43 protein-coding genes are annotated in these 41,902 nt (G+C 68.6%); 18 read left to right on the top strand and 25 right to left on the bottom strand.

Annotation, left to right across the window (positions count from 1 at the left end; all coding sequences use genetic code 11):
* A partial coding sequence (locus ACJ8AT_RS25580) for a CBS domain-containing protein (protein WP_407740474.1) occupies positions 1-155 on the top strand: 155 nt, incomplete at its 5' end.
* 18 nt (positions 156-173) lie between these two features.
* Here ACJ8AT_RS25580 and ACJ8AT_RS25575 read toward each other — a convergent pair.
* From ACJ8AT_RS25575 to mutM, 12 genes are all read right to left on the bottom strand, one after another.
* Positions 174-737, bottom strand: coding sequence for an imm11 family protein (locus tag ACJ8AT_RS25575; protein WP_407740473.1), 564 nt, complete (start codon positions 735-737; stop codon positions 174-176).
* An 18-nt stretch (positions 738-755) separates the two neighbouring features.
* On the bottom strand, positions 756-1,928 hold the full coding sequence (locus ACJ8AT_RS25570; protein ID WP_407740472.1) for an AHH domain-containing protein: 1,173 nt from the start codon (positions 1,926-1,928) through the stop codon (positions 756-758).
* A gap of 656 nt (positions 1,929-2,584) precedes the next feature.
* Positions 2,585-3,949, bottom strand: coding sequence for a hypothetical protein (locus tag ACJ8AT_RS25565; protein WP_407740471.1), 1,365 nt, complete (start codon positions 3,947-3,949; stop codon positions 2,585-2,587).
* Entirely contained in the window at positions 3,946-4,476 is a 531-nt protein-coding gene (gene folK, locus ACJ8AT_RS25560; protein WP_407740470.1) for a 2-amino-4-hydroxy-6-hydroxymethyldihydropteridine diphosphokinase, read from the bottom strand. The genes ACJ8AT_RS25565 and folK overlap by 4 nt, the downstream gene beginning before the upstream one ends.
* A complete protein-coding gene (locus ACJ8AT_RS25555; protein ID WP_407740469.1) occupies positions 4,473-5,246 on the bottom strand; it encodes a fumarylacetoacetate hydrolase family protein in 774 nt (257 codons plus the stop codon). Before ACJ8AT_RS25555 ends, folK begins: the two co-directional genes overlap by 4 nt.
* Positions 5,243-6,055, bottom strand: coding sequence for a 4-hydroxy-tetrahydrodipicolinate reductase (dapB, locus tag ACJ8AT_RS25550; RefSeq protein ID WP_407740468.1), 813 nt, complete (start codon positions 6,053-6,055; stop codon positions 5,243-5,245). The genes ACJ8AT_RS25555 and dapB overlap by 4 nt, the downstream gene beginning before the upstream one ends.
* A 19-nt stretch (positions 6,056-6,074) precedes the next feature.
* The gene (gene dapA / locus ACJ8AT_RS25545) at positions 6,075-6,962 is read right to left on the bottom strand and encodes a 4-hydroxy-tetrahydrodipicolinate synthase (RefSeq protein WP_407740467.1); all 888 of its coding nucleotides are present in this window, start codon (positions 6,960-6,962) and stop codon (positions 6,075-6,077) included.
* 17 nt (positions 6,963-6,979) lie between these two features.
* Positions 6,980-8,224, bottom strand: coding sequence for a diaminopimelate decarboxylase (gene lysA / locus ACJ8AT_RS25540; protein WP_407740466.1), 1,245 nt, complete (start codon positions 8,222-8,224; stop codon positions 6,980-6,982).
* The gene (locus ACJ8AT_RS25535) at positions 8,221-8,436 is read right to left on the bottom strand and encodes a lipoprotein (protein ID WP_407740465.1); all 216 of its coding nucleotides are present in this window, start codon (positions 8,434-8,436) and stop codon (positions 8,221-8,223) included. Before ACJ8AT_RS25535 ends, lysA begins: the two co-directional genes overlap by 4 nt.
* A gap of 9 nt (positions 8,437-8,445) precedes the next feature.
* Positions 8,446-10,371 (bottom strand): TIGR04551 family protein, encoded by a 1,926-nt coding sequence (locus ACJ8AT_RS25530; RefSeq protein ID WP_407740464.1) that lies wholly within the window; start codon positions 10,369-10,371, stop codon positions 8,446-8,448.
* A gap of 117 nt (positions 10,372-10,488) precedes the next feature.
* Positions 10,489-10,905: a methylmalonyl-CoA epimerase gene (gene mce / locus ACJ8AT_RS25525; protein WP_407740463.1), complete on the bottom strand. Its 417-nt coding sequence runs from the start codon at positions 10,903-10,905 to the stop codon at positions 10,489-10,491.
* Positions 10,902-11,735, bottom strand: a complete 834-nt coding sequence (gene mutM, locus ACJ8AT_RS25520; protein ID WP_407740462.1) for a bifunctional DNA-formamidopyrimidine glycosylase/DNA-(apurinic or apyrimidinic site) lyase — start codon at positions 11,733-11,735, stop codon at positions 10,902-10,904. The genes mce and mutM overlap by 4 nt, the downstream gene beginning before the upstream one ends.
* Positions 11,736-11,887: 152 nt before the next feature.
* Here mutM and ACJ8AT_RS25515 point away from each other — a divergent pair, with 152 nt between their 5' ends.
* On the top strand, positions 11,888-12,484 hold the full coding sequence (locus ACJ8AT_RS25515) for a superoxide dismutase (protein ID WP_407740461.1): 597 nt from the start codon (positions 11,888-11,890) through the stop codon (positions 12,482-12,484).
* A 67-nt stretch (positions 12,485-12,551) separates the two neighbouring features.
* Here ACJ8AT_RS25515 and ACJ8AT_RS25510 read toward each other — a convergent pair whose 3' ends face one another.
* Positions 12,552-13,979: a DUF5939 domain-containing protein gene (locus ACJ8AT_RS25510; RefSeq protein WP_407740460.1), complete on the bottom strand. Its 1,428-nt coding sequence runs from the start codon at positions 13,977-13,979 to the stop codon at positions 12,552-12,554.
* A gap of 102 nt (positions 13,980-14,081) precedes the next feature.
* On the bottom strand, positions 14,082-15,035 hold the full coding sequence (locus tag ACJ8AT_RS25505) for a Ku protein (RefSeq protein ID WP_407740459.1): 954 nt from the start codon (positions 15,033-15,035) through the stop codon (positions 14,082-14,084).
* A 253-nt stretch (positions 15,036-15,288) separates the two neighbouring features.
* Between ACJ8AT_RS25505 and ACJ8AT_RS25500 the strand changes: the two genes are divergently transcribed.
* On the top strand, positions 15,289-16,113 hold the full coding sequence (locus ACJ8AT_RS25500) for a M48 family metallopeptidase (protein ID WP_407740458.1): 825 nt from the start codon (positions 15,289-15,291) through the stop codon (positions 16,111-16,113).
* A gap of 48 nt (positions 16,114-16,161) precedes the next feature.
* On the opposite strand, the gene rd is transcribed toward ACJ8AT_RS25500, so the two are convergent.
* The 3 genes from rd to ACJ8AT_RS25485 form a co-directional block, all read right to left on the bottom strand.
* A complete protein-coding gene (rd, locus tag ACJ8AT_RS25495; protein WP_407740457.1) occupies positions 16,162-16,335 on the bottom strand; it encodes a rubredoxin in 174 nt (57 codons plus the stop codon).
* Between the two features lie 65 nt (positions 16,336-16,400).
* Complete coding sequence (locus ACJ8AT_RS25490; RefSeq protein WP_407740456.1) at positions 16,401-17,447, bottom strand: YihY/virulence factor BrkB family protein; 1,047 nt, start codon at positions 17,445-17,447, stop codon at positions 16,401-16,403.
* 102 nt (positions 17,448-17,549) lie between these two features.
* Complete coding sequence (locus ACJ8AT_RS25485) at positions 17,550-18,437, bottom strand: MTAP family purine nucleoside phosphorylase (protein WP_407740455.1); 888 nt, start codon at positions 18,435-18,437, stop codon at positions 17,550-17,552.
* Positions 18,438-18,536: 99 nt separating this feature from the next.
* Here ACJ8AT_RS25485 and ACJ8AT_RS25480 point away from each other — a divergent pair, with 99 nt between their 5' ends.
* Positions 18,537-19,412 carry a hypothetical protein gene (locus tag ACJ8AT_RS25480; protein ID WP_407740454.1) on the top strand — a complete coding sequence of 292 codons (876 nt, stop codon included), beginning with the start codon at positions 18,537-18,539 and terminating at the stop codon, positions 19,410-19,412.
* A gap of 84 nt (positions 19,413-19,496) precedes the next feature.
* Here the strand turns inward: ACJ8AT_RS25480 and ACJ8AT_RS25475 are convergent, their stop codons facing one another.
* A complete protein-coding gene (locus tag ACJ8AT_RS25475) occupies positions 19,497-20,480 on the bottom strand; it encodes a hypothetical protein (protein WP_407740453.1) in 984 nt (327 codons plus the stop codon).
* Between the two features lie 704 nt (positions 20,481-21,184).
* On the opposite strand from ACJ8AT_RS25475, the gene ACJ8AT_RS25470 reads away from it, so the two are divergent.
* Positions 21,185-21,661: a hypothetical protein gene (locus ACJ8AT_RS25470; RefSeq protein WP_407740452.1), complete on the top strand. Its 477-nt coding sequence runs from the start codon at positions 21,185-21,187 to the stop codon at positions 21,659-21,661.
* On the opposite strand, the gene ACJ8AT_RS25465 is transcribed toward ACJ8AT_RS25470, so the two are convergent.
* Genes ACJ8AT_RS25465 through ACJ8AT_RS25455 form a run of 3 tightly spaced genes read right to left on the bottom strand, consistent with a single transcriptional unit; the run spans position 21,654 to position 24,236 of the window.
* Positions 21,654-22,646, bottom strand: coding sequence for a DMT family transporter (locus tag ACJ8AT_RS25465; RefSeq protein ID WP_407740451.1), 993 nt, complete (start codon positions 22,644-22,646; stop codon positions 21,654-21,656). The genes ACJ8AT_RS25470 and ACJ8AT_RS25465 overlap by 8 nt on opposite strands.
* Positions 22,619-23,638: a tRNA epoxyqueuosine(34) reductase QueG gene (queG, locus tag ACJ8AT_RS25460; protein WP_407740450.1), complete on the bottom strand. Its 1,020-nt coding sequence runs from the start codon at positions 23,636-23,638 to the stop codon at positions 22,619-22,621. The genes ACJ8AT_RS25465 and queG overlap by 28 nt, the downstream gene beginning before the upstream one ends.
* Before the next feature lie 43 nt (positions 23,639-23,681).
* Entirely contained in the window at positions 23,682-24,236 is a 555-nt protein-coding gene (locus ACJ8AT_RS25455) for a cob(I)yrinic acid a,c-diamide adenosyltransferase (protein WP_407740449.1), read from the bottom strand.
* 6 nt (positions 24,237-24,242) lie between these two features.
* Here ACJ8AT_RS25455 and ACJ8AT_RS25450 point away from each other — a divergent pair, with 6 nt between their 5' ends.
* The 7 genes from ACJ8AT_RS25450 to ACJ8AT_RS25420 all read left to right on the top strand — a co-directional run bounded on the left by ACJ8AT_RS25450 (position 24,243) and on the right by ACJ8AT_RS25420 (position 30,920).
* Positions 24,243-25,037, top strand: coding sequence for a thymidylate synthase (locus ACJ8AT_RS25450; protein ID WP_407740448.1), 795 nt, complete (start codon positions 24,243-24,245; stop codon positions 25,035-25,037).
* Positions 25,034-25,537: a dihydrofolate reductase gene (locus ACJ8AT_RS25445; protein WP_407740447.1), complete on the top strand. Its 504-nt coding sequence runs from the start codon at positions 25,034-25,036 to the stop codon at positions 25,535-25,537. The genes ACJ8AT_RS25450 and ACJ8AT_RS25445 overlap by 4 nt, the downstream gene beginning before the upstream one ends.
* A gap of 141 nt (positions 25,538-25,678) precedes the next feature.
* A complete protein-coding gene (locus tag ACJ8AT_RS25440) occupies positions 25,679-27,544 on the top strand; it encodes a cytochrome c/FTR1 family iron permease (RefSeq protein ID WP_407740446.1) in 1,866 nt (621 codons plus the stop codon).
* 206 nt (positions 27,545-27,750) lie between these two features.
* Positions 27,751-28,509 (top strand): Tfp pilus assembly protein FimT/FimU, encoded by a 759-nt coding sequence (locus ACJ8AT_RS25435; protein ID WP_407740445.1) that lies wholly within the window; start codon positions 27,751-27,753, stop codon positions 28,507-28,509.
* 14 nt (positions 28,510-28,523) lie between these two features.
* A complete protein-coding gene (locus ACJ8AT_RS25430) occupies positions 28,524-29,084 on the top strand; it encodes a prepilin-type N-terminal cleavage/methylation domain-containing protein (RefSeq protein WP_407740444.1) in 561 nt (186 codons plus the stop codon).
* Positions 29,085-29,087: 3 nt separating this feature from the next.
* Positions 29,088-30,431, top strand: a complete 1,344-nt coding sequence (locus ACJ8AT_RS25425) for a prepilin-type N-terminal cleavage/methylation domain-containing protein (RefSeq protein ID WP_407740443.1) — start codon at positions 29,088-29,090, stop codon at positions 30,429-30,431.
* 6 nt (positions 30,432-30,437) lie between these two features.
* On the top strand, positions 30,438-30,920 hold the full coding sequence (locus ACJ8AT_RS25420) for a hypothetical protein (protein WP_407740442.1): 483 nt from the start codon (positions 30,438-30,440) through the stop codon (positions 30,918-30,920).
* Positions 30,921-31,356: 436 nt separating this feature from the next.
* On the opposite strand, the gene ACJ8AT_RS25415 is transcribed toward ACJ8AT_RS25420, so the two are convergent.
* Positions 31,357-32,358, bottom strand: a complete 1,002-nt coding sequence (locus tag ACJ8AT_RS25415; RefSeq protein ID WP_407740441.1) for a lysophospholipase — start codon at positions 32,356-32,358, stop codon at positions 31,357-31,359.
* A 90-nt stretch (positions 32,359-32,448) separates the two neighbouring features.
* Complete coding sequence (locus tag ACJ8AT_RS25410) at positions 32,449-34,158, bottom strand: sensor histidine kinase (RefSeq protein WP_407740440.1); 1,710 nt, start codon at positions 34,156-34,158, stop codon at positions 32,449-32,451.
* A 158-nt stretch (positions 34,159-34,316) separates the two neighbouring features.
* Between ACJ8AT_RS25410 and ACJ8AT_RS25405 the strand changes: the two genes are divergently transcribed.
* Together ACJ8AT_RS25405 and ACJ8AT_RS25400 are read left to right on the top strand one after the other, a co-directional pair.
* Positions 34,317-34,697: a plasmid stabilization protein gene (locus ACJ8AT_RS25405; protein WP_407740439.1), complete on the top strand. Its 381-nt coding sequence runs from the start codon at positions 34,317-34,319 to the stop codon at positions 34,695-34,697.
* Between the two features lie 43 nt (positions 34,698-34,740).
* Positions 34,741-34,923, top strand: a complete 183-nt coding sequence (locus ACJ8AT_RS25400; protein ID WP_407740438.1) for a hypothetical protein — start codon at positions 34,741-34,743, stop codon at positions 34,921-34,923.
* 18 nt (positions 34,924-34,941) lie between these two features.
* Here ACJ8AT_RS25400 and ACJ8AT_RS25395 read toward each other — a convergent pair whose 3' ends face one another.
* Both ACJ8AT_RS25395 and ACJ8AT_RS25390 read right to left on the bottom strand, forming a co-directional pair.
* Positions 34,942-36,456, bottom strand: a complete 1,515-nt coding sequence (locus ACJ8AT_RS25395) for an MBL fold metallo-hydrolase (RefSeq protein ID WP_407740437.1) — start codon at positions 36,454-36,456, stop codon at positions 34,942-34,944.
* A complete protein-coding gene (locus ACJ8AT_RS25390; protein WP_407740436.1) occupies positions 36,453-37,742 on the bottom strand; it encodes an HD domain-containing protein in 1,290 nt (429 codons plus the stop codon). Before ACJ8AT_RS25390 ends, ACJ8AT_RS25395 begins: the two co-directional genes overlap by 4 nt.
* Positions 37,743-37,873: 131 nt before the next feature.
* Between ACJ8AT_RS25390 and ACJ8AT_RS25385 the strand changes: the two genes are divergently transcribed.
* The 4 genes from ACJ8AT_RS25385 to ACJ8AT_RS25370 form a co-directional block, all read left to right on the top strand.
* Complete coding sequence (locus tag ACJ8AT_RS25385) at positions 37,874-38,998, top strand: D-alanine--D-alanine ligase (protein WP_407740435.1); 1,125 nt, start codon at positions 37,874-37,876, stop codon at positions 38,996-38,998.
* Positions 38,973-39,335, top strand: a complete 363-nt coding sequence (locus ACJ8AT_RS25380; RefSeq protein WP_407740434.1) for a GNAT family N-acetyltransferase — start codon at positions 38,973-38,975, stop codon at positions 39,333-39,335. The genes ACJ8AT_RS25385 and ACJ8AT_RS25380 overlap by 26 nt, the downstream gene beginning before the upstream one ends.
* 40 nt (positions 39,336-39,375) lie before the next feature.
* Complete coding sequence (locus ACJ8AT_RS25375; protein ID WP_407740433.1) at positions 39,376-40,917, top strand: transglutaminase-like domain-containing protein; 1,542 nt, start codon at positions 39,376-39,378, stop codon at positions 40,915-40,917.
* 106 nt (positions 40,918-41,023) lie between these two features.
* Positions 41,024-41,902 (top strand): hypothetical protein (locus tag ACJ8AT_RS25370; RefSeq protein ID WP_407740432.1); only part of this gene is annotated, 879 nt, incomplete at its 3' end.

Here is a 41,902-nt window from a genome sequence, read left to right as displayed (position 1 = left end):
GCAGACCCCGGTGCGTGAGCCCGGAGACGCTGGTGCTCACCGCCGCGGCGCAGATGCGCGAGGCCCGGGTGGATCAGCTCCCGGTGGTGGATGCCGAGGGCCGCGCCGTGGGCCTGCTGGACGTGCAGGATCTGCTGGCCGCGCGGTTCGTGTAACGCACCCTCGACAGGACGTTAGACCTCCTCGAACCTCGTGCCGGTGGCGCCCATCTGCTCCAAACCGTCCTTGATGACCTCGGAGACAATCAGGGGGCCCTCCCACCCCTCGCAACGAAACACCTTCGCACTGCCCACCTGGGACTTGTCGATGCGCAGGTCCCGCACGGACATGTACTGACCCACCTTGTGGGGCACTCCATTTTCATGGGTCCAGAGCCGGATCCGGGACGCCTGCTCATTGATGCAGCGGAATCGGCGTGTGGCCACCAGGATGAGGTACTGATCCGGCTGGCCCTCTATATCCACGGGGAGCAACTGCACATCATCCGGGGCTAGTTCCGCGAACAGGGACGCAACGCGGACATGGACCACCGGAAGCCGGACGCCTGCTTCCGTGTAGTCCAGGGGCTTGCCTGCACCCTCGACGGGGATTCTCAAGCGTTCCTGGATGTGGACGGGCTCCCCAAGCCTGAACTGCCAATCATCCAATTCGACGCCCTGGCTGTTCCTGGGCATCCCCAAGTCCCAGCGGTGCGGGATGTACACATCGTCGGCGAGTTTGAAGAAACGCTGAGGCACTGGCTCTACTTAACGCGGCTACTGCCGGGTGACGAGTTGGTTGAGTTCGGTTCCCGGGGTGGCGATCTGCTTGGCCAGTTGCCGGAGTTGGCTGGTCAGCGCTTCACGGCACTCCACGACGCTCCGGCAGCCCCGCGTTGCAGTGTCCAGTTCTTCAAAGACAATCTCGTGGTACTGCTGAGGATGCGGACCATAATGTCCTTCCAGAGGGATCTTGTTCGCGGGGTCCTCCAGCGACATCCCCGCTTTGGCGAAGATGCGGCGGAACTTGGGAGTCCACGGGCCCCCACGTGAGGAGTCCTTGTCGTTGCAGACGGTGGCGATGTGGTGCGTCTCCACGCACGGGCCCTTGCCGCTCGCCGTGCCCCTCGCCGTCATGGCCACCGCGTTGGCGCCCACCGTGACGGTGACGGCATCATCCGCCAGCGCGATCTCCTCCACTGTCCCCAGGGCCGGCAGCGAGAGTCCCACCTGCTCCTCGGCCTGCACGGCCACCTGCGCTGAGCCTGGCAGCGTCTCCACCGTCGCCGCGAACCCCTGAGCCGTCTGCCCAATGGCCGCCAGCAGCAGCAGGGCCACCGCCTTGGCGGACTCCTGCCCCAGAATCCTTCCGAAGCGCTCGCCCGCATCCCGGATCTGCTCGAAGGTGGTGGCCCCCTTCACCGCCTCCATCAGCTCAAACCAGCCGGCCACCAGGTCATGGAGCGTGGCGTAGCCCACATAGAGAATGACCCCCACGCCCAGGGCCGCCACCAGCGCTGGCGCCACCGGGCTGAGCGCCAGAATCAAGAGCATGGAACCCAACGTCCAGAGGGCCGAGTTGATCAGCTCGTGGACGTTCACCATGTCTCCCAGCGCCTTCTTCATCTCCTCGAGCACCGGGCTCTTGCTCAGGGCCATGGCCCACATGTACCGGCCCTGCATGTCCAGGTAGCGCCCCGCCACCAGCGCTCCTCCCAGGCAGTCGCAGTGGACGCCGTACGCCTGCTGGCACCACACCCGGTAGCGCTCGGCCAGCTCCACGTCCGCCTTCGTCAACGTGCCGTCCCAGTCGCCCGGCCCCGTGGGCACCAGCTTCTTGTCCCTCAGCAGGTACAGGTAATTGCCGCTCAGCGGGTCCATCTGAAACGTCCGCTCCGCTGTCTGGCGTGGTGTGCCCGTCAGCCGCACCCGGCGCGCCAGTCTCCTCATGGCCTGCTGGAACTGCTCTTCCTCCAACTCGACGGGCTGCACCTCAGCGCTGCGGGAGATGTGGAGAACAGCCTTGCCCCCCTCCATCTCCACTTGGGGAACCCGGGGGATACTCGCGCACCCGACTATCAGCGCCATTAACAGGGGATTGAGCCACCACAGCAGCCGCCACGGCATGGGGTTACTCCCTTCAATGTGAGCAGGAGAACAGGCTAGAGGGCTGCTTCGGGCCAGAGGAGGAGTGGCTGGGTAGTGCCCCGCAACCCCACCCTGGAGACTCTCGTCCCGCAGCGGCCAGCTCCAGATGGCACGGCGAACACTTACAAAGGATCCGCCATGGGAACCCCATGCACCTCGGTGCCCCAACGATATTGGGCTCCTTCAGCCCTGCGGACACCAGCGCTGCCCTGGTGTCAGTTGCACCGGGCATTCCTCCACTCCTGAACGGCAGGGCGACCCGAATGCGGGTTGCGGCTGGCGGCCCGAATGCAGATTTTCAACCAAGCGAAAGTCCTTCACCGCCGGATCCAGACTTCCAACCAGTTGGAAGTGCGCAACCGCCGGATCCACGGGTCCTCTCGCTTCGTGACGCTCCAGGCAAGCGCTGAGGATTCCGGCACATTTTTCGCCCGAGCTGAGGCTCGCGGGGTGACGGACTACTGGCTCGCCTTGGCCTGCAGGGAGGACTTGTTGGGGTAGTCCGGCACGGTGGCCAGCAGCTTCGCCCAGAGCGCCTTGGCGCCCTTGGCGTCACCCTTGGCCATGAGCGTGTCGCCCAGCTTCTCCACCGCCGCCGCGTCCGAGCTCACCGCCACGCCCCAGACACGGTCCGCCATCGGCTTGCCCAGCCCGACCAGCGCCCAGGCCATGCCCGCCTTCGCGCGGCCGTTCTCCGGCTGGAAGGGCACCACGCGCCGGTACACGCCGAGCGCCTCGTCGTACTTGCCCTTGGCCAGATCGTCCTCGCCCTCCTCCACCAGCTTGGCCAGGCCGGCCTCCAGCTCGGGCGTGCGCTCGGTGTTCTGGACGGCGTCCACCATCTCCTGCGTCAGCGCGGGCGGCCCATCCTGCCCCGAGCCCTGCCCCGCCATCGGCCCGCCCGCGCCCGCCATCGGCCCCGCGGCCATCATGGGCGCCTGGGGCGGCTCCTTCGGCATCTGGGACAGGCGGATGCGCCGGTCCTCCGCGCGGGTCTTCTTCCACTTCTCCCGGCCACCCGCCTTGATCGTGTCCTGGGCGAACTGGCTGAGCTGCTTCGCCAGCTCCACCCGTGACGAGTCCGGGTGCGCCGCGATGAAGGCCTCGAAGCCCTCGCGCGCCGCCTGCAGCGCCTTGAGGTCCTCGCCCTTCGTCTCGTACAGCACCGCCGAGCGCGAGAAGAGCGCCTCCTCCTCCGAGGGCGCCACGTCCAGCACCCGCTCGTACACCGCCAGCGCGCCCGCCTTGTCGCCCGTCAGGTAGAGCGCGTTGCCGTGCATCGCCTCCACCTCCAGCACCGGCATCAGCGCCGCCTTCGCGCAGGCCGCAGCGCCCGCCGCGTCACCCTGCTTCGCGCGGTCCTCGGCCACCTTGGCCATCTCCTCCACCGGCGTGGTCGCGGTGAAGCCACACCTGGCCTCGTCCGCGCTCGGCACGGGCTTCTTGCCCAGCTTCTTGCGCTGCTCCACGAACAGCGCTCGCGTGGCCACGGCCTTCTGCTCGGCCTGCATGAAGTAGACGATCGCGTCCGAGGACCGGCCGTTCGTGTAGTAGAGCTTGCCGAGCGAAGAGGCGATCTCGAACGTCTTCTCCCGCGTGCGCAGGCCCTCGGTCGAGTCGAGCTGCTTGAGCAGCTCCTCGGCGGTGGGCGGCGCCCGGCCTGGGCCCGTCATGGGCGGGTGGCCCTCGGGCAGCGGGCCCGTGGAGGGCGGCATGGCGGGAGAGGCCTCGGTCCCCGGCGGGATGGCCGGGTGGTTGGGCGGAAGGTTGGTGGGCTCGGCGGCGAGCAGCGCCGCGGTCGCGAGGGCAAGGCAGAGGGTCATGACTCGTTCACCAGAGGGCTCGCTTCGGGCCACACGTTGGCCGAGAGCCTGCGGACATCCTGTGGCGCCAGGCCGGTGAGGAGCTCCCTCACCGTCGCGCCCAGCACCGGGTGCTTCAAATCGGGGGCCAGCTCCACCAGCGGCTCGAGCGCGAAGCGGCGCTTGTGCAGCTCCAGGTGCGGCACCTGGAGGTTCGGCTCGGCCACCACCTCGTCATCCCAGAGGAGGATGTCGAGATCAATGGGCCGAGGCCCCCAGCGCACGCCTTCCCGGCGGCGGCCCAGATCCTGCTCAATCCGCTGGAGGATGGTGAGCAGCCGCGACGGCGGCAGCCCGCACTCCAGCTCGACCACGGCGTTGAGGTAGCGCGGCTGAGGCGGGCCCACCGGGGCGCTGTCGAAGAGCGAGGAGCAGCGCAGCACGGCGACCGCGTCAATGCGCGAGAGCGCCTCCAGGGCCGCCACGAGGTGGCCCTCCCGGTCTCCCTGGTTGGATCCCAGTCCCACGTAGACGTTGGTGGTGCTCACGGCTCCATCTCAACCGGGTTGGCCAGGGTCCCGATTCCCTCGAGCTCCACTTCCACCGTATCCCCGGCCGCCAGCTTCCCTACCCCGGACGGCGTCCCCGTGCTGATCATGTCCCCTGGCAACAGCGTCATGATCTTCGAGATGAAGGACACCAGCGCCGCCGGGCCGAACACCATGTCGGAGGTGCGGCTGTCCTGTCGCACCTGCCCGTTCACCCGGCACATGATGCGCAGATCCGACGACGGGGGCACGCCCGTCACCGCCCAGGGGCCGGCGCAGGAGAAGGTGTCGTAGCTCTTGGCGCGGGTGTGCTGCACCTCGCGGCGCTGGATGTCTCGGGCCGTCACGTCATTGAAGCAGGTGAGCCCGAAGATTCCGCGTGCGGCGGTGGCCTCGTCCGCGTTCTTCAGCTTCTCGCCGATGATGAGCCCCAGCTCCGCCTCGTAGTGCACCTCCGCGCTCGCCTTGGGGATGCGGATGGGCGAGCGCGGCCCGTTGAGCGAGGTGGAGGGCTTCATGAAGATGAGCGGCTCGGGTGGCACCGGCTTGCCCATCTCCTCCGCGTGCTTGCGGTAGTTCTGCCCGATGCAGACGATCTTGGAGGCCTCGGCGGGCACCAGCAGCGTGAGCCCCGTCAGCGCGCGCCGCAGCCCCGTCTCCTTGCCCCCGGCCCAGGGCGCGGCGTTGAGGACGACGACTTCGTTGCCGTCGATGCGGCCGTACCAGGCACGGCCCTCGTGAAGGAAGCGGCAGTAGCGTGTGACGCTCATGATGTCCTCTTGAGGCCAAGCACATCGGCCATGTCGTAGAGCCCGGGGCGCTGCTTCACCACCCAGTTTGCCGCGCGGAGCGCGCCCTTGGCGAACTGGTCCCGGCTGGCCGCCCGGTGGGTGAGCTCGACTCGCTCGCCCTCCCCGAAGAAGAAGACTGTGTGCTCGCCTACCACGTCTCCTCCGCGCAGGGCCTGCACGCCGATCTCCTTCGGAGTGCGCGCGCCGATCTGGCCGTGGCGCTCGAAGACGAGATCCTCGCTCGTGCGCCCGAGCGCCTGGGCGAGCACCTCCGCCAGCCGCAGCGCGGTGCCCGAGGGCGCGTCCTTCTTCATCCGGTGGTGCGTCTCCACCACCTCCACGTCGAAGCCGTCGCCGAGCACCCGCGCCAGCTCCGCCGCCATCTGGATGACGACGTTGACGCCCACCGAGGTGTTGGGCGCCAGCACCACGGGGATGGACCGGGCGGCGGCGGCCACCTGCTCCCGGGACTCGGCCGTAAAGCCCGTGGAGCCAATCACCATGGGCACGCCGCGCGCCGCGCACACCCGCGCGTGCGCCACGCTCACCTCGGCGCTGGTGAAGTCGATCACCACCTGGGCGCCCTCGAGAGCCCGGCCCAGCTCGTCCACCACCTTGAGCCCGAGCGGCTCGCTCAGGCGCGCGGCCAGGGCGGCGTCCTGCCCCACCGCGGCGCTCCCCGGGCGAGCCGTGGCGCCCACCACGGAGAAGCCCGGGGTGGTGCGCGCCAGCCGCAGCAGCGTGCTGCCCATGCGGCCCGAAACACCGGTGATGACGGTCTGAAGCATCGAGTCCTCCGAGGCGGGCTCAGGCGTCCAGCAGGTTCAGCCGCACCAGCTCTTCCTTCAGCCTCACGGCCTGCGGCTCGGACAGCGGCGTCAGCGGCAGGCGGATCTCCGGGCCGAAGACGCCCATCAGGTGCAGCGCCCACTTCACGGGGATGGGGTTGGACTCGACGAAGAGCAGCTTGTGGAGCGCGTTCATCCCCACCTGAAGCTCGCGCGCCTTGGCCAGCTCTCCGGCCCGAGCCGCCGCCACCAGGTCCGCCATCATCCGCGGCGCCACGTTCGCGGACACCGAGATGACGCCCTTGCCGCCGCAGGCGATGAAGGGCAGCACCGTGAAGTCATCCCCGGACAGCAGGGTCAGCCGGTCGCCGCACTTCTCCACCAGGTCCACCGTGCGCGCCAGATTGCCCGTGGCCTCCTTGAGGGCCACCACCTCGGGGATGTCGCACAGCCACATCACCGTCTCGGGCAGCAGGTCCACGCCCGTGCGGCCCGGGACGTTGTAGGCGACGATCGGGAAGCCCGGGTGCGCCTTGGCGATGGCCCGGTAGTGCTGCAACAGGCCGGACTGGGTGGGCTTGTTGTAGTAGGGCGTGACCACGAGCGCGCCCGCCGCGCCCAAATCACGCACGCGGCCCACGGACTCGAGGGTCTCCGCCGTGCTGTTGAAGCCCGCGCCGGCCACCACCGGCACCCGGCCTCGCGCCGCCTCCACGGCGATGCGCACCGCCTGGGCGCGCTCGTCAGCCGTCATCGTCACGGCCTCGCCCGTGGTGCCGATGGGCAACAGCACGCTCGTCCCGCCGTCTACCTGCCGATCAATCAGCGCGCGGTAGGCCGCCTCGTCGAGCTTTCCATTCCGGAAGGGCGTGGCCAGCGCCGTCATGGAGCCTTCAAAGGTCTTCATGACCGCCGCTTATATGTTCAGGCCCGCTCGCCGCGCCAGAGATCCTCAACGCGCTCGCGCTCACGGACCACTCGCCAGGCTGCCCCGTCCACGAGCACCTCGGCCGGCCGGGGCCGCGAGTTGTAGGTGGAGGCCATGCTCATCCCGTACGCCCCGGCGCTCATCACCGCGTACAGGTCGCCCTGCTGGGGCAGCACCAGGGGCCGCGCCCGGGCCAGCACATCCGTGGACTCGCACACCGGGCCGACCACGTCCACCTCGAGAGGCTTGCCGCCCCGCTTCTTCACCACGGGTTGCAGGGCGTGGTGCGCCTCGTAGAGCGCCGGGCGGATGAGATCGTTCATCCCCACGTCCACCACCACGAAGGTCTTCGAGGGCGTGCGCTTGCGGTACAGCACGCGCGTGAGCAGCACCCCGGCGTTGCCCACCAGCGCCCGCCCCGGCTCCAGGATGAGCGTGGCGCCCGTGCCCTCCACCGCCTTGAGCACGGTGCTGGCGTACTCCGCGGGCGAAGGAGGTGTCTCGTTCGCGTAGGTGATGCCCAGGCCGCCGCCGATGTCCAGGTACGCCAGCGGGTGGCCCTGCTCCTTGAGCGAGCGGTACAGCCCCGCCACCTTGGAGATGGCCGCCTTCATGGGCGCCGCCTGGGTGAGCTGCGAGCCGATATGGCAGTCCAGCCCCACGGCGCTCAGGCCCTTCATCTTCCGAGCGCGGGCGTAGAGCGCCACCGCCTCCTCGAAGGGCACGCCGAACTTGGACGTCTTCAGCCCGGTGGCGATGTAGCGGTGCGTGCGCGCGTCCACGTCCGGGTTCACGCGCAGGGCGAACGGAGCGCGGCGCCCCATCCGCTTCCCCACCGCGTCGAGCATCTCCAGCTCCTCGGCGCTCTCCACGTTGAACATGAGGAGGCCGGCGGCCAGCGCCTGCTCCATCTCCTGCGGCGTCTTGCCCACGCCGGCGAACACCGTCTTGCCCGGCTCACCGCCCGCCTGGCGGACCCGCGCCAGCTCTCCGCCGGAGACGATGTCGAAGCCGCCGCCCGCGTTGGCGAACAGGCGCAGCACCGCGAGCGTGCTGTTGGCCTTCACCGAGTAGCAGATGAGGTGCGGGTGCGGCTCGAAGGCCTCGGACACCACCCGGAAGTGCCGGGTGAGCGTGGCCGTGGAGTACACATAGGTGGGCGTCCCCACCGCCTCGGCAATGGCGGCCAGGGGCACCTCCTCCGCGTGGAGGCTGCCTCGACGATAGGAGAAGTGATTCACGAACCTGCGTCCTGGGGGCCCGGCCCGGCGGGCCCGAAGGGGCCTCGCGTGGGCTGCCCCGGCGGCTGAGTCTCGGGTGTGGGCGGCGGCTGCGTCTCCGACGCGGGCGGCGCCGGAGGCAGCGGCGGGCGCGGGTTGCCCTTGATGCCACAGGCCCCCAGCAGCAGGCCCAGGCTCAGGAGCAGCAGAAGACCCCGCGAGAGACGGTCCATCGCAGCGCCCTAGAACCGGATGGCGAGCGTGCCGCGGATCGCCTGCGCCGTCTTGAAGTCCCTGCGGAGCAGCGAGTCCGGGGGCTCCTGCAGGCCGGCCATGGGGAAGAGGATGCCCCAGTCGATGCCCGCGACGAAGCCATCCTCCGTCTGGTAGCGCGCCCCCACGTCCACCTCGAGGCCCAGGCTGCGATCGGTGCCGGACGGCGTGGACTCGGCGTAGAGCGCCTGCGAGTAGATGAGGCCACCGAACACATCGAAGCCCTCCGCCAGCGAGTACTTCGCCGAGGGCTTGATGTAGACCGCATCCGTGAGGGTGCCGATCAGCTCGCGCCAGAGGATGAGGTCCACTCGGTAGGCGGGGTTGAAGCGGAAGTTGCGGATGTCCCTGTCGCCGCATCCCCCCGTATCGCAGGTGTACTGGGGACCATCTATCTGCGCACCGCCCGCGTTGACGACCCGGCCACGCTGATAGACGCCGAAGCCCGGCGCCTTGTCGCCCGAGGCGACGCCGAGCTCGAGCCCCAGGTGCAGGTTGCCGTTGAGCGCCTTGTACTCGCCCTGCACCAGGCCACCGAACTGCATCACGCGCAGGGACTGGTTCTGCGCCGGGTTGAGCGCGCTGGGCACGTCCAGCGCCCGGTTGCCGATGCTGCCGCCAATCCCGGCGAGCTCCACCTCGATCCGGAACATGCGCTCCTCGTAGCGCGCCCACAGGTCCGGCATGTACAGCACGGCATCCCGCGGCACGAAGCCCGCGTTCTGCGGGTCGCCGACGTTCTCCCAGCGCTGCGTGCGGTAGGTGAAGTGCAGGCCGTAGTTGAACACGCCCTGGTTGTTCTCCAGCTTGTCCTTGATCTGCTGGTCCGTGTCCCGGCGCGCGATGGCCAGCACGTAGCTGTAGCTGTCGTCCGCCTGCGTGTAGTCGAACGTCTCGCGGTGCGTGTCGCCCGTTATCCGCTCGCTGGTGACACCCTCCGAGTTGAAGTCGAGCATCGGCGTCACGTAGAAGCCGGGGAACGGCTCGGTGACGAACTGGATGCGGTCCACGTTGTCGCCGAAGTCACAGTCCAGGCAGCTGCCATCGTTGTGCAGCATGCCCAGGCCCCACTGGCTGCCCATGCGGCCGAAGCGCAGGATGCCCACCGGCGTGCTCACCTCGCCGTAGGCCCGCTTCACGGAGATGGAGTCCCGGAGCGCGTTGAGCGTCGCGGTGGGCACGTCCTGGCTCTCGGAGAAGACGGTGAAGATGTTGCGGCCCCCATCGTTGGTGAGGTCCGGCGTGGAGCCGAGCAGCACGTTGTCCAGCAGGTCCACCTGGAACTTGAGCCGCACCTCCTCGGAGACGTTGAAGGTGGGCTCCAGCCGCGCGCGCATGTTGGCGCCGCCCTGCGTGTTCTCCTGCTCCGTGCGGGTGGGGAACAGCGCCCGCTCGTACGCCTTGCCCAGGTTGAACTTGTAGAAGAGATCGGGCCGCACGCGGAAGTAGCCGTCCATCGTGAACAGCTCCAGCTTGCGCTTCTCCTCGGACATCTCCTGCTTCCAGTCCGAGGACAGCGACTGGGTGGCCATCTGCGCGCGGATCTCCTCGCGCATCTCCTGCTTGGCCGCCTCCAGCCGGCGATCCAGCTCGCGCTGCATCTCCGGAGACAGCTGCTCACCCCCCTCGGTGGCCGCGGGAGCCTTCCCGGAGGCAGCAGCCCCGGTGGCGGGAGCCGTCCCCGAGGGAGCGGGCGAGGCCGGCGCGGGGCCGGGCGAGGTGGGCGCTGAGGGGACGGGCGCGGCGGTGGCCGGCGTGGGCGCGGGCTGCGGTGCGGGAGCAGGCTGGGCGGACGCAGGCGTCCCGCTCTCGGGCACCGGCGCCTTCTTTTGAGGCGTCTGGGCGGTGGCCGTGGCGGAGGCGACGAGCAACGCCGCCAGCAGGACGTGGGACATGGGCACGTATCTCCAGGACCGCTCAGGGCGGCCGAGTCGAGAGGGCGGGCGAGTTAAGCCACGGGGGGTAGGGGTGTCAACGTCAACCACACCGGCCTTCCCACCGGTGAACGCCAATTAGGACTTGGGCCCCTGCCTCAACTCCACCAGCACGCCGTGATTTCCCTTGGGGTGAACGAACGCCACCTTCGCCCCGCCTGCCCCCGGCTTGGGCGTCTGGTCAATCAACGGCGCGCCCTTCTCCCTCAGCGCCGCCAGGGTGGCCTCGATGTCCTCCACCTCGATGCAGATGTGGTGCATGCCCTCGCCCCGCTTCTCGAGGAACCTGGCCACGCCGGTGTCCGGGGAGGTAGGACAAATCAGCTCCACGCGCCCGCTGCCGTGGCCGAAGATGGCGGTGCGCACCTGCTGCTCGGGCACCTCTTCGATCTCGGCCAGCTCCAGGCCCAGCACGTCCCGGTAATGGGCGATGGCCTGGTCCAGGTCCTTCACGGCGATGGCCACGTGGTCGAGGCCCTTGGCTTTGACGTTCATCGCTTGCTCCCCTTGCTTCGCTTGGGTTGACACTTGGGACAGAAGTGCGTGGTGCGTCCACCCTGGGTGAAGGACTGGACACGCGTGCCGCACTTCGAGCAGGGCTCGCCCGCCCGGCCGTAGATCCGGAATGGGTTCTGCGAGCTGTCCTCTTCCAGATACACCTGCTCCTCGCCCTGCGCCTCGGCCTGCTCCAGCGCTTCCTGGAAGACGTCGTGGATGGCCTGGGCCAGCCGCTGCCACTCCTCGGGCTTGAGGGTGGCGGGCTTGCGGGCCGGGTGCAGGCCCGCGAGGAACAGGGCCTCGGCGGCGTAGATGTTGCCCAGGCCCGCCACGCGCCCCTGGTCCATCAGCGCCACCTTGAGCTCGCTCCGCGAGCGGCCCACGGCCTCCTGGAGCTGCTCGGCGGTGAGCCCCTCCACCAGCGGATCCCTCCCCAGCGCCAGGATGGCCTTGAGGTGGTGCAGCTGGGTGGCGCGAGCCGGCTCCATCCGCCCGAACAGGCGCGAGTCCTTGAAGTGGATGACACTGCCGTCGTCCAGGTGGAAGCGGGCGCGGCTGTGGGGCTCGGTGTGGCGCTCGGGGCGCCGGACGAACTTGCCCGTCATGCCCAGGTGGGCCAGCAGGCCGCGATCGGCCTCGAAGGTGAGCAGCAGGTACTTGCCCCGGCGCTCCAGGGACTCGACGCGGCCTGTCAGCTCGGAGAACTTCTTGCGCTGGGCGCCTCGGAAGATGCGGGTGGCGTCCGCCTCGGCGTGGAGCACGCGGTGTCCGCGGAACCAACGCGCCAGGTGGCGCCGGGCGATCTCTACCTCGGGAAGCTCAGGCATCCGCCCCGGGCACATAGCACCGTGCGCGGGGGCCACGCATTTCTTACTTGTTGAAGTGCGTACACCCGCGTGAAGTTGCACGCGCCAAACGTCGGCACCTCTTCTAATGAGGGGCTGTCATCTCTCCACACCCAACACCCACCGGAGGCAGTATGGCCGAGAAGAAATACACGCCGATGCAGTTCGCGAACTGCAAGGGGCTCAAGGGCATCAGCGACGCGGTGCTCGAGGTCCACTTCAAGCTGTACGAGGGCTACGTCAACCGGACCAACAAGCTGACCGAGACGCTGCACGGCATGGCCACCAAGGGCGAGGCGGCCGGCACCAACCCCATGTACGCGGAGATGACCCGCCGCCTGGGCTTCGAGTACAACGGCGTGGTCCTCCACGAGTACTACTTCGGCAACCTGAAGCCGGGCGGCAGCGGCACCCCGGGCGGCAAGCTGAAGAAGGCGATGGAGGAGAGCTTCGGCTCCTACGAGACGTGGCTGGCGGACTTCAAGGCCATCTCCACCATGCCGGGCATCGGCTGGGCGGTGACGTTCCAGGATCCGCGCACCGGGTGGCTGTCCAACCACTGGATCACCCTGCACGAGACGAACAACATCGCCGGCTTCAAGCCCATCATCGTCATGGACGCGTGGGAGCACGCCTTCGTGCCGGACTACAAGGCCAACGAGCGCGCCAAGTACGTGGACGCGTACTTCTCCAACCTCGACTTCGAGGCGGCCGAGAGCCGGCTGAAGTAGCCGTCACCGCTGTCCGCCTCCGAGAGGCTCCCGCGCGAGTGGGAGCCTCTTGGCGTTTCAGGGGGGCTCAGCGCAGGCGGTAGACGGTGGTCTCTCCCTCCACTCCCTTGAGCAGCGCCCGCTCGCGGCTCGCGCTGAGCGACGCGGCGCGGATGACGTCCTGGGCTCCCGGGGCGGTGTACACCGGCTCGGTGATGGCGATCTCGTCCGCGCCCGCGACTCCTTGGACGCGGGCGGCCACGTTCACCGTCTGGCCGAAGTAGTCCAGCCGCTCGTTGAGCTCCACCGCGATGCAGGGCCCGGAGTGCAGCCCCACCTTGAGCTGGAGCTGCGCGCCGTCCCGGCTCACCCGCCGCACCTCGCGCGTCATGGCGGTGGCCGCCTCCAGCGCGGGCATGGGCTCGGCGAAGCTGGCCATCACCGCGTCTCCAATGGTCTTCACCAGCGAGCCGCCGCGGTCGGCGATGATGTCGCGCAGCACGCCGAAGTGCTCGCGGACCAGCCCGTAGGCGCGGAAGTCGCCGATGCGCTCGTACATCTCCGTGGAGCCCTTCAGGTCCGTGAAGAGCACCGTGAGCGACTTGAACTCGAGCCCGCCCTCGGAGGGGATGCTCTCGGCGCGGAACAGCTCGCGGAACGTCTGGTTCGTCACCAGCCGCTTGCCGCTGAGGTAGGGCCGGAACGGCACGGGCGGAGGCATCCTGCTGACGTCACAGACGAGCTCCGACTTGGAGATCCAGAACTTCACCAGCGCCACCCGTACGCTGCTGGACGTCCGGTTGTGGAGCGTCACGGAGACCTCGCCCGCGTTCATCTTCACGTAGCCTGGCAGCAGCCGGTCTTCCATCAGCTCCGCCTCGACGGTGCGCACACCGCCCTCGGCCACGGCATCCAGCTCGCAGTACACGTGATGGAGCGGGACGGCCAGGAAGTAGGTCTTCCCCGCCTCGATCTTCGCGGTGAAGCGGTGGACGCCGCCGGGAGGCAACGCGATCGAGTCCATCACGGAGTCTCCGACCACCCGCAGGATCTCCTCGGAGAGGGTGCGGCTCTGGGAGAACATCAGCGCCAGCAGATCCCTGCGCAGATCCAACGCCTCGGGCTGGTGGAAGCGGATGCGGCGCGCGGAGGGAGCCACGCTGAAGGCCACCTCCATGTTGTCATCCTCGGTTTTGACGTTGATGCGGCACATCTGGCAGGGCCGCTCGCGCTGGAGCGAGCGCAGCGCCGCGGGCGTCGTCAGGAAGGAGCCGCAGGCCGGGCACAGCACGCCCCAGGTGAACTCCAGGATGCCCGCGTGGGTGGCGCACAGGAACAGTTCGATGGCCTCGTTCTCCGGCACCCCCTCCGTGGTGGCGAAGTGCATCGGGCTGGTGCGGAACAGGGCCTCTTCGGGTGCCTCCTGTAGGAAGCGCACGAAGCGGTTGACGGTCTCGGGACTGAACCGGGGGTTGGAGCGGAGGACCTCGAGGCGATTTTCGAACGCGACGGACATGGCCGCCCATCGTAACCGCCAGCCTGCTCCCGCGCATACTTGCCAACCCAGGGAGGCAGCAGCCCCTCGGGAAACCTGGCTGTGGACTGAAGCCCCAGAGGCTCAGGACGGCTTGGACTCGTCCTTGGCCGACGGCGTCTGGGCGGCCTCCCCCTCCGCCGCGTGTGCCCGGACCTCTCGCGCCGCCTGCTGGCGGAACCGCAGCGCCCCCCGAGCCGGGGGCACCTGCTCCGCCGGCAGGGCTCCCCGCCCGCCACGACGCAGCGCGGCAATCCCCTCCTCGATTCTCCGGAACACCGCCAGCCGCTCCGCGACGACCTCGGGTGCTTGCGGCGCGGGAGGCGGCGGCTCCGGCTCGGCGATCTTCGCCTGGGCCCGGCCCCGCCGCTCCAGGAAGGCCAGGAGCCGCTCGCGGTGGGTGTTGCGGTAGCGGCGCGGCTCGAACTCGGTGGCCTGCGATTCGACGAGGCGCAGCACCATGTCCACCTCCTGCTCGGAGGGCCGCGGCCCCAGCACGGACAGCTCGGACAGGGTGTCCTGGGAGAGCATCTCCTCGGCGTAGTACAGCGTGGACAGCGCCAGCCCCCGGCCGAAGGGCCGCACCATGCACAGGTGGCCCTTGTGGCGCATGACCAGCCGCCCCAGCCCCACCCGGCCCGAGCGCGCCAGCGCCGTGACGAGCAGCGCGTACTGGCGCTCGGCCCCCGCCTCCGGCACCAGGTGGTAGGTGGCCTCGAAGAAGATGGGATCGATCTCCTTCAGCTCGACGAAGTCCTCCAGCTCGATGGAGCGGCTGGCCTTCGGATCAAACGCCTCCAGCTCCCCGCGCGTCACCTCCACATAGTGGTCAGGCTGTAGCTCATAGCCCTTCACCACGTGCTCGTAGGGCACCTCGTGCCCATCCACCGAGCACACCCGCCGATGCTGAAGCCGGCCCCCATCCGCGTCGTGGAGCTGGTGGAAGCGCACCTGTTTGGGCTCTACCGCGGCGTAGAGCCGCACCGGCACGTGGACCAGACCGAAGCTCAGCGAGCCGACCCAGCAAGGACGTGACATCTCGGGCCTCCCCTGGCGCCCGAGCACGGAGCGCCGGGTTCTAACGTCCATCCCGCGATCGCCAGCGACAAGGGCCGCCCGGCGCTCTGGTGGGACACCTGGCGGGGAGGCACACCCATGTGAGCGTTGCATACCCGCCACCAGCCCCCGTCCTCACCCGAGAGCGCGGCACGTGAGGCTTGCCGGGGCCTGGGCCGCTGACTACGAGTCCGGCGCACTCTCACGCAGCTTCAGGAAAGGAAGAGCCGTCTCTATGCAGCGCATCCTCTCTGTATTCCTGGGCATCACCCTCGCCGCGAGCCTCACCACTGGCTGTGCGAAGGAGCGCATCAAAGCGGAGAAGGCCGCCGCGGATCTCCTCATCTCGGATGAGCAGGAGAACCAGATTGGCCTGCAGGTGAAGCAGGAGCTCGAGCAGAAGCAGCACGTGCAGTACGTCACGGATCCGGTCGTCGTGGACTACGTGAACCGGGTCGCCGGGCCCATCCTCCAGCAGGCCGCCCGGGCCCGGAAGGGCGTGCAGTGGAAGGTCAGCGTCATCAATGATCCGAAGACGGTGAACGCCTTCGCCACGCCGGGCGGCTACCTCTACGTGTACACGGGCCTGCTGCTGGCCGCGGACAACGAGGCGCAGCTGGCCGGGGTGCTGGCCCACGAGGCGGGCCACGTGGTGGGCCGGCACTCGGCGCGCGCCATGGTGGACGCCTTCGGCCTCCAGGCCATCTCCGAGCTGGCGCTGGGCAAGAACCCGGGCACGGCGGCGCAGATCGCCACGCAGCTCGTGGGTGGGGGCGCGATGCTGGCGCACAGCCGCGGCGAGGAGACGGAGGCGGACGAGTACGGCGCCACCTACGCGGCGGGGGCGAACTACGATCCGCACGGCCTGATCACCTTCTTCGGGAAGCTGCAGCAGATGCAGGGCAGCTCGCCCGGGGTGCTCAAGTGGCTGAGCGACCACCCCACCAACGCCGAGCGCATCAAGCACCTGGATCAGTACATCGCCCAGCACAACCTGCACGGCACGGAGGTGGGCGCGGAGCGGCTGGCCCCCATCCGGCAGAAGCTCGGCGGCAAGTGAAGCCTGCTGCCTCGGGCCCGCGCCTTGCGTGAGCCCGAGGAGCCCCGGCTACAGCTCGTCCAGGGGCTCGAAGTCCTGCTTGGTGGCACCACAGTCCGGGCATATCCAGGTGTCGGGGAGCTCCTCGAACGCGGTACCGGGAGGGATGCCCGACGCCGGGTCTCCCTCCTCTGGATCGTAGACGTGGCTGCAGATGAGGCACCGGTACCGCTGCTTCTTCATGGGGCTGCGCTCCTTGTCGCAGCGGCATCCTATCCGGCGGGCCGGACCGGCACCTCACCCCCGGCTCAGTGAATCGTGGGGTTCGGAGGCTCGGCGCCGGAGGGCTCGGGGGACTGGCCCCGGGCCACGCGCCGCCGCCAGCGCCAGAAGGAGCGCGCCGTCTTGCGCGCGCTGCTGGCGCTCTTGGCGGCGCCCGGCGTCTTGAGGGGCGGCTCGAGCGGAGGCGCCTCTCCCGGCACCCGCGCGCCCTTCGCCTTGGCCTCCACGTTCTTCGAGGAGTGCTCGAGGATGGCGTTCAGCTCGCCGCCGACGATGAAGATGAGGCCGGTGATGTAGAGCCACAGCATCAGCACCACCACGCCGCCGATGGAGCCATACGTCACGTTGTAGTTGCCGAAGTGCTCCACGTACTGGGTGAAGCCCCAGGTGCACCCCAGCCACAGCACCGTGCCCAGCATCGAGCCCGGGGTGATGTACTTGAAGCGCTGCTTCACGTCCGGCAGCACGTAGTAACAGAGCGCCAGCATCAGCATCACCAGCGCGGCGGTGAAGGGCCAGCGCAGCCAGGACCAGATCAGATAGAAGACGCTCTCGATGTGCAGCCGCTCCGCGAGCCACTCTCCCGCCTTGCCGCCCAGCAGGAACACGGTGAAGGACACGGGGATGAGCAGCATGCCCACCACCGTCATCAGCATCGCCACACCCTGGGTCTTCCAGAAGGGCCGGGACTCGGACACGTCATAGGCGAGGTTGAGCGCGGTGCGCAGCGCGTCCACGCCGCGCGAGGCCGACCACAGCGCCACCAGGAGGCCGAACGTCAGCAGCTTCGGCCGGGGCTGGTTCACCAGGGAGTGCAGCTGATCCTGGACCAGCGACAGGGCCTCCCCCGGCACCAGGGGGGCGAGGCGCTGGATCATGGCCTCCACCGCGCCAGGCGCGAAGGGCAGGTAGGCCGCCAGCGTGACGAGGCAGAAGAGGGACGGGAACAGCGAGAAGAGGAAGTAGTACGAGAGCTGCGCCGCGCAGTCCGTGACGGTGTCCTCCTGGAACTCCTTCACGAAGCGCCGGCCGAACTCGCGCCAGGTCAGGTTCTCGAGCCTGAACAACCTCATCTGCCCCCCTTGCCACCCTCCTGGGTTTGGCAGTGGAAAGTGGGGATGAAGTTGGCGGATGGCAGCAGGCGGGCGGACGAGCCCCCGCTCCACCACCCTCCGTCAGGCCACCTCGGGGGGCAGGTATTTGCCCAGCAGCGGACGCAGCCGGGTGCGCACCTCGTTGGAGATGCGGCTGCGATCGGACCAGATGCCGAGCGCCAGGGCGGAGTCACAAGTGCACTGAAAGGGGGCCGCGGCCACTCGCGGCAAGGCCCGGCGCACGAGGGCCACCGCGCTCGCATTGGCGGCCAGCCGGTTCTGGAAGTGAGCGGCGTTCAAGGCGTCCGGATCGGGGCTGGCGGCGGGCTGCCAGGAGTCATAGTCGGTGGGCACGGCCACCATCGCGTAGTGCAGCTCCGCCTCGCGCGCGAGCTTGGCCTCCGGCATCACCGTCATGCCGATCAGATCTCCGCCCCAGCTCCGGTACATGAGGCTCTCGGCGCGCGTGCTGAGCGCCGGTCCCTCGATACAGATGTAGTTGCCTTGAGGGTGCACCCGCGTGTCGCTGCCCTGGGAGGCGTCGCACAGCACATGCCTCAGCGTGTCGCAGAAGGGAGAGGTCATCTCCACGTGCACCACCAGATCGTCATAGAAGGTGCAGGGCCGCCGGTAGGTCCGGTCGATGACCTGATCCGGAATGACGAGGTGGCCCGGGTGGATGGACTCTCGGAGGCTGCCCACCATGCCGTACGCGAGCACGTGGGAGACTCCCAGCACCTTGAGGGCGAAGAGGTTGGCGCGGTAGGGCACTCGCGTGGGGCTGAACTGGTGCCCGGCGCCATGGCGGGCCACCGCGGCGACTGGGACGCCGTCCAGCTCCAGGGTGAAGACGGGGCCGGAGGTGGGGCCGAAGGGCGTCTCGATGAGGTGCGGCTCGCCCTTGCCCATGGCGGCCAGCCACTCCAAGAGCCCGGCGCCTCCAATGATGCCCACCCGGATGCCTGCCATGTGTGTCCTCCGCGGTGCTGGTGGCGCGGTGCTGGAGGGAACGATAGCGCGGCCCCCCGAGGCAGGGGGGGCTAAAGACTGCTAGGTTCTCCATCTGTCATGCGTGTACTCCCGCTGCTGCTGCTCACCCTCCTGGCCGGGCCGGCCGCCGCCCAGGGCTCGGAAGCTCCCGCTGGTTGCCAGGAGGACAACTCCGACTGTCGCGAGGACTGTACTGTCGAGTACGGCAGCAGCACGCGCACGTACAGCAAGCTCGGCACCTGTCTGCAGCGCTGCAAGCAGAAGTACGATAAGTGCCGCGAGCGCCACTACTCGCTCCAGGAGCGGGAGAAGCTGGGCATCGAGCCCCAGCCCGGCCCCAAGCCGCCACCGGCGAAAGAGCCGAGCCATCACGCCTCCCCCGACGAGGGCTCGCTCGACGACGAGGCGCCCGCTTCAGCGTCCTCCAGCCATCCGGCGAGCTCCAGCAGTGGTGGCCGCTCGGGCGTCTATCGCGCCACCGGTGACGAGGCCGAGGCACCCGCTGCACAGGCCACCAGCAGCAAGGGGGCCTCCGAGAAGAAGCCGGCCCCCACGCCTTCACCCAAGGCGGAGACCGTCGAGCCCTCGGTGCGTCGTGACGTCTATCGCGCCTCCACGCCAGCGCCGGAGCCCGAACCCGTGAAGGCTCCGGAGCCCAAGACCCCCGCGAAGCCCGAGGCCACCGCGAAGTCCGAGCCGGTGAAGTCCACGGAACCCGCCAAGCCCACCGCGAAGTCCGAGCCAGTGAAGCCCCCGGAACCCACCAAGCCCACCGCGAAGCCGGGGCCCGCGGTGACGGCGAAGGCCGCACAGCCGGATCCGGTGGCCGATGAGGATCCACCGCCTCCGCCGCCTCCGCCGAAGCAGCAGCCCTCCAAGACGGAGGCTCCGCGCCCGAAGCCGCCCCCGGAGCCCAAGAAGGACATCTCCGACTGGGACCCCGACGGGAAGTGATTCACGCTGTAGCTCGGCGAGACACAGGGGGCTGCCAACTGCGGTGCCTTCCATCGGAGCAGCGGTGCCATCGCTGCTCGCGGCTCAAGGAACGTGCGGCTGTGCCATGAAGGTTCGCTGGAGCGCGTTCTCATCTCGTGCACTGGCTTCCAGCATTTCCTCCCTCAGGGAATGCAGAGGCCAGAGATCCACGGCTGCCCGGCGCCAAGCCGCTTGTGCGGCGTACACCTCGTCCAGCCGCGCAGCCGCCCTCCCCATCGCGACAGGATCCTCGGCATCCTCGGCACCGCGCTGCATCATCAGCAACCCCAGGGTGCGTTCCAGAAGCGTGGAGTTCTCGGCCATGCGTGTGCCGACATTGGAGAGAATGTTGCCAAGCGGGTGACGTGCTCCGTGAGCCAGGCTACTCCGGGTGGCTTTCGCTCGCTTCCGCAAGAGGTAACTGCCCTTATCCGTGATGGACTGGCTCGCCACAGTGAAGGCGTGCTGGCCGGCGTTGGCGAGGCCTGACTCCCGAAGAGCCTTCCGCGCCGAGAGGAAGGTGTCTGCCAGGGAGGTCTCCCTCCACAAGGGCAATTCAGAGACGGTACGGAGCATGGTGAGGTCGTCGATGTCGAGCGGAGCGTCCTCGGAAGAGCCATGCAGATATGACAAGAGCTGCAGTTGCATGGAGCGGGGATGCATCCCAGCGAGTTGAGAGAGCCGTCGGCGCACTTCGACAGCGGCCTGGGCGCGGAGGTCATCTGGAAGTGCCTCACGGATCAGCACGTTGAACGCCGCAAGGAAAAGGGCCACGTCTCCCACTTCGGGAAGCTGCTGGAGCAACCACTTCGCCTGTTCGGGATCAATGGGGCTCGAGGCAAGCGTGAGTATCCATCGAGCAGGGACCGATGAGGTGCCACGCCAGCGTTCCTTGAGCACTTCGTTGTCGTGAGCTTCGAGCGGCGTATCCGCGAGGAGGTGCTGGGCCTCGAAGTCCGGTCGGCCCGCATCCATCCACGCCGCGAGGAATGCCGGGCTCCAACCTGATAAGGGCTCACGCTTTCGGTACGCGAGCAGTCGCTCCAAGAACACATGCTCCATTCGCCTGGGAGTGGCAGATCGAAGGCGGCCGAGAGCAAGATCGGCTTCGCGGGGATTGCCCTCCTCGAGGGCGATACAGACCAGGACCAGAAGCGCGGGCGGATGGTCAGGTGCGCGTGTCAACGCTTCCGCGATCGCAACTCGCGCACTCTCCACCCGTCCAGCGACTGCATCCTGTGCCGCACGCCGAACGAGGAAGACACCTTCGGAGGTGCCCTGGGGAACCGGCGACTGTCGCTCTGGAGCCTGGGAGCGCCTTCGCAGTGCCACCGCGCCCAGCAATCCAGTAACAGAGGTCAGGAGACCGCCACCCCATAGGAGTTGCCTGCGCGTCAGCCGCCTGCGAGCGGGGGCAGGAGAAGGAGCTTGCGGAGTTGGGGGGTGGACCTTCATGGCATAGGTGGTTTGGTATCATGCCCTGTAATGCGAGCGCTTGGATGGGTTGCGATGTGCGCTGTAGTTGTGGGGTTGACGGGTGGGTGTTCATCCATGGGGGAACCGCCCGAGATCGGCCAGTGTCTTCCATACCCGGAGTTGAAGAAGCGCTGTGACGAGGCATTCACGAACTGCCTTGACTCAGAAATTCAAAGTATCCCGGGCGACAAGAAGGGGCACAGCCAGTGCTATCCGTGCCGTGATCTCTGCATGCGCAGCAACGGTGTGTGGCCCGAATTAGCGCTGAACAAGCCATGCCGCTGAAGCAGCTCACGCGCGGACAGCAACGATCCCTGGCGATCTCGCGTGAGCTGGGCCAGCTCATCGTCGCCACCTCCAACGATTCGTTCGCGGAGCTGGAGCCGAAATTCATGGCGCTCCAGAAGCGGCTCGTCGCAACAGTCTCCTCTGAGACCGAGCGACTCGAGATCCGGCGTCGCATCGCCGAGGAGCTTGTCAATGCAGCCTTCGGGCTCGACTGCCCGTGGCCCATCTTTGGACGTACTCTGCGCCGCATCCAACGGCTGGGTTACACCGATGTCGAGCGGCGCTACCACATCGCGGCCCTGTTCTTGCTGTGGTGCCAACAACACCCTGAGCACGCCCCGAAGGCTCGTCGTCTCCTGGATGAAGCCGAACAGCGCCTGCTGCGGCTGCCCCGCCAGCATCTCTACCGAACAGAGCTGCTGGAACAACTCTTAGGGCTGCGCGCCAGAACAGGGCTCAGGTAGTCCGGCGCTCCTCGAGCCTCGTGGAAGGGGCGGGCTGCACGCTCGCGCCCTGGGTGAGCCGGACTCCAGCGATGACCAGCACGCCACCCACCGCCAGCTCCCAGTGCAGGGCCTCCCCCATCAGCGCCCACGCCGCGAGCGCCGTGGCCACCGGCTGCAGGTTGGAGAAGATGGCCACCTTCGACGCCGGCACCTTGGACAGCGCGTAGTACCAGAGCAGGTACGCCACCACCGAGGTCAGCAGCGCGACGTACACCACCGAGCCTCGCGCGGCCAGGCTCGCGTTCAGCACCTCGGAGGGACGCAGCGCGAACGGCGCCAGCGGCAGCATCAACAGCGTCGCCGCGATCATGCTCCAGGCCGTCGCGCGGATGGGGCCGTAGCTCGCCGCGAAGGGGCGCCCCTCCGTCGTGTAGAGCACCCACGCCACCACCGCCCCGAGGATGAGCAGGTCTCCCACCAGCGAGCCTCGCGCGCTCGCCAACCCGCGTCCCAGCAAGAGCACCACCACGCCCGTGAACGCCGTGATGATGCCCGCCGCCGCCCGGGACGAGGGCCGCTCCTGGCCTCGAAGCAGGCTCGTCACGTACACGCCGAGCGGCGTCATGGCGTACAGCAGCGCCCCGTGCGCCGCCGGGGTGCGCGCCAGCCCCGTGAAGAACAGGAGCTGGTTCACCGGCCCCGCCAGCAACCCGAGCCACAGCGTCTTCCGCCACTCCGAGCGCGGCGGAAGCTTCGGCCCCGGCGTCAGGAGCAGGATCAGCACGAAGGTCGTCCCGCTGAGCAGGAAGCGCCAGAGGATGGTGGTCGAGGGAGAGAGCTCCTCCATGGCCCGCTTGCCGGCCAGGTACGTCCCGGCGCTGAGCAGCACCTGGAGGAACAGCGCCGCGTACACCCTCCCCAGCGGCGCCGGAGACGGAGGCGAAGACGGCAGTGCCGGAGACGGGGATGCGTCGCTCACTGCGCGAGCTGTCGAAGCGCCCATTGCGCGGCGCTACGTACCAGTTCGCTCGAATCCCCGCTGAGCTTTTCCAACAGGGGCCGGGCGCTCGCCTCCCGCGCCGCTCCCAGCGCGTAGACGGCATTGCGCCGCAGCCCATCATAGTGCGCCCTCGCCAGCGCCGTGCCCGGGATGAACTTCTCGTATTGCTCGGCGGTCAGCCCGGCCAGCTCCATCACCCCCAGACCCGCGACGGCCCTCGGAGCAAACCGCGGGTGCTCCGCGAACACGGGCTTTCGGTTCAGGGGACACACGTCCTGGCAGATGTCGCAACCGAACACGAGGTTGTCCATCTCGGCCCGGAACGACTCGGGCACCTCGCGCTCACGGTTCTCGATGGTCTGGTACGAGAGGCACGCACGCGCATCCACGCGGCCGTTGCCCACCAGCGCGCCCGTGGGACAGGAGAGGAGGCACTTGCGGCAGTGGCCACACCGGTCCGCCAGCGGCCCGGCCGCGTAGCCATCCACCTCCGCGTCGAGCACCACCGTGGCCAGCAGCACCCAGGAGCCATAGGGCTCGGTGATGAAGCAGCCATTCTTGCCCACGTAGCCCAGGCCCGCTCGCGCCGCCCACACCTTCTCCATCAGCGGGCCGCTGTCCACGCTCCCATACGTGCCGATGCCGGGGTGCTCCGCCTGCACCGCCTTCCGAAAGGCCTTCATCCGGTCCCGCAGCGTGGAGTGGTAGTCCCGCCCCCTCGCGTACTTCGCGATGGGCGAGCCCTCCGCCTCCGAATCGTTCCGGTAGTAGTTGTTGGCGAAGACCACCACCGTCTTCGCTCCGGGCAGGAGCTGGGTGACGTCGAGCCGCTCGGCCGCCCGCTCCTTCATCCAGTCCATGTCCGCCGCGTAGCCCGCTTCAATCCACGAGTAGAGGGACTCGGGCGGGATGGGCTCGGCGCGTGCGAAGCCCACGAGGTCGAATCCGACGGCCTCGGCGAGCTGACGCAGGTAGGTGGTGGGCAGCGGGTTCACGGCGCTTCTCTTCTACCGCTCCCCCGTCCCCGGGGAAGGCCTTCTACGGCTTCTCCGGTATCCACTTCACATCTGGCAGTCCGGTCCGGTGGTTGGCCACCCGCGCCATGACGAAAAGCAGATCCGAGAGCCGGTTGAGGTAAACGCCCACGTCCGCCGAGACCTTCCCATAGCGGATCAACGGGACGACGCGCCGCTCGGCCCGCCGGCACACCGTCCGCGCCAGGTGCAGCGCGCTGGACGCCTGGCTGCCCCCGGGCAGGATGAAGTGCGTCATCTTCGGCAGCTCCGTCTCGAAGCCGTCGATGGCCTTCTCCATGTCCTGTACCCACTCGGCCTTCAGCGTGGGGATCTGCGCCGACGCCTTGGTGCCCTGGGGTGTCGCCAGCACGGCTCCCACCGTGAAGAGCTGCTCCTGGATCCGCTGGAGCAGCGTCCCCAGATCCGGAGGCACGGACAGGCTGCGCGCCAGCCCGAGTGTCGCGTTCAGCTCATCCACCTCGCCGTACGCGTCCACCCGATCGTCGTCTTTCGGAACGCGTCCGCCGCCGAACAACGCCGTTTCCCCGGCATCACCTGTCTTCGTGTAGATCTTCATGGCCCCATGAAACCCTACCTTGCGCTGCTCGACCACGTTCTGAAGCACGGGACGAAGAAAAGCGACCGGACCGGCACCGGGACGCTGAGCCTCTTCGGCCATCAGCTCCGGTTCGATCTCACCCAGGGCTTCCCGCTGGTCACCACCAAGAAGCTCCACCTGAAGTCCATCATCCACGAGCTGCTGTGGATGCTGCGGGGAGACACCAGCGTGCGCTCGCTCCAGGCGCAGGGCGTCACCATCTGGGACGAGTGGGCCGATGCCCAGGGCAACCTCGGGCCCGTCTATGGGCACCAGTGGCGCTCGTGGTCCGCGCCCAACGGCGAGCACATTGATCAGATGCGCGTGCTGATCGACGGCCTGCGCAAGAACCCGGACTCGCGGCGCCACCTCGTCAGCGCGTGGAACGTGGCGGACCTGCCCGCCATGAAGCTGCCGCCCTGCCACGTGCTCTTCCAGTTCTACGTGGCCGACGGGCGCCTGTCCTGCCAGCTCTACCAGCGCAGCGCGGACATCTTCCTCGGGCTGCCCTTCAACATCGCCTCGTACTCGCTGCTCACGATGATGGTGGCGCAAGTCACAGGGCTCACCGCGCACGAGTTCATCCACACCCTCGGAGACGCGCACCTCTACCTGAACCACGTGGAGCAGGCGCAGACTCAGCTCTCGCGCGAGCCGCGCCCGCTGCCGCGCATGAAGCTCAACCCGGCGGTGAAGGACCTGTTCTCGTTCAAGTACGAGGACTTCACGCTCGAGGGCTACGAGCCCCACCCCGCCATCAAGGCGCCCGTGGCCGTATGAGGCTGTCGGCCATCGTCGCCATGGCCTCGAACCGGGTCATCGGCGTCAACAACCAGCTCCCGTGGCGCCTGCCCGCGGACCTCAAGCGCTTCAAGCAGCTCACGATGGGGCACACGCTCGTCATGGGCCGCAAGACGTACGAGTCCATCGGCCGCCCGCTGCCTGGCCGAACCATGATCGTCATCACGCGCCAGCGCGGCTACGCGCCCGAGGGCGTGAAGGTGACGCACTCGGTGGACGAGGCGCTCGCGCTGGCCCGGGGCGATGACGAGGTCTTCATCACCGGAGGAGCGGAGCTCTACGCGCAGACGCTGGACCGGCTGGACCGGCTCTACCTCACCCGCATCGAGCGCGACGTGCCCGGAGACACCCGCTTCCCCGAGGTGGACCTCTCCACGTGGAAGCTGATCGAGGAAGAGCACCACCCCGCCGACACCCCGGACGCCCTGCCCTACGCCTTCCTCACCTACGAGCGGGCAAGCTCCTCGCCCCGTCCCTGACACACTCACCTACCCTTACCCGCCTGTCCTCCAGGGAACGCCTTCGGTCCCCCGAGAAGCGCCATGCTGGAGGGTTGGAGCCAATTTTGACTTTGATTATCAAAATTGAGATGTCGCCCTCGAACTGGTAGAACGGGAGGCGTGAAACGCTCCCGTGCTCTGCTCCTGCTGCCGCTGCTCCTGCTCGCAGTGCCCCTGTCCGCCGGGGCTGCCGACGAGGGCGCATCGTCCAACGGGCGCACGTGGCATCAGCTCGTGGGCATCCTCCAGTACCTCCAAGCCGATTACCCCAACGCCGTCGAGTCCAAGTCCGAGTCCGAGCTGGCCGAGCAGCGCAGCTTCATCTCCGAGGCCATGGCCACCGCTCACGAGCTGGGCCCGGCCGCGCTGGGCTTCCTCCCGCGACTCGAGGAGGTGAAGGCTCGGGTGGACAAGGGCGAGGATCCAGACGGCGTCAGCCGGGACTGTGCGGCGCTGGTGGAGGATCTGGTGCTCGCCGGTGGCCTGTCTCGCAGCCCGCGCCAGCCGCCGAGCCTGCCCCAGGGTGAGAAGCTCTTCCAGGTGGCCTGTGCCGCCTGCCACGGCCTGGATGGCCGAGGCCAGGTGCCCATCGCCAAGACGATGGATCCCAAGCCCGCCAACTTCCAGGACCCGGAGCTCATGTCCGGGCTGATGCCGTACAAGGCCTTCAACATCATCAGCTTCGGTGTCCCGGGCACGCCGATGCCCGGCTTCCCCACGCTCTCCGAGGAGCAGCGCTGGTCGCTCGCCTTCTTCATCTTCACGCTCCGCCAGCCGCCGTGCGAGGGCGCTCCGCCGAGCGTGTCCCTGGAGCGGCTGGCCACCGCCACGGATCCGGAGCTCGCGGCCGAGCACGGAGAGAAGAGCCTCGCGTGCCTGCGCCGCAAGCTGCCGGACGCGGACGAGGAGCGCTCGCTGCTGGTGGCGCGCAACCACGTGGAGGAGGCGCTGCGCAAGGGCGCCGCGGGTGACGCGGTGGGTGCGCGCACCGCGCTGCTGGAGGCGTACCTCAACGGCGTGGAGCCGGTGGAGGTGAAGCTGCGCTCCCGGGATCCGCACCTGGTGGAGAAGCTGGAGCACGCCTTCATGCAGTCCCGGATCGCCGCCGAGCGGGGCAGCCCGCACCTGCAGGACGAGGGGCGCGAGCTGCTCACGCTGCTGGATCAGGCCCGGCGCGGCAGCGGGACGACGGGGGACCTGTTCTCCGTGCTCTGGCTCACCTTCCTCATCCTGCTGCGCGAGGGCTTCGAGGCCACGGTCATCGTCGCGGCGCTGCTGGCGGCCATGCGCAAGATGGAGGCCATGCACCACGTGCGCGTGGTGCACGCGGCGTGGATGTCCGCGCTCGTGGTGGGCGCGCTGGCCTACGTCTTCGGCCGGCACGTGCTGGCCGGCTCCAACCGCGAGATGGTCGAGGGCGTCACCGCGCTCATCGCCGTGGGCATGCTGGTGTACGCGGCGCTGTGGCTCAATGCGCGCGCCAACATGAGCCGCTTCATGGGCGAGCTGCGCCAGAAGATGCAGGGCGCGCTCGGCCGCGGCAGCACGCTGGGCCTGTTCGTCATCGCCTTCACCGCGGTGCTGCGCGAGAGCGTGGAGACGGCGGTGTTCCTCCAGGGCCTGGCGGTGGACTCGGCCTCGGGAGTGGCCTGGGGCTCGCTGGCGGGCGCCGTGGCGCTCATGGGGCTGGTGCTCTTCGTGAACCGCGTGGGCTACCGGCTGCCCATGAAGACGCTCTTCAACGCGTCCACCGTGCTGCTCGTCGCCACCGCCGTCATCCTGCTGGGCAAGGGGCTGCACTCGCTCCAGGAGGTGGCCGTGCTGCCGCTGGCGCCCATCCCCTTCTTCAGCGTGGAGGTGCTCGGCATCTTCCCGGATGCGATCTCCCTGGTGCCGCAGGTGCTGCTGGCGCTCATTCCGCTGACGTTCGTCTTCATCCGCCGCAGCCGTAACGCCCGGATGGCAGCCGCCGCCTCCGAGGGGTAGCGAGAGCCGCGCGAGTCTCCTTCATCCGAGCACCGCCCGGTCCGCGGCTCGCGCCCTACACTCTTTGCGGTGTGCAAAGTTTGCGAAGCGCGCCTGTTGAGGAGCGGGCAGGCGCGCGACGCCCACACGCGTGGTTCCGCTGAGTTGCGTGGCGCTCGGTCAGGCCCGCGCTTTGCGACAGGCGAGGCATCGCAGGAGGCCCTCGCATGTTCGCGCACTCGCGGCACCCTCGTGGTTTCACGCTGCTCGAGGTGATGACCACCGTGGTCATCCTCATCATCCTGGCGGCGCTGGCCGTGACCTACATGGTCTACGGGATGGGCAAGGCACGGATGAACAACGCCGTGTTCGACGTCACGGCGTTGATCAACAGCGCACAGTTGCGCGCCATCAGCCGCGGCTCGCCCCACTACGTCGTCATTGATCAGACGGCGGATCGCCGCGTGCGCGTCCAGGTGCTGGAGCGCTCGGAGGACACGCCCACGCCCAACTGGAACGCGCTGGATCTGACGCAGGGGCCCGCGGTGGCGCTGGCCTTCACTCGCACGCAGCCCGACGGCACCGTGGTGACGGTCAACGCGCCCATTCGAGACGAGCTGGTGCTGGGAACCGGGGCCGGCGTGAGCAGCAGCGGACTGGCCTTCCTGGACCTGGACTCCTCGCTCATCCACAAGCCGCTGCCCGCGCCCTTCAACGCCATCGCCGTCGCCACGCCGCTGACCACTCCCACCGCCCCGAACCAGCCCACGCAGGAGCTCCTGGCGGGCTGCAACTTCTGCGTCGACAAAGCGGGGCATTCCTATGGCGTGCTGCGCTTCAACCCGGACGGCACGCTGCAGGTGATGACGGGCGATGCGCCCTCCGGTGCCGTCATCGCCTTCGCTCCCGATACCCAGGCCGAGCAGGGCTTCGCTCCGAAGCTGCTCACCGTCTCCGCGCCCGCGGGCGCCACCGTCGTCTTCTAGGAGGTTGCCTTTCCATGAGCTCCTCGCACCTGTCTCCTCGCGGCTCCACCCTCATCGAGGCCATGGCCGCGCTCGTCGTCTTCTCCGTCGGCATCCTCGGCGTCATGCAGATGAACGTGCTGGCCAGCCAGCAGAACAACCTGGCCAACTCGCAGACCACCGCCAGCAAGCTCGGGAGGGATCTCGCCGACGCCTTCGAGCGGCTGCCCTTCGATCATCCCTCGCTCAACGTGCCCACCTCGTTGACGCAGAACGATCCCGAGTTCGCCAACATGGCGAACCTGGATGGGCTGGTGACGCTGCACGACGCGGTGGCCCAGACGGCGGCGCGTCCACTGCTCGGGGCCGCGGACGCCATCTACACCTCCGAGGGCCAGGGCAGCTTCTACCAGGTGGCCTGGCGCGCGCTGCGCGTGCCCAACCCCAACCGCTACAACCAGGTGGATCAGATCCGCGTCCTCATCATGGTGCGCTTCCCCGCTCCGGGCGGAGGCCTGCGCCAGATCAACACCTGGGCCGTCAAATACAACGTCGCGGCGCTGACCGGAGACCCGCAGACCGCCCTGGAGCTGTGAGCCATGCGCAAGTCCCTTCGCTCTCGAGGTTTCACGCTGCTGGAGTTGCTGGTCGGCGCCGCCGTGGGCGCCGTGGTGCTGACGGGCATCAGCCTCACGTTCATCTCCCAGGCCCAGCAGTATCAGGCCCATGAGGGCCGCCGCGGCGTGCAGGCCAACGCACGCCAGGCGCTCGGCTTCATGGGGCGCCACCTGCGCGTGGCCGGCTACGGCGTCAACCCGGACAGGGCCATCCTCGCCTACGACTCGTTCAACGCCGTCACCGGCAAGCAGGAGCCCGGCTACCCGGATGCGCTCGTGGTGCACTGGCGGGATGCGCTCTTCCGCCGCAGGGCCAGCGCTGTCTCCTCCGCGAAGATCACCCTGCAGCCGTCCGAGCCGCTGCGCGAGCCGCTGCGCAAGGGACAGATCCTCCTCGTGCTCTGTGATCGCGATCCCAACTTCCCGGACATCACCGTGGACGAGAACCCGCCGCACGTGTTCGTCACCGTGGGGCAGTACGTCCCCGCGGGCACCACGGAGATTCCCTTGGATCAGACGGACAAGACGAGCGCGCCCAACTCGCCCATCCTCGGCCCTGGCCGGCTGTTCCACGAGCAGAGCGATCCGGGCTTCACGCACGCCTGCTTCAGCAGGCAGCCGCCGCACGTGCTGCTCGTCCACCGCGCCGCCTTCTTCGTGGGCATGTATGACGAAGATGGCAACCCCAGCACGCCCGAGCGCAAGCCCTACCTGATGATGCACCAGGGGCTGGACATGCCCAGCGCCACGGATGCCCAGGGTGACGGCACCATCGACCTCAACGACGCGGTGCCCGTGGCCGAGGGCATCGAGCAGCTGCAGGTGGCCTACATCCTCGACACCAACAACAAGGACACGGACCAGACGCCCATCATCCTGGGCGTCAACGAGCCCATGACCCCCGAGCACTACGGCGAGAAGTGGGAGGAGCGCGACCTGATCAACCTGCCCCATGGCTGGTTCTTCAACGTGGGCCTCAACGCGGTGGACCCGCAGGACATGCCCTACAAGCGGCTGCTGGACCACCCCGCCAACATCCGCCAGGTGCGGCTGACGCTCGTGTCGCGCAGCTCGCAGCCGGATCCGCAAGCGCCGGGAGACAACCTGCTGCTGCGGCCCGACAACACTCCGTATCCCGATGGAGCGCCGCTGGCCAACGGCACTGTCCCCTGGCGCCACCTGGAGAACCTGAACCTGGGCCCTGTCGCGGCGGACTTCACGCCCTCGGGCGGCCACTACCTGCGCGCCATCCTGCGCGAGTCCCTTGCTCCCAAGAACCTGCTGCTCAACCGGCAGTTTGCTCCCATCAACCCCGGTGGAGGCTGAAACCCCATGCGTCCCATGCACTCCTTGAATCCCCACCCTCGCGGCATGGCGCTCGTCATGGCCATGATCGTCGTGGTGCTCGTCACCCTGCTGGTGGCGGGCGCCATCTCCTTCACGGGCACCGAGCGCGCCGCCTCGGAGATCCAGACCCAGGAGGACACCATGTCCTCGTGCGTCCAGGCGGCTCGCAACCTGTTCCTCTCGAAGCTCAACATGCTGGACTTCGAAGGGCCCTCGAAGATCGTCATCGACGAGGATCTGCGCGGCACCAAGCTGAGGACGGGGCACTTCAACAAGCTGGCCGAGGTCAGCGCCCGAGACGTGTCCAGCACGATGAAGGATCCCAACCGCGAGGTGCAGGACATCTCCAACGGCGACACCCACCAGGCGAAGACCCGCTTCTACACCGTCACCGCCGTGTGCCGGGAGACCGAGGATCTCTCCAGCCCCGAGCGCGAGATCGAGTTCATGGTCCGCGTCGGCCTGTAAGGGCTGGCTCCGGGCAGCGGGGTCATGTCCGGGGTCATCGTCCTCACCTCTGGTCTTCCACTCGGCTAAGCAGGCCGTGACGGGGCTTGGGGCGCAGGGAGACCAGCGTCTGCACTTCGGCCTGGGGACGCTCGCCCCAGGTGCCACGGTGAACGTGGAGGTGCAGTGGTGCGGCACTCGGGCGCCACTTCCCGGTATGTGCTCCAGCCGGGACAGGTTCACCGGCTGGAGATGCCTGCCACGACCGTAGGGGGTTATGCTCCTCCCATGAATGGCAAGAATCCCCGAGCCAAGCCCTGCTCCCCGAGAGCTTGGTCTCTCTTGGCGGCGCCTTTCAGCCTCATGCTGATCTTGTCCAGGCGCGAGAAGGGCTGGCTCTGTCATGAACTCCGGTGCCCCCTGAGGCATGGCAGTGGGGCACCTCCCGACTTACTCCTCAGTGCGCCGCGTTCGCGTGCTGCACCAGCCACTGCACCACGTCCGCCGTCACCTGCGCCTTCTCCGGCTCGTGCAGCAGGTCGTGGTACAGCCCGTCATACAGCTTCAGCGTCTTGTCCTTGGAGCTCGCTCGCTGCACCAGCGCCTTGCTTCCCTCCGGGTCTGTCACCGTGTCCGCCGTGCCGTGCATCACCAGCACTGGCGTCGACGCCTCCTCCATCCGCTCGGAGATCGTGTTGAGCGCCGAGAGCAGCCGGGACGCCGTCCTCGCCGGGCCTCCCTGCTGGTAGATCAGCGGATCCGTCTCGTTCTCCTTCACCACCGCCGGGTCTCGCGAGAACTGCTTCGGGTCCAGCTCCAGCACCTTCAGGTTCGGCAGGATGCCTCCCACCACCTTCGTCGTGGCAATCAGCGCCTTCGACACGTCCGCTCCTGGCTTCAGCGCCGGCGCGCTCAGCACCATCCCTTGGATGTCCGGCTTCTTCTCGATCGTGAAGAGCGTCACGATCGCCCCGCCCATGCTGTGCCCCAGCAGGAACACCGGCCGGCCCGGCTCCTGCTTACGCACCTGCGCTAGAAAGATGCCCAGATCCGAGAGGTACTCCTCGAACGAGTCGATGTAGACCCGAACGCCCTCCGAGCGCCCGTGGCCCCTCAAGTCGAACGCGTACACCGCGAAGCCCTGCCCCACCAGGTGCTCGGCCAGCTCGCCGTAGCGGCTGCTGTGGTCCCTCAACCCGTGCACCACGATGAGCGCTGCCTTTGGCTCCTCGCCCACCGGCCGCCAGGACTGCGAGAAGAGCTTGAGCCCTCCCTCGCCCTCGAAGGAGGACTCCTCGTGGGCCACCTCCCGGCCGGCCAGGGCTGAGAATGACTTCGTACTCGCTCCAGGCTCCCGTAGGGCCTGCTGCGGCCCCTGGCACGCCGCCAGGACCAGCGCGCACGAGAGGAGTGAGAGAAATCGAGACTTCGGGAGCGGGGACGAAGCAAGAAGGTTCATGCCCCCCTTTTGCCGCAACTCGCGCCGCGCCGCATCGGCCAGATGGCCTTCAGGCCGTCACGCCCCGAGTATCGGCCTGGCTCGGGCCGCTCAGGACACTGGCTTCTGGCTCCCTACGCCGTTTCTGGCCTCCACCGTGGGCAGGGTGATGCGGAAGGTGGTGCCACGCCCCACCTCGCTCTCCACCTGGATGGTGCCCCCCATCGAGCTGATGATGTTGCGGCACACCGACAGCCCCAGCCCAGTGCCCATGCCAATGGGCTTCGTCGTGAAGAACGGCTCGAAGATGCGCTCCAGGTTCTCCGGCGGAATGCCGCACCCGGTGTCGCTCACCTCCAGGATGACGCTCCCGGCGCCGCGCTCCCGTGTCACCACCCGCACCTCGTTCTGCTCCTCCCGCCCCGGATCAATGGCGTGCGCGGCGTTGATGAGCAGGTTGAGCACCACCTGGCCCAACCGCGGGCCGTTGCCCCAGACCGCTGGCACCTCCCGGAAGTCCTCCACCAGCCGCGCCCGGTTGCGCAGCTCCTGCGCGGCGATCTTCGTCACGCCTCGGACCACCTCCCCGAGCTCCACCGAGCCCAGCGCCACGTCGTCCGGCCGGGACAGCAGCTTGAGCTCCTGGACGATCAGCTTCACGCGCTCGGCGCCTTCCTTGGCGTCGGTGGCCGCTTGCTGCAGCTCCTCGCGCTCTGGCAAGGCGGCGGCCTCCTCCCGGAGCAGCTCTCGCTGGATGAAGCGCAGGTTGCTGAGGATGTACGAGAGCGGGTTGTTGATCTCATGGCCCACCCCCGCCGCGAGCCGGCCCACCGTGGCGAGCCGATCCGCGAAGAGCAGCTGCTCCTGGGTGTGCCGCAGCTGCCGCAGGCTCTCCTCCAGGCGGGCGTTGGTGGCCTCCAGCTCGGAGGTGCGCGAGCGCACCGTCTCCTCCAGCATGGCGCTGTAGCGGCGGGCCTCGCGCTCGGAGGCCTCGGCCTCGGCCTTCATCAGCCGCTGCTTCTCCTGGAGGGTGCCGCGCAGCTCCCCCGCCATGCGATTCATGCCGCGCGCCAGCAGGCCCAGCTCGTCCTGCCCCATGTCCGGCAGCGCCACCTCGAAGTCCCCGCGGCCCACACGCTCCGCGGCGGCCCGCAGCTTGCGCAGCGAGCCTCGCAGCGGCAGCAGGGTGGAGAGCGCCAGCACCACCGTGAGGGCGATGGCGATCAGGGTGGCGGCCACCACGACGCTCCCGGCGCGCTGCAGGTTCGCATCCCACCGGCTGCGCAACCCGGTCAGCTCCTCCTGCTCCTGGGCCTGGAGAGCGCTGATGTGCTCGCCGACCCCGCGCTCATAGTCCTGGTAGAACTCCCACTCCAGGGCGGGCGGGAGCGGGGCCCGCGCCGGCTCCGAGCGCACGCGCTGCTCGATGAGCTCGAGCCAGCGGAGCAGCTCCTGGACGACCTGTTGGAGATGCTCTCGCTCCCCTTCCCGCGGACCGGCTCCATCCCCCTCGTCTCCCTCATCCCCCTCTCGAACCAGGCTGGCCTCGATCTCCGCCTGCTGCGCGGTCACCCTCGCATGCTGTTCCCTCAGGACCAGGGCGGTGTCTTGTCCGCTCTGCCGCGCCCGGCTCAGGGCGTTCAAGTAGAGCCAGACGTCGTCATCCATCCGGCCCAGGATGTCGAGCTGCTCCTGAGAGGCCACCACGCGCTCCCGGATCCGCCTGCCCGTCCGCGAGCTGAACAAGTAGCCCCCAGCCAGCACACAGGTGACTCCGATGGACACCACCGCGAACAACAGGATCCTGGTGCTGACAGACATGGACGCCCCCAACACGCCCATTATCCCCTCGGGCCCTCTCCTGAAACAGTAAAACACGAAAAAACAATTAAAGCCGCTTTCTTAGAAAATGATGCCGGGACCGGATGCGGTTGCACAGGGGGCCCACCAATGCAGACCTTGCCTCCAAGGAGAGCGACATGCCACGTGGAGACAAGAGCAAGTACACGGACAAGCAGAAGCGCCGCGCCGAGCACATCGCCGAGAGCTATGTCGAGCACGGAGCCGGTGAAGGGGAGGCGAAGCGGCGCGCCTGGGCCACGGTGAACGCCGAGTCCCATGGTGGCGAGAAGCCTGGCGGCTCGGGGTACGGGCAGCCGGAGACGCATCAGGCGTCCCGCCGTGGAGGCCAGCGCAGCCAGGCCTCACGCACTCCGGCCCAGCGCTCGCGTGCGGCGAAGAAGGCTGCGGCGACCCGTCAGCGCAAGTCCGTCCAGCGCAGCGTGGCCGCCAAGCGAGCCGCGGCCAAGCGGAGCACCTCGAAGCGGGGCACCGCCAAGCGCAAGACGGGCAAGCGCTAACACGCGGCCCCTTCATTCCAACACTCAACCCAAGGAGACGACCATGTCCAGCAAGCGTGAACTCATCGAGCCGACCCCGGGTGACAAGCGGTACGTGCGCCGGGATGACCAGGGACGTTTCAAGGAAGTCGACGACGTGGGCCGCTCGCTCTCGCAGGATCGCAAGCGCCACGCCAAGCACGAGTCCAAGAAGGGCGAGGGCGATCGCGGCGACCGGAAGCACTGATCGCCCCTGCCGGAGCGCTCAGCGGGGGAAGTAGCTCCCCTGATCGACCCGGACGCGCCCTTCCTCTGTCAGCTTCTCCAGGGTAGCCAGGGCGCTGCGCTCGGCCACCGGGTGCAGGAAGGGAGGCGTGTCCGAGTAGGCCCGCTCCACCACCTGCGCCAGCGTCGCCCCTGTCCGGGGCAAGGCGTCCAGGATCCGCGCCTCTCGGGCGGCGCGATGATCGATGTACTCCTGGAGCTTGCCCGGACCGTCCGGGATCGCGCCCCCGTGCGCCGGGTACAGCGTGGTGACGGGCCAGTCGCGCAGCCGCGCCAGCTGCGTCAGGTAGTCGCGCATGTTCCCCTCGGGCGGATCGATGACGATGGTGCCCACACCGGCCACCATGTCCCCGGCCACCGCGGCGCGGGTGCGCTCGTCCACGAGGCAGATGTGTCCCCGCGCGTGCCCCGGCGTGTGCAGCACGCGCCAGCGCTGGGGTGGAGTGCCCGCAAGCTCCAGCACCTCCCCCTCCTCCAACAGCCGGTCCGCCGGCACGTTGAGCCGATCGGCCGTGCGCGCGTGGCACCAGAGCGGAATCCCCAGTTGCTCCTTCACCCGCCTTGCCCCGCCGATGTGATCCCAGTGGTGGTGGGTGAGCACCGCGGCCACCGGACGCATGCCCGCTCCCTCGAGGATGGCCAGCAGCTCCTTCAGCTTTTCGAACTCGCGAGCATCCTCGGCGCCGGGATCCACCAGGAGCAGCTCGCCATTGCCCAGCACGTACCCGTTGGTGTGCGTGGCGGGTGGCAGCGTCGGCGTCGCCATGGGGATGATCCGCACGCCCTGCTGGAACTCCACCAGCGTGGCGACGTGATCCGGGCAGTGCGGAGGGGCCTCCAGCCGCGCGAGCACCGCCTCCGGCGTATCGAACCGCTCCATCACCTGGAGCACGTACAGCCCCGGAGAGTGCAGCAGCGCCGTGCCCTGCCTCCAGCGCTCAAGCGCCTCCGGGGGCTTCACCCACGTCGCCTCCGTCAGCTCGCCCGGCCACAGCTCCGCCACCGCGTGGGGTGGGGCCTCCACCAGGAAGAACCACGTGTCGAAGCGCACCGGCATGAACGGGGGGGTGATCCACCGGCCCGCGGGGTGAAAGTCCTCTGCTCGCAGCGCCAGGCCCGCCTCCGTCAGCAGCTCGCTCCACTTGCGCTCGTCCGCCAGCAGTGCCCGGCGCAGCTCCCTCAACCGCTCGGGGCCCAGCCGCTCGGCGCCCTCCGCCACCAGCACCCCCGTCTCCTCGAAGAGCTCTCGCGCGGCGGCAGCGAGGACGGCGGCCTGCTGTCCGGCGGCGCCTCGCACCGGCACCTGCGCATCCGCCTTGTCGACCTTCCCGCCTGGAAACGCATAGAAGCCGCCCGCGAACCGCAGCGCCTTCTCCCGCTTCACCCAGAACACCTCCACTCCCGCGCCCACTCGCCGGTACAGCACCACCACCGCCGCCGGCCGAGGCGCCGCGGGGGGAGGCGGGGGCGGCATGCCTGGAAGGGCCTCGCTCATGACTGTTCCGCCTGTCCCAGCAGCCGTCCCATCAGCACCCTCGCCGCTTCGATCTGATCCGGTCTCACATACACCCGCGTCAGCCGCACCGAGCCGCTGTAGCGCTGGTAGAGCGGAGTGTAGCGCGCCACCTCCGTGAGCCGGCCCGTGGACACGTCGATGATGAAGAGGCTGGGGCCCGCCCCCTCGTCGAAGTACTTCGAGAGCACTCCCTGGGACTCGACCACGTAGTGCTCCAGCTGCGCGGCCACCAGCGCGCTGCGCAGCACGTCCAAGTCATACCCCGTGTCCCGCTCGGTGAACTGGGCCAGGAGCTTGAAGCCCCGCCGCGTGGAGATGCGCTCCGCCCACTGGTTCTTCGAGCGCCGCAGCGTGTACCAGAGCGCCGCGTCATCGCAGAGCAGGAAGTCCTCCGGGTCCGAGGGGATCTCGAACTCGCCGGGCGACTCCTCGTAGTAGCGCCGCAGCATGTGATCGAAGTTCACCGAGGTGTGGTGGTAATAGACCGAGACGAACATGTGGTAGCGGCTGAGCAGGAAGTCCTCGAAGGCGAACGCCGCCGCCCGGCTCAGCGCCAGATAGGCCCGCCCCTCCTTCACCGCCGGGTTCAGGTTCGAGATGATCCATTCGAAGTCGTACCGGCCATAGTTGACGCCCGTATAGAAGGAGTCGCGCAGCAGGTAGTCCATCCGGTCCGCGTCCAGCTCGCCCGACACGAGCGCGCGCAAGAGCGGCGACCAGTCCACGCCCCGGTACGTGAAGCCCGGGTCCGTCGGCGGCTTCGCGCCGGTAATCAGCCCCACCACCGCGTCCGCGCGCACGCCCAGCGGGCCGAAGTGTTGCTCGATGAGCGGCGTGAGCGAGCTGTCCAACAGAATCTTCGCCGTGAAGTCCTCGTGGGTGGCCTGGACGCCCTCCGCGGTGGCGTCCAGCCAGGCGGGCAGCTTCAGGGAGGCTCGGGGAGGGGCGATGCGCTCGGAGGCGTGGGACAGGGGCATGTGGCCCAGGTCGTGGCACAGCACCGCCAGCCGGACCGCGGTGCAGAACCGGGTTTGCACGTCCTCCGGCAACTCCGAGCCAGCGGCCACCGCCCCGAACAGCCGCGAGGCCACGTGCATGGCTCCCAGGGAGTGGGCATGCCGCGTATGGGTGGCCCCCGGGAAGGCCAGGTCCCCGAACCCCAACTGTCGTACATGCCGCAGCCGCTGGTAGTGCCGGCTGTCGATGATAGCTTTCTCAGGGTCGCTTACCGCGATGGTGCCGTGGATGGGGTCGCGAATCCGCATGGTTCCCTTTCCATACTCCTGGATACCCCTGCCGAGCAGCACTCCCAGAAACACCGGACGGCCAGCCGGTCAAGCCTTCGCGTTGGGCTGGGATCGGCTTTGGGGACGTGCTAACCCTTCTTCACCACCGAATGCACATCGTCATCCTGCACAACCGCGACCACGATCTCCTCGAAGAAGATCCAGGAAGGGAGGCTCGCGAGGATGTGATGCGCGTGGCCTCCGCGCTCTCCGAGGCCCTCACCCGAGGCGACACTCACGCCGAGCCGCTCGCCGTCGAGGGCGACCACTTCGAGTTCGTGGAGCTGCTGCGGCGGATGCAGCCGGACCTGGTCATCAACCTCTGCGAGTCCCTGGCCGCCGACAGCCGGGGCGAGATGGTGATCCCCTGCCTGCTGGACATGCTCGGGCTGCCGTATACGGGCTCGTCCGCCCTCTCGCTGGGCCTGGCGCTGCACAAGCCCAAGGCCAAGGAGCTGCTGCGCGCCCGAGGCATCTCCACCCCGCCCTTCGCCGTGGTGGAGCGCGTGGAGGACATCCGCTCGGTGGCGCTCCCCTATCCGCTCATCGTCAAGCCGGCCCGCGAGGATGCCAGCGTCGGGGTGGACTTCGACTCCGTGGTTCATGGCCCGGAGGGCCTGGTCCGCGCCACCGAGGAGGTGCTGCGCACCTTCCAGCAGCCCGCGCTGGTGGAGCAGTTCATCTCCGGCCGGGAGATCTACGTCCCGCTGTTGGGTAACGCGCCGCGTCGCGCCTTGCCGCTCACGGAGATCCGCTTCGGGAAGGCCTTCGAGAACCGGCCGAACATTGTCTCCTACAAGGCGAAGTGGGAGACGGAGTCGGCCGAGTGCCAGGACAGCCCTTCAGTGCTGTGCACGCTGGAGGACGCCGCGTTAGAAGCACGGCTGGTGCGCACGGCGATGGATGCGTTCACGGCGCTGGACTGCCTGGACTATGGGCGCGTAGACCTGCGTGTTTCACCCGAGGGCGTACCTTACGTCATCGACATCAACCCCAACTGCGATCTCCACCCGAGCGCAGGGTACGCCAAGGCCGCCGCGGCAGCCGGCATGGATTACCCCGCCCTGGCGGCCCGCCTCGTGGAGATCGCCCTCGAGAGAGCTTATGGAAATCCGTCCCATCGAAAAAAAGGACCGGGAGCCGCTCGCGGCGCTCATCCGCAGAATCGAAACGTTCTCGCAGGAAGAAATCCAGTGCGCCATCGAGCTGGTGGATCTCGCGCTCACGCCGAATAACCCCGACTACACCATCCTCGTGGCGGACCGGGGCAACGCCCTGGTGGGCTACATCTGCTACGGCCCCACGCCGATGACGGAGGGGACGTTCGACTTGTACTGGATCGCCTCGGACCCGACGGTGCGTGGGCAGGGCGTGGGCGCCTCGCTGATTGCGGGCATGGAGGGCGACCTGCGGCGGCGCAACGCCCGCGTCATCCGCGTGGAGACGAGCGCCACGGAGGCCTACGGCCCCACCCGCGGCTTCTACGCCTCCATGAAGTACACCGAGGAGGCCCGGTTCCGGGACTTCTACAAGGTGGGGGATGACCTCATCATCCTCGCCAAGCGCCTGTAATCCGCGAACAAAACCCCACCCCATCCGTTAAGAGGGGGAGATGACTCGCACACGCCCCACTGCTCCCCTGCTGGGCCTGTCCCTCGCGCTGCTGTGCGCGATGCCGGCGCTGGCCCAGGCCCCTGCTCCCACTGCCCGCGGCGCCGCCAAGGCGGCGGACGTCTCGGACGTGCTGAAGACGCCGCGCCCGCAGGGCGGCGAGTGGCTGGGGCTGTACCTGATGGACAAGAAGGTGGGGTACTTCTTCACGGACCTCTCGCTGGTGCCCGGGCACAAGGACCAGGTGCGCAGCATCAACGAGATGGTCTTCAAGGCCACGGTGGGCACCAAGCTCTCCGAGCGCCTGTACCGCGAGGAGCGCACCTACGAGGCGAAGCCGGGCGGCCGGCTGCTGGCCTTCGTGGTGCAGCAGCAAGGCGATGGAGGCGAGCAGCGGCTGGAGGCCACCAACTCGCCCAGCGGCCTGCGCGTGGTGCGCAAGCGCCCCGGCCTGCCCGATGAGGTGCGCACCCTGCCCGCGAGCGTCGAGGTGGTGGAGGACGCGGACCAGGCGCGGGTGGCGCTGTACCGGAAGGCGCCGGTGGCAGGCACCATCACGGACGGCACGGACCTGGAGAGCTACAAGGTGACCACCACCGTGGACCAGCCCGAGGAGCGCATGGTGGGCGGGGTGAAGGTGCGGATGGGCAAGGCGCTGACGATCTCCGAGAAGGAGAAGGTGCCGGTGGTGGCCTACCTCACCGACAAGGGCGAGATGGTGGAGGTGGACTTCGGGCAGACGATGCAGGCGCGCGCCGAGTCCGAGGCGGTGGCCAAGCGGATGGACGTGGTGGAGGTGTTCGGGCTCACGCGGATCGTCCTGCCGCGGCAGCTGCCGGTGGAGGCGCGCTCGGTGCCGGGCCGGACGGTGATGGTGATGACGGGCCTGCCGGAGAAGTTCCAGCAGAGCACCTACCGGCAAAAGTACGTGAAGCTGCCGGACGGGCGGGTGGAGGTGACGCTGGTGGCGGACTTCCCCAAGCTGACCAGCCTCAAGGCCCTGCCGGTGGCGGATCCGGACGGCGGGGAGAACCTCAAGGCGAACATCATCGTCGAGAGCGACAACGCGGACATCCGCAAGCTGGCCAAGAAGCTGGCGGGCTCGGACAAGGACGCGTACACGGTGGCCAAGAAGATCATCGCCTGGGTGGCGACGAACCTGGAGAAGGACTACGGGGCGAGCGCGGACCGGGCCTCGGACGTGCTGCGGCAGCGGAAGGGCGACTGCACGGAGCACTCGCTGTTGACGGTGGCGCTGATGCGCGCGGCGGGGATCCCCGCGCGGCGCGTGGATGGCGTGATCTACATGGTGAACAGCGACGGGGTGCCCGCGCTCTACTGGCACGAGTGGGTCGAGGCCTACGTGGGCGAGTGGACGCAGATGGACCCCACGTTCAACCAGAACGTCGCGGATGCCACGCACTTTGGCGTGGGCCAGGAGGGCAACGCGGAGATCACCTCGCTGATCGGCCAGCTCAAGGTGGTGGAGGTTCGCGACAGGGCCTCGGCGGCCGGGGCCCCCTCGGGCCGCGCGGGGCAGTAGGGCTCGAGGGAGAGGGCGTCCGCCACCCGCTGCATCTGTCCCGCACTGGAGACGGGCTGCCTCTCCTTGAGGACGGTGGGGCTGAGCAAAGGTAGTGTTGCCCCCGATGCGCCACCTCCTCGATTCGCTCTTCAGCAGCGATCCCGAATCCTCCCGCCTGGCTCGGGAGCGTCTGCAGCGCGAACACGTCACCACCGCTGAACAGGCCCGCGCCGTGCTCCAGGCGCTCTCACGCGAAGCCCCCAGCCCCACGCGGGACAGTCCGTACAGTGTCCTCCTGCGGCTCATCCAGCGGCCCGCCAGCCATGAAGCCATGGAGTTCTTCCGGGCCGAGGCCTCGCCCGTCATCATCGCCGCGTGGCCGAAGCTGCCGGAGCAGGAGCGAACCCTGGCGCTCCAGGTGTTGGCGCGCATCGGCTCGCAGGAAGGCTTGTCCTTCGTCGCCCAACGCGTGGCGGCTCCCGATGGGCCAAGGCGCATGGACGTCGCGGTCATCCTCGAGGAGGTCCCCGTGCAGTCCCCGCACGTGGACGTGCTCTTCCCCGCGCTGGCGCCCCTGCTGGACGTCGAGGATGAACGTGCGCTCGAGGTGCTCAACCTGGCCAACCGGCTGGTCGCCGCCCGGAAGCTCTGGCCTCACCCCGTAGCCACTCGGCTGGAGCGCCTGCGCCGCTACATCGAGAGCGAGAACGAGAACGACGATGGCCCGGCCCTCGCCGCCTGCTATGCGCTCGCGCTGATCCCCGGCCCCGAGTCGGTCGCGCTGCTGGAGCTCGCCTCGCGGCACTCGGATCCCGAGGTGCGGCTGGAGTCGCTGTATGCCCGGAGCCGGCAGAACGTTCCCGGCGCGGTGGAGGAGCTGGCACGCGCCACGCTGGATCCGGAGATCGCCCTGCGAGCGCGCGAGTACCTCAAGGAGCTGGGCAAGGCGCACCTCCGCCCGAAGGAGGCGGATGATCCCGTCCTCCTGGCGAAGGCGGAGCTC

It is taken from the genome of Hyalangium sp., from assembly GCF_045802625.1.
Taxonomy (GTDB): domain Bacteria; phylum Myxococcota; class Myxococcia; order Myxococcales; family Myxococcaceae; genus Hyalangium.
The sequence above is the reverse complement of the archived record's forward strand: the minus strand, read 5'-3'. Positions and strand labels throughout refer to the sequence as shown.

What these genes read in the sequence shown, in the direction of transcription:
- ACJ8AT_RS25465 (WP_407740451.1), bottom strand. Translation starts at nt 22,646, where the DNA reads ATGGGCGCTTCGACAGCTCGCGCAGTGAGCGACGCATCCCCGTCTCCG.
- ACJ8AT_RS25405 (WP_407740439.1), top strand. Translation starts at nt 34,317, where the DNA reads ATGCCACGTGGAGACAAGAGCAAGTACACGGACAAGCAGAAGCGCCGC.
- ACJ8AT_RS25415 (WP_407740441.1), bottom strand. Translation starts at nt 32,358, where the DNA reads ATGAACCTTCTTGCTTCGTCCCCGCTCCCGAAGTCTCGATTTCTCTCA.
- ACJ8AT_RS25375 (WP_407740433.1), top strand. Translation starts at nt 39,376, where the DNA reads ATGACTCGCACACGCCCCACTGCTCCCCTGCTGGGCCTGTCCCTCGCG.
- ACJ8AT_RS25530 (WP_407740464.1), bottom strand. Translation starts at nt 10,371, where the DNA reads ATGTCCCACGTCCTGCTGGCGGCGTTGCTCGTCGCCTCCGCCACGGCC.
- ACJ8AT_RS25470 (WP_407740452.1), top strand. Translation starts at nt 21,185, where the DNA reads ATGCCGCTGAAGCAGCTCACGCGCGGACAGCAACGATCCCTGGCGATC.
- ACJ8AT_RS25500 (WP_407740458.1), top strand. Translation starts at nt 15,289, where the DNA reads ATGCAGCGCATCCTCTCTGTATTCCTGGGCATCACCCTCGCCGCGAGC.
- ACJ8AT_RS25425 (WP_407740443.1), top strand. Translation starts at nt 29,088, where the DNA reads ATGCGCAAGTCCCTTCGCTCTCGAGGTTTCACGCTGCTGGAGTTGCTG.
- ACJ8AT_RS25400 (WP_407740438.1), top strand. Translation starts at nt 34,741, where the DNA reads ATGTCCAGCAAGCGTGAACTCATCGAGCCGACCCCGGGTGACAAGCGG.
- ACJ8AT_RS25450 (WP_407740448.1), top strand. Translation starts at nt 24,243, where the DNA reads ATGAAACCCTACCTTGCGCTGCTCGACCACGTTCTGAAGCACGGGACG.
- mce (WP_407740463.1), bottom strand. Translation starts at nt 10,905, where the DNA reads ATGAACGTCAAAGCCAAGGGCCTCGACCACGTGGCCATCGCCGTGAAG.
- dapA (WP_407740467.1), bottom strand. Translation starts at nt 6,962, where the DNA reads ATGAAGACCTTTGAAGGCTCCATGACGGCGCTGGCCACGCCCTTCCGG.
- ACJ8AT_RS25490 (WP_407740456.1), bottom strand. Translation starts at nt 17,447, where the DNA reads ATGAGGTTGTTCAGGCTCGAGAACCTGACCTGGCGCGAGTTCGGCCGG.
- ACJ8AT_RS25410 (WP_407740440.1), bottom strand. Translation starts at nt 34,158, where the DNA reads ATGTCTGTCAGCACCAGGATCCTGTTGTTCGCGGTGGTGTCCATCGGA.
- ACJ8AT_RS25535 (WP_407740465.1), bottom strand. Translation starts at nt 8,436, where the DNA reads ATGGACCGTCTCTCGCGGGGTCTTCTGCTGCTCCTGAGCCTGGGCCTG.
- ACJ8AT_RS25515 (WP_407740461.1), top strand. Translation starts at nt 11,888, where the DNA reads ATGGCCGAGAAGAAATACACGCCGATGCAGTTCGCGAACTGCAAGGGG.
- ACJ8AT_RS25565 (WP_407740471.1), bottom strand. Translation starts at nt 3,949, where the DNA reads ATGACCCTCTGCCTTGCCCTCGCGACCGCGGCGCTGCTCGCCGCCGAG.
- rd (WP_407740457.1), bottom strand. Translation starts at nt 16,335, where the DNA reads ATGAAGAAGCAGCGGTACCGGTGCCTCATCTGCAGCCACGTCTACGAT.
- ACJ8AT_RS25510 (WP_407740460.1), bottom strand. Translation starts at nt 13,979, where the DNA reads ATGTCCGTCGCGTTCGAAAATCGCCTCGAGGTCCTCCGCTCCAACCCC.
- ACJ8AT_RS25555 (WP_407740469.1), bottom strand. Translation starts at nt 5,246, where the DNA reads ATGAGCGTCACACGCTACTGCCGCTTCCTTCACGAGGGCCGTGCCTGG.
- ACJ8AT_RS25485 (WP_407740455.1), bottom strand. Translation starts at nt 18,437, where the DNA reads ATGGCAGGCATCCGGGTGGGCATCATTGGAGGCGCCGGGCTCTTGGAG.
- ACJ8AT_RS25420 (WP_407740442.1), top strand. Translation starts at nt 30,438, where the DNA reads ATGCGTCCCATGCACTCCTTGAATCCCCACCCTCGCGGCATGGCGCTC.
- ACJ8AT_RS25435 (WP_407740445.1), top strand. Translation starts at nt 27,751, where the DNA reads ATGTTCGCGCACTCGCGGCACCCTCGTGGTTTCACGCTGCTCGAGGTG.
- ACJ8AT_RS25385 (WP_407740435.1), top strand. Translation starts at nt 37,874, where the DNA reads ATGCACATCGTCATCCTGCACAACCGCGACCACGATCTCCTCGAAGAA.
- ACJ8AT_RS25390 (WP_407740436.1), bottom strand. Translation starts at nt 37,742, where the DNA reads ATGCGGATTCGCGACCCCATCCACGGCACCATCGCGGTAAGCGACCCT.
- ACJ8AT_RS25505 (WP_407740459.1), bottom strand. Translation starts at nt 15,035, where the DNA reads ATGTCACGTCCTTGCTGGGTCGGCTCGCTGAGCTTCGGTCTGGTCCAC.
- ACJ8AT_RS25480 (WP_407740454.1), top strand. Translation starts at nt 18,537, where the DNA reads ATGCGTGTACTCCCGCTGCTGCTGCTCACCCTCCTGGCCGGGCCGGCC.
- mutM (WP_407740462.1), bottom strand. Translation starts at nt 11,735, where the DNA reads ATGCCTGAGCTTCCCGAGGTAGAGATCGCCCGGCGCCACCTGGCGCGT.
- dapB (WP_407740468.1), bottom strand. Translation starts at nt 6,055, where the DNA reads ATGCTTCAGACCGTCATCACCGGTGTTTCGGGCCGCATGGGCAGCACG.
- ACJ8AT_RS25430 (WP_407740444.1), top strand. Translation starts at nt 28,524, where the DNA reads ATGAGCTCCTCGCACCTGTCTCCTCGCGGCTCCACCCTCATCGAGGCC.
- ACJ8AT_RS25395 (WP_407740437.1), bottom strand. Translation starts at nt 36,456, where the DNA reads ATGAGCGAGGCCCTTCCAGGCATGCCGCCCCCGCCTCCCCCCGCGGCG.
- ACJ8AT_RS25445 (WP_407740447.1), top strand. Translation starts at nt 25,034, where the DNA reads ATGAGGCTGTCGGCCATCGTCGCCATGGCCTCGAACCGGGTCATCGGC.
- ACJ8AT_RS25570 (WP_407740472.1), bottom strand. Translation starts at nt 1,928, where the DNA reads ATGAGGAGACTGGCGCGCCGGGTGCGGCTGACGGGCACACCACGCCAG.
- ACJ8AT_RS25455 (WP_407740449.1), bottom strand. Translation starts at nt 24,236, where the DNA reads ATGAAGATCTACACGAAGACAGGTGATGCCGGGGAAACGGCGTTGTTC.